This is a genomic window from Streptomyces bugieae, from assembly GCF_036352915.1.
Lineage (GTDB): Bacteria > Actinomycetota > Actinomycetes > Streptomycetales > Streptomycetaceae > Streptomyces > Streptomyces endophytica.
On record NZ_JAZBJP010000012.1, the window covers coordinates 114,175 to 171,451 of the forward strand.

A 57,277-nucleotide genomic window follows, 5' to 3' on the forward strand; every position below is an offset into this window, starting at 1 on the left:
TGGCGTGTCTCGGCGACCTCGTGGACCCGGTAGACCTGGGCGCCCAGCCAGGCCGACACCGCCGTGGTCGCGAGGGTGCCCAGCAGCCGCTCCTTGACCGGCCGGTCGAGCGTCTCGCCGACGAAGTCCTTGTTGGACAGCGAGACCAGCACCGGCCAGCCCGTGGCGGTCATCTCGTCCAGCCGGCGGGTCGCCTCCAGGCTGTGCCGGGTGTTCTTCCCGAAGTCGTGCCCCGGGTCGATCAGGATCGCGTCCCGCCGCACGCCCAACTCCGCGGCCCGCTCCGCCAGTCCGAGCGTGACCTGCAGGATGTCGGCCATCACGTCGTCGTAGGTGACCCGGTGCGGGCGGGTGCGCGGCTCGATCCCGCCGGCGTGGGTGCACACCAGGCCGACGCCGTACCGCGCCGCCACCTCGGCGAGCAGCGGATCGACCCCGCCCCAGGCGTCGTTGAGCAGGTCCGCGCCGGCCTCGCAGACCGCCTCGCCGACCTCGTGCCGCCAGGTGTCGACGCTGATCACCACATCGGGGAACCGCTTGCGCACCTCGGCCACGAAACCGACCGTGCGGCGGGCCTCCTCCTCGGCGTCGACCTCCTCGCCGGGCCCCGCCTTGACGCCGCCGATGTCGATGATCGCGGCGCCCTCGGCCACCGCCTGTTCCACCCGCGCCAGCGCGGGCTCGTCACGGAAAGTGGCGCCCTGGTCGTAGAACGAGTCCGGAGTCCGGTTGACGATCGCCATGATCACCCGCTCGTCCGGTCCGAACTCGCGATTACCCAGCCGCAGCATTCCCTGACTTCCTCTCCATGGTCCGGGAGCGACCCTAACTGTCACACCCGCATGGCACGATCGGAGCAGGCACAAGTCCGGGGAGTTGGTCGTGTTCTGGTTCTTGCTGATCGCGATGGTCGTGGTGGTCGCCGCGGTCACGCTCGTGGTCGTCGGCGGTGACGGCGGCGGCCTGCGGGACGCCGAGCCGGACCGGCTGTCCGACCCGCTGCCCGTCGACCGCCCGCTGGGCCGTGCCGACGTGGACGCCGTCCGGCTGCCGGTGGGCGTGCGCGGCTACCGCATGGACGACGTCGACGGCGTTCTGGACCGGCTGGGTGCCGAGCTGGCCGAGCGGGACTCCCGGATCGCCGAGCTGGAGGCCGCGCTGGCCGGGGCGCACGCCGCGGCGATGGGCGGCCCGGGGCTCATACAGGACGGCCCGGCCGCGCCCGGACCGGTGCCGGAGACGCGGCCGGGGGCCGGCGGCGGCCGTTCCGGGGACGCGGACGGGACCGGGGCGCCCGGCGGCCCGGAAGAGGGGGAGGACCGATGAGCGGTGTGGTGACGGAGCCGGACGGGATCCCGCGCTGTCCGTGGGGCATGGAGTCCGCGCAGATGGCGGACTACCGCGCCTACCACGACACGGAATGGGGCCTGCCGGTCCACGGCGACGACGCGCTCTTCGAGCGGATGAGCCTGGAGGCGTTCCAGTCCGGCCTCTCGTGGATCACGATCCTGCGGCGCCGCCCCGGGTTCCGCGCCGCGTTCGCCGGGTTCGAGATCGCGGCGGTGGCGCGGTTCACCGAGGCGGACGCCGAGCGGCTGCTCGCCGACCCCGGCATCATCCGCAACCGCGCCAAGATCGCCGCGACGATCAACAACGCCAAGGTCGCCGCCGCGCTGGCCCCCGGCGAGCTCGACGAGCTGATCTGGTCCTACGCCCCCGATCGGGCCGGCCGCCCGGTGCCGCGCACGGTGGGCGATGTCCAGCCGGTGACCCCGGAGTCCACGGCGCTCGCCAAGGACCTCAAGAAGCGCGGCTTCCGCTTCGTCGGCCCGACCACGGCCTACGCGATGATGCAGGCCTGCGGGCTGGTCAACGACCATCTGGCGGAGTGCCACGTCCGGGCGGCGGTGGAGGCGGCGGCCGGCTGACGCGGCCCGGCCGGTGGGCGGCCCGTGGGATGGCCCCGTCCGGCCCGGCGGGCCGCGGTCAGCGGCCGAGGAAGACCGGCTTCTCCTTCTTCACGAACGCCTCGACCGCGATGTGGTGGTCCTCCGACGCCCCGGCCCGGCCCTGCAGCTCGTCCTCCTTGCCGAGGGTCTCGGCGAGCGAGTGCCCCGCCCCGTAGGCCAGCGACTCCTTGATCGCGGCGTAGGCGGCGGTCGGCCCCTGGGCCAGCCGGCGGGCGACCGCCGCGGCCTCCTCGGCCAGTTCGGCGGCCGGTACGACCTTGTTGGCGATGCCCAGCTCGTACGCCTCCTGGGCGCTGATCGACCGCGGGAAGAGCAGCAGGTCGGCGGCGCGGCTGTGGCCGATCAGCCGGGGCAGGGTCCAGGACACCCCGGAGTCGGCGGTCAGCGCGACGCCCGCGAAGGAGGTGTTGAAGGAGGCGGTGTCGGCGACGACGCGGTAGTCCGCGGCCAGCGCGAAGCCCGCCCCGGCGCCCGCGGCGACCCCGTTGACCCCGGCGACGACCGGCTTGGCCATCTCGGTCAGCGCGGTCACGATCGGGTTGTAGTGCTCACGCACGGTGTTCATGGTGCCGCCGGAGCCGGTGGCCCGGTCCTCGGCCAGCAGGCCGATGTGCTCCTTGAGGTCCTGCCCGACGCAGAACGCCCGCCCGGTGGCGGTCAGCAGCACCGCCCGGACCGCGGGGTCGGCCGCGGCCTCCTGGAGCGTGTCCCGCAGGAGCACCTTCGCCTCGACGTTCAGCGCGTTCATCGCGTCCGGGCGGTTGAGCGTGATCGTCGCGAGTCCGTCGGTCACGTCGTAGAGCACGGTGTCGGCCATAGTTGGGAATCCCCTCCGTCGCGGCTCGGCACTGCCCGGTGGCGGGCAGTCAGCGCTCAGGATGCCGGAGATCATCGGCGGTGCACATGTGACGTACATCAAAGATCGCGGGCGCGTCGGGAGTCGGCGGGCGGAGAAGTATCGCAGCCCGCTCCCCGAATTGGGTGGGTTTGCGGGTGCGAGTTGCCGAAGGGATGCTGCCCGATGTTGGTCATCGGGTCGTTCGATGCGGGATAATGGCCTGGAAGCAATGTGTTCGATGCCGGTGACACGTGCCTATCCGGGCCGTCGGCTGAGATGAGCTGGTTTCAGGAAGGGGAACGAGCATGGCGGCCATGAAGCCGCGGACGGGTGACGGCCCGCTCGAGGTGACCAAGGAGGGGCGGGGCATCGTCATGCGCGTTCCGCTCGAAGGCGGCGGGCGGCTCGTCGTCGAGCTGACCCCCGACGAAGCCAAGGCCCTCGGAGAGGCCCTGGAGAAGGTCACCGTCTGACAAGGGTGAGACACCGGCGGATGCCCGGGCCCGACTGAGCCCGGTACCCCAGCCGAGACCCCGGCCCCGGCAGGCGGCGCGCAGTGACGGCGCGCCGCGTGCCGGGGCCGTTCGCATGTCCGGGTGCCGGGTGCCGGGTGCCGGGTGCCCGGGTGTCGGGGCGTGCGCGTGCGGCCGGTCAAGGGGCCGGTGGCCCGGGATTCCGTGGGGGCGGGCGCTCAGCCGCGCTTGACCGCGCAGAGCAGGCCGTCGCCGACCGGCAGCAGGGACGGCACCAGCGTGGTGCTCTCCCGCACCGCCCGCAGCAGCTCGCGCAGCCGCAGCACCTCCGCGGGCTGCACCGCCGAGTCCACCGTCCGGCCGTCGGCGAAGACGCCCTCGAAGCACACCAGGCCGCCGGGGCGCAGCAGCCGCAACGATTCAGCGAGGTACTCCAGGCACTCCATCAGGTCGCCGTCGCAGAAGACGAGGTCGTACCCGCCGTCCGCCAGCCGCGGCAGGACGTCCAGGGCGCGGCCCGGGATGAAGCGGGCGCGGTTGCCGGCGAAGCCCGCGGCGCGGAACGCCTGCTTGGCGAAGGTCTGCCGCTCGGGCTCGCAGTCCACGGTGGTCAGCACGCCGTCCGGCCGCATGCCGTGCAGGAGGTAGATGCCCGACACGCCCGTTCCGGTGCCGATCTCGGCGACGGCCTTGGCGTCGACGGTGGCGGCGAGCAGCCGCAGGGCCGCGCCGGTGCCGGTGGTCACCGTGCGGATGCCGGCCTCGCGTGCGCGGTCACGGGACCAGCGCAGGGCGGCCTCGGTGGTGCCGTCGATGGTCCCGGCGCCGTACGCCTCGGCGAATGCCAAGCTCGTCTGCCGGTTGCCGGTAATGGCCCTCTCCTGTCCCCGTAGTTGACGCAACCGTGACTGTATCCGCTGCGTGCGGGAACCCGCAGATGGGACCGGGCGTTAAAGAGGGGGAGGAGGGAGACGGGGGGACGCAGTGGTGAAGACCGCGCGAGACACGAATCAAGGCCAGAAGCAGGACCAAATGCAGGTCAAATCTGCTTATCCGGAGCTAACGGGCGAGGTGGATATGGTAGGGGCCCTACTGGACACCACCAGAGCCACCAGGGGAGGTGCGGCTGCGACGGGTGACCGAGGAGTGCTGAGGCGCTTCAAGAGGTCGTTCGCCGAGCCGAAATCCGTGACAAACACTGCTGACCGTTTCCGCACTGACTCCGCACGCACCGCGACCTTCGCCGCAGACGCGGATGCGGAGGCGTGGACTCCGCCCACCTGGGAGGAGATCGTCAGCACGCACAGCGCCCGGGTCTATCGCCTCGCCTACCGCCTCTCCGGCAATCAGCACGACGCCGAGGACCTCACCCAGGAGGTGTTCGTCCGCGTCTTCCGCTCGCTGTCGACGTACACCCCCGGCACCTTCGAGGGCTGGCTGCACCGCATCACGACCAACCTCTTCCTGGACATGGTCCGCCGTCGGCAGCGTATCCGCTTCGACGCGCTCGGTGACGACGCGGCCGAGAAGCTCCCCAGCAAGGAGCCCGCGCCGCAGGAGCACTTCGACGACACCCACTTCGACGCCGACGTCCAGCAGGCGCTGGACACCCTCGCGCCCGAGTTCCGCGCCGCCGTCGTGCTGTGCGACATCGAGGGGCTGTCCTATGAGGAGATCGCCGCGACCCTCGGGGTCAAGCTCGGCACGGTCCGCAGCCGGATCCACCGCGGCCGCTCGCACCTGCGCAAGGCCCTCAAGCACCGCGCCCCCGCGCTGCGCGCCGAGGAGCGCGAGCAGCGGCGGGCGCTGGCCGTGGTGCCCACGGGGGAGGTCGGGATCGCGTGAGCCTCAGTGGCGGTCCGTCCCCCGCCGAGCAGCATCTCGGCGACCGCCTCGCGGCCCTGGTCGACGGCGAGTTGGGGCATGACGCGCGCGAGCGGGTGCTCGCGCATCTCGCGACATGCGCGAAGTGCAAGGCGGAGGCCGACGCCCAGCGTCGGCTGAAAAGCGTGTTCGCCCAGGCGGCGCCGCCCGGTCCCTCCGAGGGACTGCTGGCCCGGCTCGTGCAGCTGCCCGGCGGTGACCCCGACGGCCCCGGCAGCCGGCTGGGCAACGGCGCTCTCGGACGTACCGAATTCGCCCGCGGCGGCGGCGCGTTCGGCTACGTCCCCACCGACGAGCACTCCCGCCGTGCCATGGCCGCGCTCCCCCCGCAGCCCCGGACGCGCGGCTTCCGTGTCCAGGAGGAGGGGCGGCCCGCGCAGCGCCGCCGGTTCGCCTTCGCGGCGGCCGGTGCGGTCTCGCTCGCGGCGTTCGCGCTCGGCGGTGCCCTGCCGCTGGAGGCCGCCGTCGACGCGACCGGCGGACGGACCGACGGCGGCGGCACGGCCGTCACCCCGCTCACCGGCAGCCCCGCGGCGGACGGTGCCGCCCTGCTGCGCGGCGCGGAGTTCGTCCCCACCGCCCGGTCCCGGCCGGCCACCTGGCCGCCGTCCGGTGCGCCGACCCTGGCCCCGGCGCCCAGCGCGATGAGCCTGGACGGTGCCGGCGCCGCGACCGCCTCCCCGTCGGTGTCGTGGACGCCGGACCAGCCCGCCGGCCACTTCGGCCTGTCGCCGCTGATCGCCGCGACCGGCCCGGCCCCGGCGTACCGCTTCTCGCCGCTGACCGCCGCGGCCGGCAGCGGCCCGGCGCGCAAGAACCCGCCGCCGCTTCCCCCGCTGGAGCCCATGCGTCCGCTGCACGGCTCCGCCGCGAACGGCCCCGCCGCCGACCGCCGCTGACCGCCCGCTGCACGGCCCCGGGCGGAACTGGTTGAATCCCCCTGGGGCGGCGCACCCCTGACCGGGCGCGTGCCGCGAGGTGGTGGTGGCCCGCGGGGTCGCGGGCGAAGTAGGGGAGAGCATGGACGACGGTAAGGCCGCCGGGCCGAAGCTGAAGTGGTGGAGCCGCCCGGGAAATCCCCCGAGCCCGGAGCGATCCGCCGAGTCCGGCCCACCGGCGGCCCCGTCGGGCGCCGGGGAGCCGTCCGGGATGCCCGGAGTGTCCGACAGGTCCGGCGAAACCGCGGCGCGGGAGCCGGAGGACTGGATCGTGCGGCCACCGGAGCGGCCCGCGGCCGCGCAGGCGACGGACGCGGGAGAGACCACCGCGGGCCCGTCGGCCGAACGCCCCGACAGCGCCGCCGAGTTGACCTCGGCTGCGCCGGCGGCGACCGGGCCGGCGGCGACCGGGCCGGCCCAGGCCCGTACCGGCGCCGAGGCCACCGCGCCCACCGGGGCTGCCATGCCTACCGAGCTCACCGCGCCCACCGGGGATGCCGTGCCCGCCGAGGCCACCGAGCTCACCGCGCCCGCCGAGGCCACCGTGCCCGCGCCGCCCGGTGGAGCGCCGTCCGGCGCCGCCACCGTGACGCTCGGTCAGGTCCCCCCGGCCGGGGCGTCCGAGAGCGCCCAGGCGACGGCGGGCGCGGCGCCTCCAGCGTCCGCTCCCGCCCCCGCCATGGCATCCGTCTCCGCCGAGCACCCCAGCGCGCCGCCGCAGCGTCGGCCGCTGCATGCCGAGGACCCGTACGGCACCCCGCCGTACGGCGGGCCGGGGCCCTGGGCGCCCGCGCCGCCCGTGCAGCGACCGGTGACGACCCCCGCGCACGGCACCGTGCTCCCGCCGTCCGCCGGGCCGATGCCCCCGTACGGCGCCCCGGCCGCCCAGCCCGCCCCGGGTGCCGGCTACCCCGGCCCGCGGCAGTCCCCGCCGCCCGTCGCACCGCCGGGAGCCGCACGCGGCGACCAGCCGTACCCCGCCGCACCGGACGGGACCGTGCCCACGCACCCGGGCCCGTCCGCCGGTCCGTCCGCCGGCCCCGCCGCCCGTCCGGCCGCCGATTCCGGCGTGCCGGTGCAGCCGGACGGCGCGCCCGTGCAGCCGGATCCCTCCGCCCTGCCGCCGGGCCCGGCGGCCGCGCACGACCACCCCGGTGCCCCGCAGGGGGCCTGGCAGCAGTACGACCCGTGGCGCGCGCCCCTGCAGGGCGGCCCCCTGCCGCCGCCCGCCGCCCGGCGGACCCCGCGCGGGGTGCTGGTGGCCGGTGCGGTGGCGCTGGCGCTGCTCGCGGGCGGCGTCGGCGGTGGCATCGGCGCGTACGTCGAGCGGTACGGCGGGATCAACGACATCAAGCTGCCGCAGGCCGCCGGGGACTCCGGTGGCCGCAAGCCGGACAGCGTCGCCGGGATCGCCCGGGCCGCGCTGCCCGGCGTCGTCACGATCCACGTCCGCGGCAACGCCGAGCAGGGCACCGGCACCGGCTTCGTCCTCGACCGCGAGGGCCACATCCTCACCAACAACCACGTCGTCGAACCGGCCGGGTCCGGCGGCGAGATATCGGTCACGTTCAGCGGCGGGCAGACCGCCAAGGCCAAGGTCGTCGGCCAGGACGGCGGCTACGACCTCGCGGTGGTGCAGGTCGAGGGCGTCACCGGCCTGCGACCGCTGCCGCTCGGCAACTCGGACTCGGTGCAGGTCGGCGACCCGGTCGTGGCCATCGGCGCACCCTTCGACCTGGCCAACACGGTCACCGCCGGGATCATCAGCGCCAAGCAGCGCCCGATCACCGCGGGCGGCCAGAAGGGCGACGGCAGCGACATCTCGTACGTCGACGCGCTGCAGACCGACGCCCCCATCAACCCCGGCAACTCCGGCGGCCCGCTGGTGGACGCCCGGGCCCGCGTCATCGGCATCAACAGCGCCATCCGCGCGGCCGACAGCAATGGCGGGCCGGACGGCGGCGGCCAGGGCGGCAGCATAGGGCTGGGCTTCGCCATACCGATCAACCAGGCCAAACGGGTGGCCGAGGAGCTGATCAACACCGGCCGGGCGACCCATCCGGTCATCGGAGTCACCCTGGAGATGGAGTACGCCGGCGACGGGGCGCGGGTCAGTGCGCACAGCAAGAACGGCAAGGAGCCGGTCGTCCCGGGCGGGCCCGGGGCCAAGGCGGGCATCCGGCCCGGTGACGTGATCACCCAGGTGGACGGCGCCCCGGTGCACAGCGGTGAGGAGCTGATCGTCAAGATCCGCAGCCACCGGCCTGGCGACACCCTGGCGCTCACCCTCCAAAGGGACGGCAAGGAGCGGTCCGTTCGGCTCAGGCTGGGTTCCTCCACCACGGGCTGATCGTTTGCACGGTGTTGGCACGGTCGACTCCCGTCCGACGTGCGGGGCCAGGTACGGTGAGAGGCGGCCTGGCCCATAGGCCGACGAAGGCCGCGGATGACCCAAGGAGCTGCAAGGTGTTCTTCGACATAGGACCCCTAGAGCTGGTAGCGATCGTGGTCCTGGCGGTGCTCGTCTTCGGTCCGGACAAGCTCCCCAAGGTCATCCAGGACGTGATGGGGGTCATCCGCAAGATCCGGGAGTTCTCCGACAGCGCCAAGCAGGACATCCGCAACGAGCTCGGCCCGGACTTCAAGGACTTCGAGTTCGAGGACCTCAAGCCCAAGAACTTCGTCCGCAAGCACGTCCTGGAGAAGGACGAGTACGGCCTCAAGGACCTCCAGGAGATCCGTAACGGCTTCGATTTCCGCAAGGAGATGGCCGAGGTCACCGACGCCGTGCACAGCCGCGAGAGCGGCGCCGCGGCCGCGCACCCGAACAGCTCAGGGATCTCCCTCTCCAAGGATTCACCGGCCTCCTCCGGCGGTCCGGACCTGCTCAAGAAGCCCGCGAACGCGCAGCCGGACGAGCGTCCGCCGTTCGACGCCGACGCCACCTGACACACTCCGGTATGCCCGGGCTGTATTGACCCCTATGGCTATGCTCCGGGTGTCCGGGGTTTGGTCGCCTGAGGGGGGCGGGCCGCCCACGACGCAGGGCAACAAGGAGGCTCCGCTCAGATGGAGACGACGAGTCGGACAGCGGAACAACAGGCGCCCGCCGCGGTCGGCCGGAAGGTCGACGGCTATCTGCTGGCCGCGTTCCCGTGGTACGGCCTCGACGAGGCGTTCACCGGTCCGCGCTGGCTGATGCAGGTCGGCGCGGCCGCGGACGGCACCGTCGAGCACGGCGCGACCGGGCACGGTGAGGAGCCCACCATCAAGGTGGAGTCCCCGCAGGACGAGCGGTTCGCGGTGGTGGTGACGGTCGCCAGCCGCCCCGTACGACGCAGCGCCGATGGCACCGGCGTCCTGGAGGCCACCTCGGTCTCCACCGCCGCCTGGCTCGCCGGGTCCGGCCTGCTGAACCACACCTGGCCGACCCAGATGGACCGCACGCTGCGCCAGGCCTGGCTGGACCAGCAGACGATGCTGGCGTGGGAACTGGCCGACGACCTCGGGGGCGGGGCCTGGAGCGAGCTGATGCTGCCGGTCGACGGCGTCCCGACATCCTTCGCCTACCGCGAGTCCGAGTACGGCTGGGTCCTGGCCGGCTCGGCGGGCGACGGCCCGGAGCCGGTACACCTGGGCGCCTACGGGCGGGGGATGAGCGCCTATGGCCTGGGATTCTCGGTCGTCGGGGACATCAGCTCGTACGCCGGCTGAGCGGCGCTGACGGCCGGTACGGGCGACGGGGGCGCCGGCCGCACGCCTCGGTCCTCGGCTTTTCGGTCGTCGAGGACATCGGCCCGTACGCCGGCTGAGCGGCGCTGACGGCCGGTACGGGCGACGGGGTCGCCGGCCGCACGCCTCGGGCCTGGGATTCTCGGTCGTCGGGGACATCAGCTCGTACGCCGGCTGAGCGCGCCGCTGTATGCGGAAGGGGGCGGGCCCACCGGGGCCCGCCCCCTTCTTCGCATCAACTGGCGCCAGTGAGCCCCCGGAGCTCCCGTACGAGCCCGGGGGCACCACTCTCAGAACTTGTTGCGCGGGGTGATCCCCAGGGACATGCCGGCCAGGCCGCGCTGGCGGCCGCCGAGCTTGCCGGCGATCGCGCGGATGGCCGCGCCGGCGGGGGAGTCCGGGTCGGTCAGCACGACCGGCTTGCCCTCGTCGCCGCCCTCGCGGAGCCGGACGTCGATCGGGATGGCGCCGAGCACCGGCACCTGCGTACCGGTGGTCTTCGTCAGGCCCTCGGCGACCCGCTCGCCGCCGCCGGTGCCGAAGACGTCGACCATCTCGTCGCAGTGCGGGCAGGGCAGCCCGGACATGTTCTCGACCACGCCGACGATCTTCTGGTGGGTCTGGACGGCGATGGAGCCCGCGCGCTCGGCGACCTCGGCCGCGGCCTGCTGCGGGGTGGTCACGACCAGGATCTCCGCGTTCGGGACGAGCTGCGCCACCGAGATCGCGATGTCACCGGTGCCCGGCGGCAGGTCCAGCAGCAGCACGTCCAGGTCGCCCCAGTACACGTCGGCGAGGAACTGCTGGAGGGCGCGGTGCAGCATCGGGCCGCGCCAGACGACCGGCGCGTTGCCGGGCGTGAACATGCCGATCGAGATGACCTTCACGCCGTTGGCCGACGGGGGCATGATCATGTTCTCGACCTGCGTGGGCCGGCCGTCGGCGCCCAGCATGCGGGGCACGGAGTGGCCGTAGATGTCGGCGTCCACGACGCCGACCTTCAGGCCGTCGGCCGCCATCGCCGCGGCGAGGTTCACCGTCACCGACGACTTGCCGACGCCGCCCTTGCCGGAGGCGACCGCGTAGACCCGGGTCAGCGAGCCGGGCTGGGCGAACGGGACCTCGCGCTCGGCGGTGCCGCCGCGCAGCGACGCCGCCAGCTCCTTGCGCTGCTCGTCGCTCATCACTTCCAGGTCCACCCGGACGCCGGTGACGCCCTCGACCGCGGCGACCGCGTCGCTCACGTTGCGGGTGATCGTCTCGCGCATCGGGCAGCCGGAGACGGTGAGGTAGACCACGACCGCCACCGCGCCGTCCGCCGCGATGTCCACCGATTTGACCATCCCCAGTTCGGTGATGGGGCGGTGGATCTCGGGGTCGTTCACCGTCGCGAGCGCATCGCGGATCGCGTCCTCGCTCGGGGTGCCTGGGGCAGTGTCGTGAGCCATGTCCCGATGGTACGGCGCATGAGGCGGCCTCCGGAAAGGCCGTCGGCGGTCGCGTTCGTCACTCTCCGCGGCGGCCCTCCGGCACCGCCTCCAGATCCCGCAGCAGGTCCTGCAGTTCGGAGCGGATCCAGTCGCGGGTGGCGACCTCGCCCAGCCCCAGCCGCAGCGCCGCGATCTCCCGGGTCAGGTACTCCGTGTCGGCGATCGAGCGCTCGTTGCGCTGGCGGTCCTGCTCGTGGGTGACCCGGTCCCGGTCGGCCTGGCGGTTCTGCGCCAGCAGGATCAGCGGCGCCGCGTACGAGGCCTGCAGCGACAGCGCCAGGGTCAGGAAGATGAACGGGTAGCCGTCGAACCGCAGGTGGTCCGGCGCGGTCACGTTCCAGGTGATCCACAGGATGATGGCGACGGTCATCCAGACGATGAAGCGCCCGGTCCCCAGGAACCGGGCGATCTTCTCCGACAGTCGCCCGAACGCCTCCGGGTCGTACTCCGGCAGGAACGTCCGGCGCGGGGTGCGCGGCACGTCCAGCCGCACCCGGGACCGCTCGGCGGTGCCGCGCCGCACCGCCGAGGCGCCGTTCGCCCGGGCGCGTTCGCGCGCGCTCTCCCGCTCCTCAGCGCCCATCCGGTGCCTCCGCCCGGCTCCCGGCGCCGGTCAGGCCGGCCGGCCCGCCGGCGTGCAGCTCGGACTCCCGCCAGTCGTCCGGCAGCAGGTGGTCCAGTACGTCGTCGACGGTCACCGCGCCGAGCAGGGCGCCGCTCTCGTCCACGACCGGCGCGGCGACCATGTTGTACGCCGCCAGATAGCTGGTCACCTCGGTCAGCGCGGTGTCCGGCGGCAGCGGCGGCAGATCGGTGTCGACGATCGAGCTGACGAGGGTGAACGGCGGGTCGCGCAGCAGCCGTTGGAAGTGCACCAGGCCCAGGTACTTGCCGGTCGGGGTCTCGTCGGGCGGCCGGCACACGTACACCTGGGCGGCGAGCGCGGGGGAGAGGTCCGGGTCGCGGACCCGGGCCAGCGCGTCGGCGACCGTGGCGTCCGGGCGCAGCACGATCGGCTCGGTGGTCATCAGCCCGCCCGCGGTGCGCTCCTCGTAGGACATCAGCCGCCGCACGTCCGCGGCCTCCTCCGGCCGCATCAGGTCCAGCAGCCGCTCCTTGTCCTCGTCCGGCAGCTCGGAGAGCAGGTCGGCGGCGTCGTCCGGGTCCATCGCCTCCAGGACGTCGGCGACCCGTTCGTCCTTGAGCTTGCCGATGATCTCCAGCTGGTCGTCCTCCGGCAGCTCCTCCAACACGTCGGCGAGCCGGGCGTCGTCGAGCGCCGCGGCGACCTCACCGCGCCGTTTGGCGGACAGGTGGTGCAGCACGCCGGCGAGGTCGGCCGGCCGCAGCTGCTCGAAGGTGGCCAGCAGGCTCTCCGCGCCCTGGCCGTGCTCCTCCAGCGAGAAGCCGGTCACCGCCGACCACTCGACGGTCAGCGTCTCGCCCTTGCGGCGCAGCGCCCCGCTCCGGCCCTTGCCCTTGCGGACGAAGACCTTCTCGATCTCCCAGTCGCGGCGGGCCGGCAGCCGGGTGATGCCGATGTCGAGGACGGTGGCCTCCTCGTCGGTCTCCACCAGCCGCACCCGCCGGTCCAGCAGCTCGCCGAGCACCAGTGTCTCCGACGCCCGCTGCTCGAACCGCCGCATGTTGATCACTCCGGTGATCACGATCTGCCCGGACTCGATACCGGTCACCCGGGTCATCGGCACGAAGATCCGGCGCCGGCTGATCACCTCGACGACCAGCCCGAGCAGCCGCGGCGGGCGGGCGCCGACCCGCAGCAGCGCGACGAGGTCCCGCAGCCGGCCGACCGGGTCGCCGTTGGGGTCGAAGACGGCACTGCCGGAGAGGTGGGAGACGAAGACCCGGGGAGTCACCACTGCCATGCAGAGCGCCGCCCTTTCTCTCCCGTTTTCGCCGGAAACAAGGCATCAATTCGGGTTCAGGCTAACGCGCCCCGGCCCGCGCCGCCCCGGTGGAGGACGCCGTAGGGTGACCGCCACGCATCCCCCCGACGCGCCCGTACGTCCCAGGTACGCTGCCGTACTGCTGTCGAGGTCACCCGCATCAGGAGGCAGAGCCGACGTGAGCGCAATCCCCCCGGGGGTCCGTCCCCGACGCCTGCCCGGAGCCCGCCGTACGGGGCGCGCCGCGCTCGCGGGGGCGGTCTGCGCGGTACTGGCCGCGGGGCTGGCCGGCTGCGGCGCGGACGAGGACCCGGACGCCGGCACCAACGGCGTGGGGAAGCTGCCCCCGGCGAAGATCCAGGCCAGGACGCGGGCCGCCGCCGAGCACGCCGACACCGTCCACCTCACCGGCAACGTCGTCAGCAAGGGCCTCACCTACAAGCTCGACATGAGCCTGGCCGAGCACGGCGCCAAGGGCGAACTGACCACCAAGGCGGCCGCCTTCCAGCTGCTGCGGGTCGGCGACGCGCTCTATCTGAAGGCGGACGCGGCCTTCTGGGCGGGCGAGAAGAGCGGCGCCTCCGGTGCGGCGCAGAAACTCGGCGGCAAATACGTCAAGGTGCCGGCCTCCGACCCGGTCTACCGGAAATTCAGCGGTTTCACCGACAAGGACACCCTGCTCGCCAGCCTGCTCGGGCTGCGCGGCAAGCTGACGGCCAAGGACCGCTCCACCGTCGGCGGCGTCCGCACCGTCCGGCTGGCCGCCGGGGCCGGCGCCGGCGGCGTCCTGGACGTCTCCCTGGAGGGCACGCCCTACCCGCTGCGGCTGCAGCGCGCGGGCGGCGCGGGCGTGGTCCGGCTGGGCGACTGGGGCCGGCGGGTGGACCTCAAGGCACCGGCGAAGGACCAGGTCGTCGACTACGGGTCGCAGATCTCCGGCGCGCACTGAGCGGCCGGGCCCGGGGCGCCGCCCGGTGGCGTCCGGTCAGCCCTTGCGGCCGCGGCGCAGCAGCTTCGGCAGCGCCGCCGGGATCGGCCGGCGGGTGATCGCGGGGCTCGCCAGCGGCGGCGCGGCGTGCGAGTCCTCGGGCATCAGGCCCGGCCGCTGCACGGCCGGGGCGCCGGCCGGCTCCAGCCGCAGCACCCGGCACTCGCGCGCCCAGCGCTCGGTGAGGGTGTCCGCGTCCGGCGCGTTGAGCCGCTTGCCCTTCAGCTCCTCGACGGCGGACCGCCAGGCGTCGCCCTCCGGTGCGGCCTCGACGACCGTGGCCTGCCAGACGACCAGCCGGCCGCCCTTGTCCTTGCTGCGTACGGTGACCGTCGCCGGGCCGCCGTCGGTCAGCCCGAGGTCCGCCAGCGGCTGCTCACCGCTGCCGTCGCCCACGAGGCAGGCCGCGCCGTCGTGCCAGACGTGCCACAGCGCCCGGGCCGGGCCCGTCGTCCCCCGCACCCAGATGAGGCCGGACTTCTTCGTGGCCTCCTCGATGAGCGCCCGATCCTGCAGGGCCTGCGACTCGGTCTCCGTCATACCGCTCAGCCTAATGGGCCGGTCCGGACGCCCCTGGGACCGCCCGTCCGCTGAGACGGTCACCCGGGGGCCGGGCCGGATCCGCCGCGCACCCGCCGTCACAACCACCCGTTGCGCTTGAAGCCGCGGTGGATGCCGACGCAGATCGCGACGGTGACGACCAGCACCGCCGGGTAGCCGTACTTCCACTTCAGCTCGGGCATGTAGGTGAAGTTCATGCCGTAGATGCCGGCGATCATCGTGGGCACCGCGAAGATCGCCGCCCAGGCCGTGATCTTGCGCATGTCCTCGTTCTGCGCCACCGCCGCCTGCGCGAGGTTGGCCTGCAGGATCGAGTTGAGCAGGTCGTCGAAGGACAGCACCTGCTCGTTGACCCGCGCGAGGTGGTCGGCGACGTCCCGGAAGTACTTCTGGATGTCGGAGTCGACCAGCCGCATCGGCCGCTCGCTGAGCAGCTGCATCGGCCGCAGCAGCGGCGACACCGCGCGCTTGAACTCCAGTACCTCGCGCTTGAGTTGGTAGATCCGCCCGGCGTCGCCGCCCTTCGCGGAGCTCTTGGAGCCGTTGCCCTTGCCGTTGGTGCCCGAGCTGAAGACGTCGATCTCCACCTCGTCGATGTCGTCCTGGACCGCGCCGGCCACCGCCATGTAGCCGTCGACCACCTGGTCGGCGATGGCGTGCAGGACCGCGGACGGCCCCTTGGCCAGCAGCTCCGGGTCGTCCTGCAGCCGGTGCCGGAGCGCCCGCAGCGAGCCCTGGCCGCCGTGCCGCACGGTCACGATGAAGTCCCGGCCGGTGAAGCACATCACCTCGCCGGTCTCCACGACCTCGCTGGTGGCGGTCAGCTCGGCGTGCTCGACGTAGTGGACGGTCTTGAAGACGGTGAACAGCGTGTCGTCGTAGCGCTCCAGCTTGGGCCGCTGGTGGGCGTGCACGGCGTCCTCGACGGCGAGCGGGTGCAGCCCGAACTCCTTGGCGATACCGGCGAATTCGGCCTCGGTGGGCTCGTGCAGCCCGACCCAGATGAAGCCGCCGTCGGCGCGTACGGAGGCCATCGCCTCGGCCGGGGTGACGTGGTCGCTCACCCGGCGGCCCTCGCGGTACACACCGCAGTCGACGATGGCGCTGTTGGCGCAGGACGGGGCGTTGCTCTCGGAACGGTACGGGGCGTCGTCGCGGCGCCGGGACGGGCGGACGGCGGCGCGCAGGTCACGGATCATCGACATGGCGGGCTCCTTCACGGGCCGGCCGTCAGCGCGGGCGCGGGGCGTAACGCTGCCCGGAACGTGGACGTACCGGGCGTCATCGGCGGTACGTCCGCAAAGCGGGCGGCGCTCCGTGCGGGATGCTGACGGCGATTCGCAGAACACGGAACAAAGAGGCGAAGGCGCTCTTCCGTCATCTACATCCGGCGCAAAGGCGCTTCCATGGTTTCGCCGCTCAGCGGCGGGGTACGGAAGCTCTCGATCAGGAGAGTGGTTGCGCGAGGGGGATGACAGGAGAGCTATCGGTACTGCACGGTCGACTCGGATCCACCGCAGCCCCACCTCCTCCGGCCGGTCCCCGCTGGGGGACGAACGTCATTCCCTGACCAGACGGCAAGGCTATCAGCCGCCTGGAGCTGAACGGCGCCGCTTTGCCTGTTCCATACGAACAACGAAGCTGCCGCACAGCGCAATCAGGGGCGACGGCGGACCGGCCATATGCTCGCGGCATGTCTGATGTTCTTGAGCTGGTCGAAGCCCGGTTGCGGACGAGCCTGGGCGAGCCGGACGCGCGTGCCGCCATCACCTTCCTCGGTACCGACCGTATCGAGGTGCTCCGCTTCGTGGACGACCAGGTGGTGCGCTACGCCACGCTCGGGATGTCCGCCCAGCCGATGGCCGATCCCACCGCGGTGGTCGCGGACCCGTTGAAGGGGCCGCGCGCCGAGCTCGTGCTGTCGGTGAAGGCGGGCCGCGCCGACACCGACAAGGCGCTCCGCCCGCTCGCCGTGCTCGCCGCGTCCCCGCAGGTGGAGGGCGTGGTCGTGGCCCCCGGCGCCTCCCTCGACGTGGGTGAGCCGCTGTGGCCGGGCGCGCCCTTCACCTCGGTCCTGGTGGGCGAGCCGGGCGGGCTCGTCGAGGATCTGGAGCTGGACGCCCCGATGGACCCCGTACGGTTCCTGCCGCTGCTGCCGATGACGCCGAACGAGGCCGCCTGGAAGCGGGTGCACGGCGCCCAGGCCCTCCAGGAGCGCTGGCTGGCGAACGGGACGGACCTGCGGGACCCGGCCCGCAAGTCCGTCCCGCTGGACGTCACACCGGAGTGAGCAAGCTCACCAACCTCCGTGTGGCGGAGGTCAGTTGGCGAAGACCGTGACGCCGTCCTCGGTCGCGTGCTGCGGCTGGTGCTCCGCCGCCTCGTGGGCGAGCGCCTTGCGTCGTACGGCGACCACGACCGCGCCCAGCACCGCGGTGACCGCCGCGACCACGAACGGGATGTGGATGTCGGTCCACTCCTCGATCTTCGGCGCGAGGAAGGGCGCCGCGGCGGCCGCGAACCAGCGGACGAAGTTGTAGCCGGCGCTCGCCACCGGGCGCGGCGCGTCGGACACGCCGAGCGCCAGCTCGGTGTAGACCGTGTTGTTCACGCCGATGAAGGCGCCGGACAGGATCGTGCAGACCACGGCCGCGGTGTGGTTGCCGTAGCCGAGGACGAGCACGTCCACCGCGAGCAGCACCAGCGAGCCGCCGAGCACCCGCAGCGAGCCGAACCGCGCCTGCATGCGCGGGGCCACGATCACCGAGAAGACCGCGAGCAGCACGCCCCAGGCGAAGAACACCGCGCCCGAGCGGTACGGCGTCATGTTCAGCACGAACGGCGTGAAGGCCAGCACCGTGAAGAACGTGTAGTTGTAGAAGAACGCCGAGACCGCCGCCGAGGCCAGTCCGCCGTGGCCGAGTGCCCTGACCGGGTCGAGGAGCGAGGTCCTGCGGGCCGGCTTCGGCTGCTCCTTGAGGAACGCCGTGATGCACAGGAAGCCGATCGCCATCAGGGTGGCCGTGCCGAAGAAGGGGTAGCGCCAGCTGGCGTTGCCGAGGGCCGCGCCGAGCAGCGGGCCGCAGGCCATGCCGAGGCCGAGCGCGGACTCGTACAGCAGGATCGCCGCCGCGCTCCCTCCCGCCGCCGCTCCGACGATGACCGCGAGGGCGGTGGAGACGAAGAGCGCGTTGCCCAGGCCCCAGCCCGCCCGGAAGCCGACCAGTTCGCCGACCGAGCCGGACGTACCGGACAGGCCCGCGAAGACGACCACGAAGGCGAGGCCGAGCAGTAGCGTCCTGCGGCCGCCGATCCGGCTGGAGACGAAGCCGGTCAGCAGCATCGCGACGGCGGTGATCAGGAAGTACGAGGTGAACAGCAGGGAGACCTGGCTGTTGGAGGCGTGCAGGCCGCGGGCGATCGAGGGGAGGATCGGGTCGACCAGGCCGATGCCCATGAAGGCCACGACCGAGGCGCCGGCCGTGGCCCAGACGGCCTTCGGCTGGCGCAGCAGGGAGGTGCCGCCCTCGTCGAACGGATCGGCCGTCGTGCCGCCGCCGTGGCCGCTGCTCGTGGTGCCGCTCATGCCGCGGTTCCCCTTCCCGTTGCCGGAGATCGTTGCCATTTACATATATTAAGTTAGGTGCGCTAAAGAATGCAAGGGGCAACTATTTCTTGGGATGGGTGGCCGCGGGGCGCCGGAGCGGTCAAGTGCGGGGCGTGGCAAGTGATTCCGCGCACACCGGTCGGGTGATCGTCCTTGACGCGGCGGCGGGCCTGGAGGACCGTGGGTCCTTATGAGGGGCGAACCCAGTTGCCCGAAGTGCGGAGGCCGGGTACGGGCGCCCGGTCTCTTCTCCGACACCTGGCAGTGTGCCGTGCACGGCACCGTGCATCCGCTCCAGCCGGTCGTCCCGCCGAGCGTCGAGGCGCTCGGCGTCGTCGTGCACCGTGCGCAGGTCCCCGTCTGGATGCCCTGGCCGCTGCCGGTCGGCTGGCTGTTCACCGGCGTGGCCTGCGCGGGCGACGACCGCAGCGGCGGCCGGGCGACCGCGGTGGCCTGCTCGGGCCCCGGACCGCTCGGCGGCCCCGGTGAACTCCTCCTGGTCGCCGAGGAACTGGGCGTCGGACTCGGCGCGCGCTACGCCGGCATCGACGGCCCCGACCCCGGCCCCCACATGTCCGACGGCAAACCCGCGCACGGCAAGGTGCTGGCCGCCGGCCGCCCCACCCCGCTCTGGCATGTCGACGGTGCGCCGCCGGACCGCGCGGTCTTCGCCGGCGAGGCGCGCGGGCTGTGGCTGTGGGCGATCGCCTGGCCCGAGCAGTCCGGGCTGCTGATGTACGACGAACTGGTGCTGACGGACCTGCGCGAGGCGGGCGCCGAGGTGGACCTGCTGCCGTGCGGGGCGCTCTCCCCGCGCATCCTGAGCTGACCGGGCGGGCCGTCCGGCGAGGGGCGCCGCCTGGCGGCGCGGGCCGGGCCGTTCGGCGGCCCGGTTATCCTTCTGGGGTCCCCCGTCCGTCCCGCAGCAGTCTGGAGTCCGCGTCGTGCGCATCGATCTGCACACCCACTCCACGGCTTCCGACGGTACGGACACCCCGGCCGAGCTGGTGCGCGGCGCCGCGGCCGCCGGGCTGGACGTCGTCGCGCTGACCGACCACGACACCGTCGCCGGGCACGCCGAGGCGCGGGCCGCGCTGCCCGAGGGGCTGACGCTGGTCACCGGCGCCGAACTCTCCTGCCGGCTCGACGGGGTGAGCCTCCACATGCTCGCCTACCTCTTCGACCCCGAGGAGCCCGAACTCGCCCGCGAGCGGGAGCTGGTCCGCGACGACCGCGTGCCGAGGGCCCGGGCCATGATCGGCAAGCTGCGTGAGCACGGCATCCCGGTCACCTGGGAGCAGGTCGCCCGGATCGCCGGCGACGGCGCCGTGGGCCGCCCGCACATCGCCACCGCCCTCATGGAGCTGGGCGTCGTCGACTCGGTGAACGACGCCTTCGCGTCCTGGCTCGCCAGCGACGGCCCGGCGTACGTGGAGAAGCACGAGCTCGACCCGTTCGACGCGATCCGGCTGGTCAAGGCCGCGGGCGGGGTCACCGTCTTCGCGCACCCGCTGGCCGTCAAGCGCGGCGCCTGCGTACCGGAGAGCGCGGTGGCCGAACTCGCCGCGGCCGGCCTGGACGGCATCGAGGTCGACCACATGGACCACGACGCGCCGACCCGCGCCCGGCTGCGCGGGATGGCCGCCGACCTCGGCCTGCTGGCCACCGGCTCCAGCGACTACCACGGCAGCCGCAAGACCTGCCGCCTCGGTGAGTACACCACCGACCCCGAGATCTACGGGGAGATCGTGCGCCGCGCCACCGGCGCCTTCCCCGTCCCCGGCGCGGGCGGCTGAGCCCGCCGCGGGCCGCCGGCCGCCGGGTCGTACCGACCGCGCGCGCCGTTCCGCCCGCCGGTCCGCGCCGCACCCGCCGCGCGCCCCACCGGCTCCGCCCTTCCTCCCTTCCCTTCCGTCCTCACTCCCGGGCCCGCGCGCGTCCCGCGCCGGCCCGTGACCGTCCCGATCCGCTCGTCCGTACCACCTCTCGCAAGGCCAGCACCATGTTCGACGTCGCCGTCTTCAGCACCCTTTTCGTCACGCTTTTCGTGATCATGGACCCTCCGGGGATCACCCCGATCTTCCTCGCCCTCACCTCCGGCCGGCCGGCCAAGGTCCAGCGCCGGATGGCCTGGCAGGCCGCCGCCGTCGCCTTCTGCGTGATCGCCGTCTTCGGGCTCTTCGGCCGGCAGATCCTGGGCCGGCTGCACATCTCGACGCCCGCGCTGATGATCGCGGGCGGGCTGCTGCTCCTGCTGGTCGCGCTGGACCTGCTGACCGGGAAGTCGGAGGAGCCGACCCAGACCAAGGACGTCAATGTGGCGCTGGTGCCGCTGGGCATGCCGCTGCTGGCCGGGCCCGGCGCGATCGTGTCGGTGATCCTCGCGGTGCAGCACGCCCACGGGTTCGCGGCCCAGCTCTCCGTGTGGGCGGCGATCGCGGCGATCCATGTGGTGCTGTATCTGGTGATGCGCTTCTCGCTGGTGATCATCCGTGTGATCAAGGACGGCGGGGTGGTCCTGGTGACCCGGCTGGCGGGCATGATGCTCTCCGCGCTGGCCGTGCAGCAGATCATCAACGGCGTGCTGCAGGTCATCCAGGCGGCCTGAGCCCCAGGGCCGGCCGGGAGGGGCGCCGCCTGTGTACGGCGGTCCTGTCTACGGCGGTCCCTGCCTACGGCAGCGCCCCCGTACGGTGTGTTCCGTACGGGGGCGCTGCGGCATCGGTGGCCTGTCGGCGGCCAGGGATTAACGGGCGACGGTGTCGGCCGGGCGGATGTAGATGCGCTGGCCGGTTGCGGCGGCCTGCTGCACGATCCGGTTGACGGAGGCGGCGTCCACGACGGTGCTGTCCACGGCCGTGCCGTCGACGTCGTCCAGGCGCATGATCTCGAAGCGCATCAGGCTTCTCCCTTCGTCGGAATCCTCCTGCGGAGAACGTGAGTGGTGCGGATCACCGGGCCTCGTCGCCCGCCGTTCCGTACAGGTACAACGGACCGCACCCTGCAATCATTCCCTACGCTAAGGAAATTTTTCGACGGTCTAAATACTCGCAGGTAGAGAGGTTGTGCCCGCCGAGCCGACGCCCGGACAATGGGTCCGGTATGAACGACCTCCAGCCCCCGGGCCCCACCGACCTCGCCGCGCTCGCCACCGGGATGGCGCGCACCAACGAGCTGCTCGCCCGGGTCCTCAGCAAGGTCGGCACGACCCCCTCGGTGCACGCCGCCTTCGTCGACGCCGGCTACGTCTACGCCGCCGCCGGGAAGCTCGTCGCCGGCACCGAGGACCGCAAGGGCTTCGAGCTGGACGCCGAGGGGATCATCGAGGCCTTCATCGACCGGGCCCGGACGATCTTCCCGGACAGCCGGCTGCTGCGGGTGTACTGGTACGACGGTGCCCGCCGCCGGCTCCACACCCCCGAGCAGCAGGGGATCGCCGAGCTGCCCGACGTGAAGGTCAGGCTCGGCAACCTCAACGCCAACAACCAGCAGAAGGGTGTCGATTCCCTGATCCGCTCGGACCTGGAGTCGCTGGCCCGGCACCGTGCGATCACCGACGCGGTGCTCATCGGCGGCGACGAGGACCTGGTCTCCGCGGTCGAGGCGGCCCAGGGCTACGGCGCCCGGGTCCACCTGTGGGGCATCGAGGCGCCGGTCGGCCGCAACCAGGCCGAACCCCTGCTGTGGGAGGCCGACAGCACCCGCGTCTTCGACCTGGACTTCTGCAAGCCCTACGTCACCCGGCGGACCGGCGTCGAAGGCCCCGAGCAGGCCGGCGGCGAGAGCCCGGCGCCCGGCCGGGAGGAGGTCCGCTTCGTCGGGGCCCGGGTCGCCGCCCAGTGGCTCTCGGAGCGCGGCCGGGAATGGGCGGCCGGCCTGCTGCCCGGACACCCGAACATCCCCGCCCCCGTCGACCAGGAGCTGCTGACCGCCGCCGAGGCCCTGCTGCACCACTCCCTGCGCGGCCACGCCGACCTGCGCCGGGTGCTGCGGGACGGCTTCTGGGAGCACGTACAGGGTCAGCTCTAGAGGGCCCCGGGGCGGCCGAGGGCGGGTTCAGGCCTGGGCGAGGAGCCCCTCCAGCCGGTCGAAGAAGCTGCTCCAGCCCGCCTCCGCCTGCTGGTACTGCTCCGGCGTGAGGTTGCCGCCGAGCTGCCGGAAGGCCATCTCCGTCCGGTCCCCGAGATCGCTCAGGGTCACCCTGATCAGCTCGCCCTCCGAACTGCTCGGCGCATAGGCGTCGTTGAGCGTGAACTCCAGCGCCTCCGGCGGCACGACCTCCCGGTACACCCCGGAGAACGGCAGCTCGCTGCCGTCCGGGGAGTGCATGACCAAGGACCACGACCCGCCCGGCCGGACGTCCATCGTCATCCGCTCGACCGGCACCGTCAGCTCCCCGCCGAACCAGTACGCGAAGTGCGCGGGCGTGGTCCAGGCCTCGAAGACCAGGTCGCGGCGCGCGTCGAAGGTGCGGGTGAGCGCGATGCCGTGCGGGTCGTCCTGGGGGTTCTCGGTCATGTCGGGCCCTTCGTCGGCAGCCGGTGCCGGACGGGCCGCACGGGCCCGACCGCTTCCTTTCGATGCTCGCCGAACCGCCCGGCGCTGTCCCGGCGACACCCCGGGGGCGCTACCCCACCCCGCTCCAGAACCCGGTCAGCGCCTCGGCGGTCTTCTCCGGGCGTTCGACGTTGGGGGAGTGCTCGGCGCCCTCGATGACGGTGCGCCGGGCGGACAGCCGGCGCGCCATGTCGTCCATCGACGGCACCGGCCAGGCGTAGTCCAGCGCCCCGGAGACGACGTGCACGGGGAGCCCGGTACGGGCCAGCCGCGCCACCCGGTCGGGCTCCGCCAGCATCTGCCGGCCGGTCGCGATCAGCTGCTCGGGGACGGTGTTCAGCCAACGGCGGTGCAGGAACGCGCCGATCTCCGGCGGGGTCTCCGCGTCCGCCGCCTCCGGCGGGTCCAGCTCGCGCATCGCCCGCCAGACGTCCTCCATGCCGAGCGAGCCGAGCGCGTCGATCAGCATCCGCACCCGGGCCTGCTGGGACGTCTCGATGGCCGCCGGACCGGAGCTGAGCGCGGTGAGCGAACGGAACGGGGCGGCGTCGAGCAGCACCGCGGCCCGGGTGATCAGCCCGCCCAGCGAATGCCCGAGCAGATGCAGCGGACCGTTCCCGGCCTGCTGCACGGCCCGCGCCTGGGCCAGTACGTCGAGCGCCAACTCCCGCTGCGCGTAAGCCCGTTCGTCGCGCGGGCCGGGGGACTCGTGCTGACCGCGACCGTCCACGGCGACCGCCCGGAACCCGGCCGCGGCGAGCGGCGCCAGCAAGGCGATGAAGTCCTCCTTGCTGCCGGTGAAGCCGGGCACCAGCAGCGCGGTCCCGATCGGCGCACCGTCGGGCCGGGCGTCGTGCACGGCGAACTCGCCGCGGTCGGTGTCGAGTCGGTACGCGCGGGCGCACGGGGGCAGCGTGAGGGTGGGCGGCCTGCTCATGGGGTGAGGTTAACCGGGCCGGGTGGGAAAACCGGGCCGGGACGCCGAACGACCCGGCACCCGCGGGGAGCGGGGCCGGGTCGTCCGGTCCATCGGGCCGTCGGGCGTCAGTCGGCCGGCTGCGCGGCCGCGGCCTTACGGGTCCGGGTGCGCTTCGGCTTGGCCGGAGCCTCCTCGCCGTCCGCGGCGGCGGGGGCCGCGGTCTTCTTGGCGGCAGCGGTCTTCGCCGCCGTCTTGCGCGTCCGCTTCGGCTTGGCCGGCGCCTCCTCCGCGGCCTCGACGGTCACCGTCGCGGCCGCGGGGGCCTCGGCGGCGGCCGGCTCGGCGGCGGCGGTCTTGCGGGTGCGGGTGCGCTTCGGCTTGGCGGGGGCCTCGTCGGTGCCCTCGGCGGTGGCCACCGCGGCCTCGGCGGCCTCGGTGGTGGTGGCCTTGGCGGCGGTCTTCCGGGTCCGGGTGCGCTTCGGCTTGGCCGGAGCCTCCTCGGCGCCCTCGGCGGTGTCCAGCACCGCCTCAGCGGCCGGGGCGGCTTCCTGCGCGGCCGGTTCGGCGGCGGCCTTGCGGGTCCGGGTGCGGGTCCGCTTCGGCTTGGCCGGGGCCTCGGTCACCTCGGCGGCCGGGGCGGCCTCGGCCACCACGTCGGCGGCCTCCGTGGCCTGCGCCGGGGCGGCGCCCGCCACCGGGATCGTCGCCGCGGCCTGCCCGCTGCGGGTCCGCCGGCGCCGGCGCGGCTGCCGCGGTCCCGCGGCCTCCTCGGCGGCCTCCGCGCCATCGGCGGCGTCGAGCGACCCGGTCGCCTTCGCCTCGGAAGCGGCCGGGCCGTCCAGCGGCGCGCCGCCGCGGGTGCGGCGGCGCTGCCGCGGTGCACGGGTGCGCTTGGGACGCTCCTCCTCGACGGCCGCGCCCCGGCGGGGACCGCGGCCGCGGCCGCCGGTCTCGCCCAGGTCCTCGACCTCTTCCGCGGCGAGCCCGGCCCGGGTGCGCTCGGCGCGCGGCAGCACGCCCTTGGTGCCCTCGGGGATGTTGAGCTGCTCGTAGAGGTGCGGCGAGGTGGAGTAGGTCTCCTCCGGCTCGTCGAACGGCAGGTCCAGCGCCTTGTTGATCAGCTTCCAGCGCGGGATGTCGTCCCAGTCGACGAGGGTGATCGCGGTGCCCTTGGCGCCCGCCCGGCCGGTGCGGCCGATGCGGTGCAGGTAGGTCTTCTCGTCCTCGGGCGACTGGTAGTTGATGACGTGGGTCACACCCTCGACGTCGATGCCGCGGGCGGCGACGTCGGTGCAGACCAGCACGTCGACCTTGCCGTTGCGGAAGGCGCGCAGCGCCTGCTCGCGGGCGCCCTGGCCGAGGTCGCCGTGGACCGCGCCGGACGCGAAGCCGCGCCGGGAGAGCTGGTCGGCGATGTCGGCGGCGGTCCGCTTCGTCCGGCAGAACACCATCGCCAGACCGCGGCCCTCGGCCTGCAGGATCCGCGCGACCATCTCCGGCTTGTCCATGGAGTGCGCGCGGTAGATGTGCTGGGTGATGTTGGCGACCGTCGCACCCTCGTCGTCCGGCGCGGTGGCGCGGATGTGGGTCGGCTGCGACATGTAGCGGCGGGCCAGCGAGATGACCTGGCCGGGCATGGTCGCGGAGAACAGCATGGTCTGCCGCTTGGCCGGCAGCAGCTGGATGATCTTCTCGACGTCCGGCAGGAAGCCCAGGTCGAGCATCTCGTCGGCCTCGTCCAGGACGAGGGTGCGCACCTGCGAGAGGTTCAGCTTCTTCTGGCCCGCGAGGTCGAGCAGCCGGCCGGGCGTGCCGACGACCACGTCGACGCCCTTCTTCAGCGCCTCGACCTGGGGCTCGTAGGCCCGGCCGCCGTAGATCGCCAGCACCCGCACGTTACGGACCTTGCCGGCGGTGAGCAGGTCGTTGGTGACCTGCTGGCACAGCTCACGGGTGGGGACGACGACGAGGGCCTGCGGCGCCTCGGTCAGCTGCTCGGGCTGCGCCCGGCCCGCCTCGACGTCCGCCGGGACGGTGACCCGCTCGATGAGCGGAAGTCCGAAGCCCAGGGTCTTGCCGGTGCCGGTCTTGGCCTGGCCGATGACGTCGTTGCCGGAGAGGGCGACGGGGAGCGTCAGCTCCTGGATGGGAAAGGGGGAAACGATGCCGACGGCTTCCAGGGCCTCAGCGGTCTCGGGGAAAATCCCGAGGTCTCGGAACGTAGACAGAATCTTGCCTCTTCTGTGAGACGCGGCGTGAGGCGGCGAAGGGGGTCGTACCGCACCGTCGCACGGTTTCGTACGGGGCCGGCCAGATGGGGCCGGTGGCGCGGGACCACTGCCAACGCTCAGGCGCTCCTGCCGCGAGCGGTGTGCCTCCTGCTGTGCGTACGTCTCGTACGCGCCGCGGGGGAGGGCGGTCGGTTTGGAGCCGATCGGGCCACCGACCGGGCATCCGCTTCGTGGAACGACCCACCGATACTCGGCAGGTCCAATACCACTGTACCCCGGATACGGCGCCCCCATCCGAAGGCTTGTATGAGTGAGGAATACGTCACGTCCCCGCGCACCGCTCGGAGGCCGGTCCGGCGGACTGATCGAACGGGTGAACGGAACTGGCTGACCAGGGCCTTCCCCGGACCGCCGAGCGGGCTATTGTGCCGCCATGGGAACGCCTGACAACGCCGCGGCTGACGCGCAAGAACACACCGGGATCGCCGCCCAGGACTGGGCGCAGGCATCCGCCGACCCGCACTACAGGGCCGCCGTGATCGATCTGCTCGGCGCGCTCGCGTACGGCGAGCTGTCCGCCTTCGAGCGCCTGGCGGAGGACGCCAAGCTCGCGCCGACGATGGACGACAAGGCCGAGCTGGCCAAGATGGCCTCGGCCGAGTTCCACCACTTCGAGCGGCTGCGGGAGCGGCTTTCGCAGATCGAGGCCGAGCCGAACGAGGCGATGGAGCCGTTCGCCGCCGCGCTGGACGAGTTCCACCGCCAGACCGCGCCGTCGGACTGGCTGGAGGGCCTGGTCAAGGCGTACGTGGGTGACTCGATCGCCAGTGACTTCTACCGCGAGGTCGCGGCGCGGCTGGACGCCGACACCCGCGATCTGGTGCTGGCCGTGCTGGACGACACCGGGCACGCGTCCTTCGCCGTGGAGAAGGTGCGGGCGGCCATCGAGGCCGAGCCGCGGGTCGGCGGGCGGCTCGCGCTGTGGGCCCGCCGCCTGATGGGCGAGGCGCTCTCGCAGGCCCAGCGGGTCGTCGCGGACCGCGACGCGCTCTCCACGATGCTGGTCGGCGGGGTCGCCGACGGCTTCGACCTGGCCGAGGTGGGCCGGATGTTCTCCCGGATCACCGAGGCGCACACCAAGCGGATGGCGGCGCTGGGCCTGGCGGCCTGACAGCCGGCGTACGAAGGAGGGGCGGCGCACGTAGGAGGGGCCGCCGGGCGCTCAGGCCGTCCGGTGCCCCTTCAGCGTCGCGGCCGGCCGCCGAAGACGGCTGCGCGGCGGGCGCACCAGGACCGACAGCAGCGCCGCGCTCACGGCGACCGCGGCGAGCATCACCTGGACGGGATGGCCGGGGCCGAGGATCGAGCGGGTCAGCAGCGCGCCGAGCAGGGCCGCGACCGGGCCGGTCGCCAGGGTGAGACCGCGCGCGGGGAAGTGGTCGGGCAGCCGGCGCATGGCGAAGACCGCGATGGCGAGGCCGATGGCCACGGCTCCGAGCGCTTCGAAAATCATGCTCTTCCCTCCCACGTTCCGTGCGGACTCGGGGCAGCACGCCGGTGGCGCGGTGCGCCGATCCGTCGGGCGAACAAATCGGTCGTAGGCGGTCGTACCCAGGGGGCGGCGGCAGCAACCCTCGACGCGCCACCCCGCTGCCCGATCAGCTCAGCGGTCCGGGCACCCGGCGCGACCAGGACGAACGGAAAAGGCGGCGGCCCGGGGGAACGCGTCCCCCGGGCCGCCGCCCTCGTGCTCCGCGGGCGCCGCGCGCGGCGCCCGTCGATCAGAGCGCGCCGAACCCGACCTTGCGGCCGGCCGGCTCGCCGATCTCCACATAGGCCACCCGGTCCGCCGGGACCAGGATCTTGCGGCCGTGTTCGTCCGCCAGCTTCAGCAGCTCCGACTTGCCGGCCAGCGCCTCGGCAACCGCCCGCTCGACCTCTTCGGCAGACTGCCCGCTCTCCAGAACGATCTCGCGGGGCGCGTGCTGCACGCCGATCTTGACCTCCACGGCTTTTGTCCCTCCGACGATCTGGGGGTCCCCCAGCACCGCTGGGGGGAGGATGCACGGTCATCCACGCCGTACGCAGCACACATTAGCCCGGTACGGGGACGCACAGGACGCCGTGGACCACGCCCGCAGCGAACAGGGTCAGTGCGTGTCGCTGCCGTGCAGCGGGAAGCCGGCGATGCCCTTCCAGGCGAGCGAGGTCAGCAGGGCCACCGCGGTGTCCCGCGGGACCGTGCTCCCGGAGGAGAGCCAGTACCGCGCCACCACCTGGGAGACCCCGCCCAGGCCCACCGCCAGCAGCATCGACTCGTCCTGCGACAGGCCGGTGTCCTCGGCGATCACCGCGCTTATGGCCTCGGCGCACTCCAGCGACACCTTGTCCACCCGCTCGCGGACCGCCGGCTCGTTGGTCAGGTCCGACTCGAAGACCAGCCGGAAGGCGCCGCCCGGGTCCTCGACGTACGCGAAGTAGGCGTCCATCGTCGCCGCGACCCGCTGCTTGTTGTCGGTGGTCGACTCCAGCGCCGAACGCACCGAGTGCAGCAGCGCCTCGCAGTGCTGGTCCAGCAGCGCGAGGTAGAGCTCCAGCTTCCCCGGGAAGTGCTGGTAGAGCACCGGCTTGCTGACGCCGGCCCGCTCGGCGATGTCGTCCATGGCCGCGGCGTGGTAGCCCTGTGCGACGAAAACCTCCTGGGCCGCGCCCAGAAGCTGGTTCCGCCGGGCGCGGCGTGGCAGGCGTGTGCCCCGCGGGCGCGCCGCCTCGGTCTGCTCGATGGCGCTCACGCTGCCTCCCAGAAATCGTTCCCTACGCGGCCAGTACAAGGTGGTGCACCGCGCCCGCCATCGTACTTTTGGGTAACCCGGCTGTGCGCGGTCCGGGCCGAGAATCTTTCTCCGGCCCCGCCGCGCCAATGCGACATAACGCCCCAGGTCATCGGTATTCGTCTTCGTTGAGCTCGACGACCCGGGCCTGCTCGGCGACGTCCGCCTCGTTCGCGGCGTCCGGGTCGATGCCGTTCAGTGCCTCGTCGCGCTCCTGTGCGAGATCGGCGTACTGCTCCTGGGCGTCCGCCTCCGGCGCCTCCACGTCGAATTCGGCGGTGTCGCTGTCGTCCACGAAAGTGTCCGGGTCGGTCGGGTCGACACGCATGATCGCTGCCTTTCTCGGTGCTGCCTCGCGTGCTCGCTGGGTCGGCTGGTGCCTGGCAGGAAAGCAGCCGGGGCGGCCGCCCCCCTGCCTACGAGCGTAGGAGAGCGGCCGCGACGGCGCGATGCGGTGTGTGACCGCGAACACACGATCGGGGGTGTGATCGTCTCGTAACATCGACCCCATGTCTTCGACCGAGTCGCCGGACACCGCGACCACCGCCCTCCCGGTGCCCCCCGCCGGCCCCGGTCGGCCCGGCGCGGCGGAGGCGGTGCGCACCGTGAACCTCCCGGGCCTGACGCTCACCGTACGGGCGCCGGAGGGGCGGCCCGAAGGACGCGTCGACGGCACGGCGGGGGCGCCCCGGGACCGCGAGCCCGCGCTCTACGTCCACGGCCTCGGCGGCTCCTCGCGGAACTGGTCGGAGCTGATGCCGCTGCTCGCCGACCGGCTGGACGGCGAGGCGCTGGACCTGCCCGGCTTCGGGCACTCCCCGCCGCCGGGCGACGGCAACTACTCCGTCTCCGCGCAGGCCCGCGCGGTGATCCGGCACCTCGACGCGGCCGGCCGCGGCCCGGTCCACCTCATCGGCAACTCCATGGGCGGCACGACGGCCACCCGCGTGGCGGCCGCCCGGCCGGACCTGGTCCGCACCCTGACGCTGATCTCGCCGGCCCTGCCCGAGCTGCGGCCGCAGCGCACGGCCGTGCCCACCGCACTGCTCGCCGTCCCCGGCGTCGCCACCCTCTTCGCCCGGCTCACCCAGGACTGGACCGCCGAGCGCCGCACCCGCGAGGTGCTGTCGCTGTGTTACGGCGATCCCGCAAGGGTGACTCCGGAAGGGTTCGACACCGCGGCCGCGGAGTACGCCCGGCGGCTCGAACTCCCTTATTTCTGGGAGGTGATGGAGCGTTCGGCGCGGGCGCTGGTGAACGCGTACACGCTCGGCGGGCAGCACAATTTGTGGCGTCAGGCCGAACGCGTGCTCGCCCCCACCCTTCTCGTCTACGGTGGACGCGACCGCCTGGTCTCCCTCCGGATGGCCCGGCGGGCGGCCGCGGCGTTCCGCGGTTCGCGGCTGCTGACACTGCCGGAGGCGGGGCACGTGGCGATGATGGAGTACCCGGAGGCGGTGGCGCGCGCCGTCCGCGAGCTGCTCGATTCCGAGATGACCGAAGTGACCGCTGATCCGGGCAGGAGCTGACACGCCCCGTGGGACGTCATAGCCGCCGAGACCGGCCGGAGGCCGAAGACCCCTCGCAGTCCGCGGTGCCGCCCGGCCACGTTCCGCCGGCCGGCCGGGCACCGGCCCCGGGTCCCGGTCCGGGGCGCCGCCGGCGCGAGCCGGCCGGGGGCGACACGGTCCGTGGCGGCCACCCCGAACAGCGCGAACCGGGCGGTGCCTGGGGCGCGTTCCCGGGTGTGCCGACGTCCCCGATGACGCCCGGGGCGCCCGGTCGGACCGCGCCCGGGATGCCCGGGCAGGCCGCGCCGCGGATTCCCCGGCCGCGCGCGGAGATGGCCGGCGCACCGCCGATGGCCGTACCGGGCACCGGGTCCGGCCCGCGGCGGGACTACGTGGACGCCTTCGACGCGCGGCCGTTCCCCCGGCGGCCGGACGGTCCCGGTGACGCTCTCGACGCGGACGGCGCCGACGACGATGTGTTCCGGGCCGGTGCGCCCGGCGCCGTCCGTACGCCCGCCGGATCCGTGGCGTACGGACGGGCGGAGGCGGTCGGCGCACGGGTGCCGGAGCCCGCCGGGCCGGCGGACCGCGGCCCCGACGAGGACTTCCGGGACGACGACTTCCCGGCGGGCGCGGACGCTGCCTTCGACGAGGCGCGGCACGGCGCCCGGAAGGGCGGCAAGGGCCGGACGTTCACCGGCGCGGCGGCCGCCGCGGTCACCACCGTGCTCGCCGTCGTCATCGCCGGCCAGGTCGCCGAGCAGCACAAGGACGGCGGCGACCCGCAGCCGCGCAGCGGCAACGACCGTACCGACGCGGCCGGTGACGAGGCCTCGCGGTCGCACTCCCGGCCCACCCAGGACGCCAAGCCCGCCGGCTACGACGAGCAGATGGCGCAGGCCTTCCCGCTGGACGCGCACCTCACCGCGAGCGGACGCTTCAAGCCGGTCGGCGGGGCCGCCGAGGCGCCCGGCCGCGGCAAGGTGATGCGCTACCGCGTCGACATCGAGGAGGGACTGCCGCTGGACGGCGCGCTCTTCGCCGAGGCGGTGCACAAGACCCTGAACGACGACCGGAGTTGGGCGCACGGCGGACAGCGGACGTTCCAGCGCGTGGCCTCCGGCCCGGCCGACTTCGTGATCACCCTCGCCAGCCCGGGGACCACCGCGAAGTGGTGCGCCAAGTCCGGTCTCGACACGTACGAGGAGAACGTCTCCTGCGACTCGGCGGCCACCGACCGGGTCATGATCAATGCCTACCGGTGGGCGCAGGGCGCCAAGACCTACGGGCCCGACAAGATGCACGCCTACCGCCAGATGCTGATCAACCACGAGGTCGGCCACCGGCTCGGGCACAACCACGAGGCCTGCACCCGGCAGGGCGCGCTCGCCCCGGTGATGATGCAGCAGACGAAGTTCCTGACCACGGACGGCGTGACCTGCCGGCCCAACTCCTGGCCGTATCCCACCGCGCGCTGAGCGGGTGCGCGGGACGGCCGGGCGTGGTGCGCCGGCCGCGCGGCTGAGACGAGGTGTCTCTCATCGTGAGACGCCTTGCCAGGATGCGAACTTCCGTTCCATCATCTGCGCATGCCGCACCGCCACACCACCGACCACGCCGCCATCGAGCTGGCGCTGATCGGCGTGTCCGTGCAGTCCGTGGCCGACATCGACTGTCGCTGAGGCCCACCCGGTTCCGTAGAGGCGCCGCCTCCGGACCGGGGCACTTCCCCGCGTGAACGCGTCCTTCACGGCATGCCCTCATGCCCGCATGCCGTGAGCACCTCCCGTAACGCATCCGCAGGGGCGGCCTCGTGCGCCCACGTACCCCGGCCGCCGCCCCTGCGGGTGCCCCGCTGCGAAAGGCACCCCCGTCATGGCCGAGCCGGCCCGTTCCCGTCATCTTCCCGTCCCCGCCCGCAGAGTGGCCGCGGCCGCGGCCGTCGTCCTCCTCGCCGGCGGCGTGACCGCCTGCGGGCCCAAGGACAGCAGCGCCGACGGCGGAGCCGGAGCCACCCCGCACAAGGGCGGCACCCTCACCGTCCTCAACTCCGAACCGCAGACCGACTTCGACCCGGCGCGGCTCTACACCTCCGGCGGCGGCAAGGTCCCCAGCCTGGTCTTCCGCACGCTGACCACCCGCAACCGCGAGAACGGCGCGGCCGGCGCCAAGGCCGTACCGGACCTCGCCACCGACACCGGCCGCCCCAGCAAGAACGCCACGGTGTGGACCTACACCCTCAAGGACGGCCTGAAGTTCGAGGACGGCTCCCCGATCACCAGCGCCGACATCAAATACGGCATCGAGCGGTCCTTCGCCCCAGAACTCTCCGGCGGCGCGCCCTATTTGCGGGACTGGCTGGTCGGCGGCGAGAAATACCAGGGCCCGTACAAGGACAAGTCCCCGGACGGCCTGAAGTCCATCGAGACGCCCGACGCGAAAACCCTCGTCTTCCACCTCCGCAAGCCCGAGGGCGAATTCCCGCTGCTGGCCACGCAGACCCAGTTCGCCCCCGTACCGCGCAAGAAGGACACCGGCACGAAATACGAGGAGCACCCCGTCTCCTCCGGCCCGTACAAGGTCGTCAAGAACACCGGGGACGGCGAACACGTCGTCCTTGAGCGCAACGAGAACTGGTCGCAGAAGACCGACGAGGAACGCCACGCCTACCCCGACACCGTCGACGTGCGCTCCGGACTCGACTCCTCGGTCATCAACCAGCGACTGTCCACCGGCTCGGGCGCGGACGCCGCCGCGGTCACCACCGACACCAATCTCGGACCGGCCGAACTCGCCCAGATCGGCAACGACAAGGAACTCCGGAAGCGGGTCGGCACCGGCCACTTCGGCTACACCACTTACCTCGCCTTCAACCCGAAGGTGAAGCCCTTCGGCAACCCCAAGGTGCGCCAGGCGATTTCCTACGCCATCAACCGGCAGAGCGTCATCAACGCGGCCGGCGGCTCCTCCCTCGCCGAATCCGCCACCACTTTCCTGCCGCCCCAGAAATCCTTCGGCTACACGCCCTACGACCCGTTCCCGGCCGGAAGGACCGGAAATCCGGCAAAGGCCAAGGAACTGCTGAAGGAAGCGGGTTACAAGAACGGGCTCACGCTCACCCTGACCCACTCCACCGCCAAGAACTTCGAGACCAGCCCCGAGGTCGCCACCGCCGTCCAGGAAGCGCTTGCGAAGGCCGGCATCACCGTCAAGCTGGCCGGCCTGGAGGACAACGACTACAAGGACAAGACCCACAGCATCAAGGACGAGCCCGGCCTGTTCATCGGCCACTGGGGCGCCGACTGGCCCTCCGGCGGCCCGTTCCTCGCGCCGATCTTCGACGGCCGGCAGATCGTCAAGGACGCCTACAACTTCAACCACGCCCAGCTCGACGACCCCGCCGTCAACCACGAGATCGACGAGATCAACAAGCTCACCGACCTGGACGCGGCGGCCCGGCGCTGGGGCGCCCTGGACAAGAAGATCGGCGAGAAGGCGCTGTCCGTCCCGCTGTTCCACCCCGTCTACAAGCGGCTCTACGGCAAGGACGTCAAGAACATCGTGATCAGCGACTGGGACGGTGTGCTCGACATCTCGCAGGTCGCGGTCAAGTGACACAGCGACGAACCACCCGGGAAACCGGTGTGTGGCGGCGGCTGCGCGCCCGCCCGTCGGCCGTCGCGGCCGCCGCCGTCCTCACCGTCCTCGTCCTGCTCGCCCTCGGCGCGCCGCTGCTCGCGGCGCTCGAAGGCCAGGACGCCACCACGTACCACGACGCACTGATCGACTCGGCCCGCGGCGGCATGCCCACCGGCGCGTACGGCGGGATCAGCGCCGACCACTGGCTCGGCGTCGAACCGGGCACCGGCCGCGACCTGTTCGTCCGGCTCCTGCACGGCGCGCAGATCTCCCTGCTCGTCGCCCTCGGCGCCACCGCCGTCCAGGTCCTGACCGGCGTCACGATCGGGCTGGCCGCCGGCTTCGGCAGCCGGCTCCTCGACACCGTGCTGTCCCGCCTCACCGACGTCATGGTCGCGCTGCCGATGCTCGTCCTCGGCGTCGCGCTGACCGCCGTCGTCCCGGCCGGCTTCCCCCGCCCGCTGCTGCTGATCATCGTCATCGGCCTGCTCAACTGGGGCGGCACCGCACGGGTCGTGCGCGCCCAGACGCTGTCGCTGAAGAAGCTCGACCACGTCGCCGCCGCCCGGCTGGCCGGCTGGCGGCCCGCCCGGGTCGCCCGCCGGGAACTCCTGCCCGCGCTCGCCGCACCCGTGATCACCTACGCCGCGATCCTCGTCCCCACCAACATCGTCGCCGAGGCCTCCCTGTCCTTCCTGGGCATCGGCGTCAAACCACCCACCGCCTCCTGGGGACAGATGCTCTCCACCGCCACCACCTGGTTCCGCGCCGACCCGCTGTACGTCCTGCTCCCCGCGGCCTGCCTGTTCGTGACCGTCCTCGCCTTCACCGTGCTCGGCGACGCGGTCCGCGCCGCGCTCGACCCCCGCGAACGCTCCCGGCTGCGGGTCGGCACCCGCGACGGCTCCCGCGGCACACCGGCGGCCCCCGCCGGGCGGACCCCGAAGGGAGCCGCCGCATGACCGGCACCACCGGCTACCTGCTGCGCAAACTCGGCGGCGCGCTGATCGTCCTGTTCCTGCTGTCCGTCCTGGTCTACCTGCTCTTCTACGTCGCGCCCGGCGACCCCGCGAAACTCGCCTGCGGACCGCGCTGCAACGCCGAACAGCTCCACCAGGTACGCGGCCAACTCGGCCTGGACGAACCCCTTCTGACCCGGTACCTGCACTTCCTCGCGGGCCTGGTCACCGGCCGCGACTACTCCACCGGCACCGGCGTGCTGCACTGCCCCGCCCCCTGCTTCGGCCTCTCCTACCAGAACGACCAGCCGGTCACCGCACTGCTCGCGGCCCGGCTCCCGGTCACCGCCTCCCTCGCCCTCGGCTCGATGGTGCTGTGGCTGCTGCTCGGCGTCGGCACCGGACTGCTGTCCGCGCTGCGCCGCGGCGGCACCACCGAACGCGTGCTGACCGTGCTCACCCTCACCGGCACCGCCACCCCGGTCTTCATCACCGGCCTGTTGCTGCTGATGCTCTTCTGCGCGACCCTGCAGTGGCTGCCGTTCCCGTCCTACGTCCCGCTGACCGAGGACCCCGAGCAGTGGGCCTGGAACCTGGTGCTGCCCTGGACCACGCTGGCCCTGCTGGAGTCCGCCAAATACGCCCGGCTGACCCGCTCCTCGACCCTGGAGACCCTGGCCGAGGACCACATCCGCACCTTCCGCGCCTACGGCCTGCCCGAACGGAAGGTCATCGGCCGGCACGCGCTGCGCGGCGCACTCCCACCGGTCATCGCGCTCAACGCCATCGACCTCGGCACGATGTTCGGCGGCGCGATGCTCACCGAGACGCTGTTCGGCCTGCCCGGCATCGGCCAGCTGCTGGTCCACTCCGTCCGCACCGTGGACCTGCCCGTGGTCGTCGGCGCCGTCCTCGGCATCGGCACCGCCGTGGTCCTCGCCAACGCCCTCGCCGACGTCCTCTACGCACTCGCCGACCGAAGGGTCACCCTGACATGACCGGCACCCTGGTCGAGGTCACCGACCTCGCCGTCACCTTCCCGGCCGGCGACGACCCGGCCGGCCGGGCCGGCGTCCGTGCCGTCGACGGGATCTCCTTCTCCCTCGCGCCCGGCCGCGCCCTCGGCATCGTCGGCGAGTCCGGCTCCGGCAAGTCCACCGTCGCCGCCGCCCTGCTCGACCTGCACCGGGGCACCGGCGCCCGGGTCGAGGGCACCGTACGGGTCGACGGGCACGACGTCCTGGCCGCCCCCGAGGCGGAGTTGCGGCGGCTGCGCGGCGGCACCGCCGCCATGATCTTCCAGGACCCGCTGTCCGCCCTCGACCCGTACCACGCCATCGGCGACCAGATCGCCGAGGTCCACCGGGTGCACCGGCCGGACGCCTCCCGCCGCACCGCCCGGGCCCGTGCCGTCGCCGCGCTGGACCGGGTCGGCATCGCGGACGCCGCCCGCCGCGCCCGCTCCCGGCCGCACGAATTCAGCGGCGGGATGCGGCAGCGGGCGCTGCTCGCGATGGCCCTGGCCTGCGAACCCCGGCTGCTGATCGCCGACGAGCCGACCACCGCACTGGACGTCACCGTCCAGGCCCAGATCCTCGACCTGCTGCACGAACTGCGCACCGAGACCGGCACCGGACTGATCCTGGTCACCCACGACCTCGGGGTGGTCGCCGGCGGTGTGGACGAGGTGCTGGTCATGCGCGCCGGCCGGGCCGTCGAACACGGCCCCGTCGGCGAGGTCCTCGGCTCGCCCGCCGCGCCGTACACCAGGGAACTGCTCGCCGCAGTGCCCCGGGTGGACGCCGTACGGCCCCGGCCCGCCGTCCCGGCACCCCGCACGCCCGGCCCGCCCGCGGGCGAACCGCCGCTGCTCGAAGCGGTCGGGCTGCGCCGGGAGTTCGGCCCGCGCCGGGCCCGCACCACCGCCGTCGACGACGTCTCGCTGACCGTACGGGCCGGCGAAACCCTCGGCCTGGTCGGCGAGTCCGGCAGCGGCAAGACCACGCTCGGCCGGATGCTGGTCCGCCTCCTGGACCCCACCGCCGGAACGCTGCGCTACCGGGGACGCGAGATCGGCTCCCTCGGTGAACGCGCACTGCGCCCGATCCGGCGGGAGGTGCAGATGGTCTTCCAGGACCCGGCCTCCTCGCTCAACCCCCGCCGCACGATCGGCGAATCGGTGGCCGACCCGCTCCGCGCCGCCGGCGGGCAGGACGGCCCGGCGATCGTCCGGCGCGCCCGCGAACTGCTGGAACGGGTCGGGCTCGACCCCGACTGGTACCACCGCCATCCGCACGAGCTGAGCGGCGGCCAGCGCCAGCGCGTCGGCATCGCCCGCGCACTGGCCCCCGGCCCGCGGCTGCTGGTCTGCGACGAACCGGTCTCCGCCCTGGACGTCACCACGCAGGCACAGGTGATGGAGCTGCTCGGCGAACTCCGCCGGGAACTGGGCCTGTCGCTGGTCTTCATCGCCCACGACCTGGCGGTCGTCCGGGCGGTCAGCGACCGGGTCGCGGTGATGCGGTCCGGGCGGATCGTCGAGGAGGGGCCGGTCGACTCCGTGTACGAGGACCCCCAACACCCCTACACCCAGGGGCTGCTGGCGGCCGTTCCGGTGCTCGATCCGCAGGCCGCGGCGGACCGGAGGGTGTTGCGCGCCGCGGCGTAGCGATCACATAGCGCGTCGAAACGCCCCAAGAGGCGGAAAGTTACGTGCTTTCACCCCTTCCGGTGGCGCGACGGACAACCGTCCATCGCGCCACCGGGCCTTTTGCATAGCGTCATCCTGCAGGTCGACGGCCGTACGGCCGTCGCGTCAGGGAAGCCGACATGGGAGGACGGGGGTGCCGCCGTGCGCATTGGGCTCCTCACCGAGGGTGGCTATCCGTACGCGCCGGGTGAGTCGCACGCGTGGTGCGACCGGCTCGTACGCGGGCTCACCGGCCACGACTTCGAGATCTACGCCCTGCGCGCCGACCCCCGTAGGGAACGCGGCCGGCCCGTCCTGCCCGGGCACGCCCGGGTGCGCCACGCCCCCCTCTGGGGCGACTTCCCCGCCGGGCACCACCGGGCCGCGGACGAGCGCCGCGGCCGCCTACCCGGACGGCGGGCCCGCCGCCGCTTCGCCGAGCACTTCGGCGACCTGGTGACCGCGTTCGCCTCGACACCCCCCGAAAACGCCCTGACCAGGAAGGCGGACCGTTTCGCCAGCGGTCTCTACGGACTCGCCGAACAGGCCCGCGACGGCGGCGGACTGCCCGCCCTGCTGCGCTCCGAGGACGCCGTGCGCCGACTGGAATCGGTCTGCCACGGCCCCCGGGCCCTGCCCGCCGCGCACGGCGCCCAGGTGGGCGACCTGCTGACGGTCGCCGACCGGCTCGAACGCACCCTGCGCCCGCTGTCGCTGGACTGGTACGGCGACGGGGACACCCCCGGCCTCGACGGCGCCGACCTCTGCCACGCCACCTCCGGCGGAGCGGCCGCTCTCCCCGGTCTCCTGGTCAAACGCTTCTTCGGTACCCCTCTCCTGGTCACCGAGTGCGGCGTACGGCTGCGCGAGCACTACCTCGCGCGCGCCGCGGCGCCCTTGAGCGCCCCGGTGCGCGCTCTGCTCGCCGCCTTCCAGGGCGCACTGACCGCCGAGACCTACGCCCAGGCCGCCCTGATCACCCCCGGCAACACCCACGCCCGCCGCTGGCAGGAGCGCTGCGGCGCGGACCGGGAGCGGCTGCGCACGGTCTACCCGGGCATGGACGCCGCGCCGTTCGCCGCCGTCGCGGACGCCGCGGCCGACGACTCCAAGACCCTGGTGTGGGTCGGCGCGGTCGAGCCCGCCAAGGACCTCATCGCGCTGCTGCACGCCTTCGCCGAGGTCCGCCGGGCCGAACCCGAGGCCACCTTGCGGATCATCGGCGGCCTCGGCCGGGACCCCCGGGCAGCCGGCTACCTCGCCCACTGCCGGGCGCTGGCCGCCCAGCTCTTCCCGGACGAGGCGGCCGACGCGGTCACCGTCGGCGAGAACCCGGTCAGCTTCGAGGAGATCGGCAGCCCCGACGCGCCCACCCCGGCGGACGCCTACGCCTCCGCCTCCGTAGTGGTGCTCTCCAGCGTCGTCGAGGGCTTCCCGCGCTCCCTGGTGGAGGCGATGTTCTGCGGCCGCGCCACGGTGTCGACCGACGCCGGTGCGGTCTGCGAAGTCATCGGCGGCACCGGGCTGGTGGTCCCGCCGCGCAACCCCCGCGCGCTCGCCGAGGCCTGCGGCGCGCTGCTCCGCGACCCGGAACGCAGGGCGCGGCTGGGTGCGGCCGCCCGGTCCCGGGCGCTCGAATTGTTCACCGTCGAGCAGAACACCGCGGCATTTCGTGGCATCTACCTGGAGCTGATCTCGCACGCCCCGGCCCGCCCGGACGGCGCCCGGGACCGGGACGCGCACGGCGTACCGCAGCCGTTCGCCCGGCCCGCCGAATCGCACGTCCCCGGCCGCTGGGCCGGCACCGGCGCGGCCGCCCGGACCGGCCCCGCACCGGCCGGCCGGACGCCGAGCTGGGCGGTGCCATGAGCGGCGAGGGACGGGGCGGAGCGGCCCACGGACCAAGAGGGCGAGAGGCGGCCGCGGTGGGCGTGACGGAGAGGAAGGGGTGTCGGCAGTGGTGACAGGTGTGCTGGACGTGATGTGCGCGATGGGGGTGGTGGGTGTGGCCCTGGTGACGGGCATGGCCGATGTGGCCCACGCCGGCAACCGGGACGGCCTCCGCCGCCGCCCGCCCCGGGAGCACGCCGCGGGCATCCGTTCCGCAGGCGGTTCCGTAGGCGGTTCCGCAGGCCGTTCCGTAGGCGCCACCCACGCGTCGGCGGTCCCGGTGAGGGGGGACGAACGATGACCGCACCGGACAGCGGCACCCCCGGCGCCCTCCGGAACAGCGCGGCCGACGGCCCCGCGGAGCCCGCCCCCGAGCCCCGCAAGGCCGCCACCGCCCGCGCCGCCCGCCGCGGCCCCGCCGACCCCGTGCGCGCCCTGATGCACCGTCACCAGGCGCTCTGCGCCCACGCCGTCGACCCGCTGGAGATCGCCGCCGGCCTGGAGGCCCACGGCGTCACCGACCGCACCGCCGCCCGCTTCCGGCACCGGGACGTCTTCTCCCTCGCCGAGGAGCTCTACGCCCGCGTACCGCGCGCGGAACCCGGCACGGTGGGAACGGCGGCCCGCCCGGGCGCGAGCGCGGCAGAGCGAGCCCTGGACGGCACGGCGGGGGAGTGGGGGGCGGACGGTGGGGCGGACCGCGGGACGGGGGGCCATCCCCTGGACGACGCGGACGGAACGCCGTACGTCGGCGCGGAAGGAACGCCGTACGTCGGCGGCCTGACCCTGACGGGGCGGCCCTACGGCGGTGGAGCGGCGGGCCCGCCGTACGCCGGCGGGGGGGCGGGGAGGAGGTGCTCCGAGGGTGCCGGCAGGCCGCGGATCTTCTCCCCCGCCCCCTCCCCCCTCTCCCCCTTCGGGGGAGGGGGCGGGGGGTGGGTTCGGGGGTGGGGGGGACGCTGCGCCGCGACGCTGCACCTCCTCCCCGGCGCCCTCTGCGCCGCCACCCTCGCCGCCCTCGCCTCCCTCGGTAGCGCGGCAACACCCCAGGCCCGTACGGCTGTTGGCGTCACCGGGCTGGTGCTGACCGCCCTCGCCGTCCGGCTGGCCGTACGCTCCGGACCGCTCCGCCCCCGCCACCCCGGCACCGGCCCCCGCGCCACCACCCTGTGGACCTGCTGGACCGTCGGCTACACGCTCGCCGGTGACCGGCTGCTCGCCCGACTGCTGCCCGGCGGCCCCGACCTGCCGGCCGCCCACCCCCGCCCCGCCCTCGCCGCCGCCGTCGCACTCGCCCTCGCCGTGCTCCCCGCGGCCGGCTGCGCCCGCTGGTTCGCCGTACGCGGCCGCCGGGCCCTGGCCGCCAGCCGCGGCCTGGGCGAGTTCGCGAGCCGCATCCGGCCGCTGCTGCTCGGCACCACCCTGCTCTTCCTGGCCGCGCTGACCGCGCTGCTCCTCGGCGCCCGGGCGGCCCTCGACGGGAGCGACGGCGGTGCCCTCCCGGTGGTGGCCATCCTCGCCCTCGGGCTGCTGCTCTTCCTCGCCCGGCTGCTCACCGTCCACGGCTTCCCCGAGGCCGCCGCCCTCGGCCTGGCCGCGGCCGCCGCCCTGGAGGCGCTCGCACCCGCCCTCGCCCTGCTCGCCCGGCTCCCCGGCGCGCCCCCGCTCGACGCCCCGGTCCGGGCGCTCGCCGCCGCCGTCGGACCGGCCGCGGTCCCCGCCCTGGCCTGCACCGCCGCCGCCCTCGGCCTCCTCGCGTACGGCCTGCGGGCGCTCACCGGCGCCTGCGCGCACTCACCCGCCCCCGCGCGCCCCGCGAAGGCGCCCCGGCCGTGACCCTCCCGACGGCCACCGGCCCGTACCCCCAGCCCGCCCCACCCGGGCGCCCGCACCACGCACCACCGCCGCGGAGGCACCCGGCAACGGCCTCCCCGGCACCTCCGGCCGCGGCGGCCCGCCCGCCGCGGACCGCGCCCCCCACCCGGCCCCCGTCACCACGGCGGACGCCGACCCCCCGGCCGGAGCGCACGCACTTCCCACCATCCTCCTTAGGAGCACGCCACATGAACGTCCACCCGACCGAAGCCCGACGGCACCGGGGGGTCGCACGATGAGGGTGCTGCTCATCGGCGCCAACGGCTACCTCGGCCGCTATGTCGCCGACCGCCTGCTCGCCGACCCCGCCGTCCAGCTCACCGCCCTCGGCCGGGGCGACGACGCCGACGTCCGCTTCGACCTGGCCACCGGCAGCCCCGGGGCGCTCACCCGTTTCCTCGACGCGGTCCACCCCGGCGTCGTCATCAACTGCGCCGGCGCCACCCGCGGCGGCGCCCGCGAGCTGACCCGGCACAACACCGTCGCGGTCGCCACCATCTGCGAATCGCTGCGCCGCAGCGGCTGCGGCGCCCGCCTGGTCCACCTCGGCTGCGCCTCCGAGTACGGTCCCTCGCAGCCCGGTTCGTCGACCGCCGAGGACGCCGTGCCGCGCCCCGGCGGCCCGTACGGCGTCAGCAAACTGGCCGCCACCGAACTCGTCCTGGGCTCCGGCCTCGACGCGGTCGTGCTCCGGGTCTTCTCACCGGTCGGCCCCGGTACCCCGGCCGGCTCCCCGCTCGGCCGGCTCGCCGAGGCCATGCGCCGCGCCATGCAGTCCGGCGACAACGAACTCAAGCTCGGCGGGCTCGGCGTGCAGCGGGACTTCGTCGACGTCCGCGACGTCGCCCGCGCGGTGCACGCCGCCTCGCTGTCCGCCGCGCAGGGCGTCGTCAACATCGGGACCGGCCGCGCGGTACGGCTGCGCGAGGCCGCCTCGGTGCTCGCCCGGGTCGCCGGCTTCGGCGGCGCGCTGCACGAACTCGACTCCCCGCCGGCCCGCCTCGTCATCCCCGGCCCGGCCGGCGACCACCCGGTCGGTTCGCCGCCCGCCACCTACCCGTACCCGGACGGCTGCGGCACCTGGCAGCAGGCCGACGTCCGCACCGCCCGCGACCGGCTCGGCTGGCGCCCCCGGATCGTCCTGGAGGAGTCCCTCGCCGACATCTGGATGGAGGCCGCGTGTCGCATCTGACCACCCCCGCCGGCCCCACCCGCGCCCCGACCGGCGCCGCCCCGCTCGGCCTGGGCGTGCCCGGCTTCGCCCATCCGCTGCTCGCGCCCACCGAATGGGCCGGACTGCTCCACTGCGGGCCGGGCCTGGTGCACTGGGCGGTGCTCGACGTGTCCAACGGGCCCGGCGCCCGCCCCGACCCGCACTGCGCCCCGGCCGCCGCCCGCCTGCGTGAGACGGGTGTCCGGGTACTGGGACGCCTGGACCTCGGCCGGGGCACCCGCCCCTTCGGCGAGCTGCTCTCCGACGCCCACCGCTACCTGGAGTGGTACCGCGTCGACGGCTTCTGGCTGGACCGCACCCCCACGGACCGGGCCCTGCTGCCCGCCACCCGGCGGATCACCGCCGCCCTGCGCGTCCTGTGCCCGGACGGCCACCTCGTCCTCGGGCACGGCAGCCACCCGCACCCCGGCTACGCCGAATCCGCCGACCAACTCGTCACCTTCGCCGGCCGATGGGCGGACTACCGCTGGTCACAGGTGGCGGAGTGGACCGCCGACCACCCTCCGGAGCGGTTCTGCCACCTCGTGCACAGCGTGCCGCGGACACACCTGGACGAAGCGCTGCGGATCGCCCGCTGGCAAGGTGCGGGCACCGTGTACCTCACCGACCGCCGGGGCGGGGCCGCCGACGCCGTCGGAACCGCCTGGGAATCACTGCCCGGCTACTGGGACGAATTCGTCTCGCGCATCGGAACGGGTGTCTCGGAATGAAGAAGGGCGTGGCAGTGTTACGGGAAGACAACCAGTCCTCAGATACCGACCAACCCCCTTGATGAGGTCATCCGTGTCGCTGCCACCCCTGGTCGAGCCCGCTTCGGAGCTCACCGTCGACGAGGTCCGCAGGTACTCCCGCCACCTGATCATTCCCGATGTCGGAATGGACGGGCAGAAGCGGCTGAAGAACGCCAAGGTGCTCTGTGTCGGCGCCGGCGGCCTGGGCTCGCCCGCGCTGATGTACCTGGCCGCGGCCGGCGTCGGCACCCTCGGCATCGTGGAGTTCGACGAGGTCGACGAGTCGAACCTGCAGCGCCAGATTATCCACAGCCAGGCGGACATCGGCCGCTCCAAGGCCGCGTCCGCCAAGGACACGGTGCTGGGCATCAACCCGTACGTCACGGTCAACCTCCACGAAGAGCGCCTCGACTCCACGAACGTCATGGAGCTCTTCGCCCAGTACGACCTGATCGTGGACGGCACCGACAACTTCGCCACCCGCTATCTCGTCAACGACGCCTGCGTGCTGCTGAACAAGCCGTACGTCTGGGGCTCGATCTACCGCTTCGACGGTCAGGCGTCGGTCTTCTGGTCCGAGCACGGTCCCTGCTACCGCTGCCTGTACCCGGAGCCCCCGCCGCCGGGCATGGTGCCCTCCTGCGCCGAGGGCGGCGTCCTCGGTGTGCTGTGCGCCTCCATCGGCTCCATCCAGGTCAACGAGGCCATCAAGCTGCTCGCCGGCATCGGTGACCCGCTCGTCGGCCGCCTGATGATCTACGACGCGCTGGAGATGACGTACCGTCAGGTCAAGGTCCGCAAGGACCCCGACTGCGCGGTCTGCGGCGAGAACCCGACCGTCACCGAGCTCATCGACTACGAGGCCTTCTGCGGCGTCGTGTCCGAGGAGGCCCAGGAGGCGGCGGCCGGCTCGACGATCACTCCGCTGCAGCTCAAGGAGTGGATCGACGCCGACGAGAAGATCGACATCATCGACGTCCGCGAGCCCAACGAGTTCGAGATCGTCTCCATCCCCGGCGCCCGGCTGATCCCCAAGAACGAGTTCCTGATGGGCACCGCCCTCCAGGACCTCCCCCAGGACCGCAAGATCGTCCTGCACTGCAAGACGGGCGTCCGCTCCGCCGAGGTGCTCGCCGTCCTGAAGTCCGCGGGCTTCGCCGACGCGGTCCACGTGGGCGGCGGCGTCATCGGCTGGGTCAACACGGTCGAGCCGGAGAAGCCGGTCTACTGATCAATCCGGTCCACTGATCGAGTCGCTGGGCTGATCACCGCGCCCTGACGGCGCCGAAGGCGCCGGTCCGTACGTCACGGACCGGCGCCTTCGCGTTACCCGGCTGTGCCCGGCCGCCCCAGGGGCCCGGGGCGGCCGGGCGGGTCAGATCTCGCCCTTGCGCGTCAGATACGTGAAGGCCAGCCAGCCCGGCAGGACCGGCAGCCAGAAGACCATCAGCCGGAACAGCAGCACCGCCGGGAACGCGGTGTCGCCGGGCAGGCCCGCGATGGTCAGCGCGGTGATCAGCGCACCTTCGACGGCGCCCACACCGCCCGGTGTCGGGGCGGCCGACCCCAGCGCGTTGCCGGCGAGGAAGGCGACCGCGATGCTCGCGTAACTGATCTTGTCGCCGCCGCCGAACGCCCGGATCGACGCGTCCAGGCACATCACGTTCGCCGCCGTCAGCAGCAGCATCCCGCCGATGCCGGTGACCAGCTTCCGCGGCCGCTGCAGGATGTCCAGCATCCGCGGCACCACACCGGCGAACAGCGACCGCACCCGCGTCGAGACGAACTTCCGCAGCACCGGCACGGCCGTGACGACCAGCACCAGCACGGCCACGGTCAGCAGCCCGGCGATGACCGTACGGGACGGCGAGATGTCCTGGGTCTGCTCGGTGCCGGTCAGATAGCCGAAGGCCAGCAGCAGCAGGATGTGGCTGCCCAGCCCGAACAGCTGCGAGGCGCCGACGCTCGCCACCGCCAGCCCGGGCCGGACCCCGGCACGCTGCAGGAAGCGGGTGTTGAGCGCCACCCCGCCGATCGCGGCGGGCGCCACCAGCTTCACGAAGTTGCCGGCGATCTGCGCGATCATGGTCCGGACGAACGACACCTTCTCCGTGACGAACCCCAACAGGCTCATCGCCGCCGCGATGTACGTCGTCGCCGAGAAGAACATCGCCACCAGCACCCACACCCACTGGGCCTCGCTGACGACGTCGCCGAGGTTGAAGTTGGTGAGCTGGGACAGCAGCAGGTACACCGCGAAGGCACCGGCGATCCAGCTGATGAGGATCCGCGGGCTGAGCCGCTCCAGCTTCGCCGGCTCGATCACCGCGGTGGGCCGGATCAGCAGCACCTGCCGGCGGATCTGGGCCAGCAGGTCCTCCTCGCGGGCCTCCTCGCTCGCCTCGTCCAGGGCCCGCTTCTCGGCGTTCTTCTCCGCGTGCCGCTCGGCCCGCAGCGTCCTGCGGTCCTTCGGGGCCGCCTCCCGGGCCTCCCGCGCCTCCTTGGCGGCCTGCGACGCCGCCAGCACCGCCTCCCGCTCCCGCTTGGCACGCTCGCGGGCCAGCTGGCGCAGCGTGGCCCGGGTGGTGCGGCTCAGCGCGATCGGCTGGAGCAGCGGCAGACTGTCCGCGACCGCGTCCGGGCCGAGCACCTCGACGGCCGCCGCCACCGCCCGTTCCGCGCCGACCCGCAGGCCCAGAGTGACCAGCAGCTGGGCGATGTCCATCCGCAGCACGAGGTCACCGGCCGCGATCTCCCCGCCGCGCAGCTCGGTCAGCACGATGTTGCCGGAACGATCCACCAGCAGCGCGTCGCCGACCAGCCGCCGGTGCGCGATCCGCCGCGACTGCAGCGCCTCGACCTGCCGCCAGGCGCTGTGCATCAGCGCGTCGGTGATCTCCTCGTCGGCCAGCGAGTCGAAGGTGCGGCCCCCGATGTGCTCGTAGACCAGCATCACCGCGTCCGGGCCGAGCTCGGAGGTGGCGATCAGCTTGGGGGCGTGGGCGCCGGCCGCGATGGCCGCGTACGCCAGCAGTGCCTCCTGCTCCAGGGCCTGGCGGAGCGACTGCAGGCTGCGGCGCTGGTTGATGCCGCGCAGCGACAGCCGGCGCCAGACCCGGTAGAAGAAGCCCTGGGCCTGCTGCTCGCGGTCGACCACGGTGACGTCGATCGGCGGGCCGTCCTCCAGGGTGACGAGGTAGCGGCGGCCGCGGTCGGCGTGCTCGTTGTTCTCGGGGTTGGCGGTGTCCTCCGCGCGCAGCGCGCTGACCGGGCGGAAGCCGACCCGGCGCAGCCCGGCGAGGAGGTTCTGCCCGGTGGGGCGGACGTTGGGGGAGCCGACGGCGTAGAGGGTGCCGAACGCCACGGTCCAGCCGATCAGCACCGTCGTGATGATCGCGAACGGGGTGGTGTAGCGGCCGACCAGCACCGCGAACGCGTCGAGCAGCAGCACGCCCCACATCGCGACCCGCCAGCGCGGCCGCCGGGACATGCCCACCGCCGTCATGTAGGCGATCACCGGCGCCAGATAGCTGTGCACCGGCGCGGAGAGCGAGCCGTTCGCCAGCGGCTGGGTCAGCGCCACCCTGATGGAGGCCGGGGCGGACTCGGCCACCCACAGGTCGGTGGCGAGCGACACCCCGTGCGCCAGGACGGCGGCGAGCACACCGTCCGCGATCCGCAGCCCGTCCCGCTTGACCAGCCGCTCGACGGCGAACGCCACCGGCACGATCAGCACCGCGACGCTGGCGGTCAGCCCGGCCAGATTGATCAGCAGCGGGGGAGTGGCGCGCGCGCCGGTGCCGATGTCCCGGGCCAGGCCCGCGGTGGTGCCGTGCGCGAACGTGGCCAGACCGAGGACCAGGGCGATGCCGGCCATGCCGAGCAGCAGCCGCAGCAGGTCGGAGGGCCGGTGCACCCGGGCGGGCAGCAGCGGCTCGTCGCCGGAGACCCGGTCGACGTGGAACTCGCCGTGCTCGTCGGCGGCCGCCCCGTCGCGGTGCGAACCCGCCCGGGACGTCCCACGGGCCGCGACCGGGCCCGGCTCGGCGCCCTTGCCGTGCTCCACGTGCGCGTCGTCCTTGGCCTGCTGCTGTTGCCGGTCGCTCCTCGGCTCCTCCTCGTGTCCCTTGGGTGGTGCGGGCTCCTTGGGCCCTTCCGGCCTCTGGGACGCCCCCGGTCGTTCGGCCTTCTTGATCGTGCTCGCCTTTTCGGTAGCGGAAGCCGTGGCCGGCCTCCGTTGGTGCTTCCCCTCGACGGGCAGCGCTTCAGGGGCGCCCGCCTCCCGTGGAGGCGCCGCGCCCTGCTGCTCGGCCGTCTCTTCTTGATCTCGTATCACCAGTCACCGTCCGGAAGATGGTGGCACGGCCGACCGGTGGAGGGGGGCATCAGGGTGCATTTCGGGGTGACGGGAAGCGGAACCTCTGCCACCGCGCCGGGTCCGGTGGCGGCCGCCGCCGGCGTTTCCGAAGGGTGGTGGACCATGCGTCCGCTCCCATTGTCGGTGCCGTGCGGCAGGATGGACCGAATGAGTGGTACCGGAGACACGGCGCCCGGCGCCGACGCCGGGGAGCTGCCCGCCTATGCCGAGCGGGTGCTCTCCGTCGCCGAGCTGATCCCGGCCGGCCGGGTCATGACGTACGGCGATGTCGCGGAATATCTCGCAGAAGAGGGGCAGCCCGAAGGGCTTCCAGCGGAGGGCGGTGGTGGGCGACGGGTGGGCGGCCCCCGACAGGTCGGCAGGGTGATGGCGCTCTACGGCGGAGCGGTCCCCTGGTGGCGGGTGGTGCGCGCCGACGGGCGGCTGCTGCCCGGCAGCGAACTGCGCGCCCTGGCCCACTACCGCGACGAGGGCACCCCGCTGCGGGCCGCGTCGCAGGGGAGCGACGACCACATACCCAAGATCGATATGCGGCGCGCCCGTTGGGACGGCCGGCAGGACGAGCGGGACGCCCCGTGGGACGACTGAGCCGCCCGGCGCCCGCACCGGCCGCCTCCCGGCCCGGCGGCCCGCGGACCGGTCCGCGGGCCGGGCGCCGACTGGCGTAGCGTCGGGCACCGCCCTCCCGGCGCCGGACGCCACCACGGCCCCGCCGCCCGGCCCCCGGCCATCCCGGCACCCCGCACGGCGGCGCGCCCCGCACCGCATCCGCACCACGACCAGCACCCTCCTCAGGACCGGCGATCCACGTGAGCTCCTCCTTCTCGGCCGTCCCGCCGACGCAGCCCCGCCGGGCGGCGCGGCAGGACGCCTCCGGCGCGTACCGACTGGTCCGCACGCCGCCGGAACGGGTGGACCCTCCCACCTTGGACGCAGCCCAGCGCGCCGTGGTTGACCACCGCGACGGCCCGCTGCTGGTCCTCGCCGGGCCCGGCACCGGCAAGACCACGACCCTCGTCGAAGCCGTCGCCCGCCGGGTCCGGGACGGCGCCGACCCCGAGCGGATCCTCGTCCTCACCTTCAGCCGCAAGGCCGCCGTCGACCTCCGCGACCGCCTCGCACTCCGCCTGCGCACCCTGGAGAAGCCGCGCCGCCGCCCCGGGAAACACGGCGACGGGCCGGGGACACCGCCCGCACCGGCCGGCATCCCGCAGGCCACCACCTTCCACTCCTTCTGCTACGCCCTGGTCCGCGCCCACCAGGACGCCGACCTCTTCGCCGACCCGCTGCGGCTGCTCTCCGGCCCCGAACAGGACCTCGTCGTCCGCGAACTCCTCCAGGGCCAGGCCGACCTCGCCGGCGAGGGCCGGGCCGCGATCAGCTGGCCCGACGACCTCCGCGCCTGCCTGACCACCCGCGGCTTCGCCGACGAGGTCCGCGCCGTGCTCGCCCGCAGCCGCGAACTGGGCCTCGGCCCGGACGCCCTCGGCGCCTTCGCCCGCCGCACCGGCCGCCCCGACTGGCACGCCGCCGCCGGCTTCCTCGCCGAATACCTCGACGTCCTCGACGGCCAGGGCATCCTCGACTACGCCGAACTCGTCCACCGCGCCGTGCTCCTGGCCGAACGCCCCGACGTCGCCGCCGAACTGGCCACCGCCTACGACGCCGTCTACGTCGACGAATACCAGGACACCGACGCCGCCCAGGTACGACTGCTGCGCGCGCTCGCCGGCAACCACACGGCGGCCGCCGCCCCCGGTACCCCCGGCCGCACCCTCGTCGCCCTCGGAGACCCCGACCAGTCGATCTACGCCTTCCGCGGCTCGGACGTCAACGGCATCCTCGACTTCCCCGAAACCTTCCGCCGCGGCGACGGCACCCCCGCCCCCGTCGCCGTCCTCGGCACCTCCCGCCGCTCCGGCGCCGCCCTGCTCACCGCCACCCGGCAGCTCACCCACCGGATGCCGCTCACCCGCCTCCCGGCCGCCAAGGTCCGCGCCCACCGCGAACCCACGCCCGTACGGGACGGCGGCCGCGTCGAGGCGTACACCTACCCCACACCCGGCGCCGAACTGGACAACGTCGCCGACATCCTGCGCCGCGCCCACCTGGAGGACGGCGTGCCCTGGCGCGACATGGCCGTCCTCGTCCGCGCCGGCGGCCGCTCCATCCCCGCCGTCCGCCGCGCCCTCACCTCCGCCGGCGTCCCCCTCGACATCGACGGCGACGAACTCCCGCTGCGCCACGAACCCGCCGTCGCCCCCCTGCTCACCGCCCTGCGCGCCGCGGCCCACGCCGCCCTCGGCCAGGACCCGGACGCCCCCGACGCCACCACACCGGGCTGGCTCGACGCCGACACCGCCCTCGACCTGCTCGCCTCCCCCCTCGGCGGCATGGACGCCGCCGACCTGCGCCGCCTCGGCCGCGCCCTGCGCGAGGAGGAACGCGCCGCCGGCGCAGCCCTGCCGCCCCCCTCCGACGCACTGATCGCCCGGGCCCTCGCCCACCCCCAGCGCCTGGTCGCCCACGACCCCGGCTACGCCCGCGGCGCCCAGCGGCTCGGCCTGCTGCTGCGCAAGGCCCGCGAACTCCTCGCCGGCGGCGGCACCGCCGAACAGGCCCTGTGGGAACTGTGGGACGGCACCCCCTGGCCGCAGCGCCTGGAACGCGCCGCCCGCCGCGGCGGCGCCGCCGGCCGCAACGCCGACCGCGACCTCGACGCCGTCGTCGCCCTCTTCGAGACCGCCGCCCGCGCCGAGGAACGCACCGGCGGCCGCGGCGCCCTCAACTTCCTGGAGGAACTCGACGCCCAGGACATCGCCGCCGACACCCTCGCCCGCCGCACCGTCCGCCCCGACGCCGTCCGGCTGATGACCGCCCACCGCGCCAAGGGCCTGGAATGGCGGCTGGTCGTCGTCGCCGGCGTCCAGGAAGGACTCTGGCCCGACCTGCGCCGCCGCGGCTCCCTCCTCGAAGCCGACCGGATCGGCCGCGACGGCCTCGCCGAACCCCTCACCCCCGGAGCCCTGCTCGCCGAGGAACGCCGGCTGTTCTACGTGGCCGCGACCCGCGCCCGCGACCGCCTCGTCGTCACCGCCGTCAAGGCCGCCGCCGACGACGGCGACCAGCCCTCCCGGTTCCTCACCGAACTCGGCGTCACCCCCCAGGACGTCACCGGCCGCCCCCGCCGCCCCCTCTCCGTCGCCGCACTGGTCGCCGAACTCCGCGCCACCACCGTCGACCCCGCGGCCAGCCCCGCCCTGCGCGACGCCGCCGCCCAGCGGCTCGCCCGGCTCGCCGCGCTGCACGACGACGACCACCGCCCCCTGGTGCCCGCCGCCCACCCCGACACCTGGTGGGGCATGAACGACCCCACCCACAGCCGGGTCCCGCTGCGCGACCGCGACCTGCCCGTCGTCCTCTCCGGCAGCGCCCTCGACCAGCTCGCCAACACCTGCGCCCTCCAGTGGTTCCTCGGCCGCGAGGTCAAGGCGGACAGCCCCGCCACCGCCGCCCAGGGCTTCGGCAACGTCGTCCACGTCCTCGCCGACGAGGTCGCCTCCGGACGCACCCCCGCCGACCTCACCGTCCTCATGGAACGCCTGGACTCCGTATGGGACGGGCTCGCCTTCGACGCCCCCTGGAAGTCCCGCCAGGAGAAGGACCACGCCCGCGCCGCCCTCGAACGCTTCCTGCGGTGGCACGTCATGGAGCGCGACGCCCTCGGCCGCGACCCCGTCGCCACCGAGCACCCCTTCGACGTCACCCTCCGGGCCGGCACCTACGAGGTCCGCATCCGCGGCAGCATGGACCACGTCGCCTCGGACGAACAGGGCAGGGCCTACGTCGTCGACTTCAAGACCGGCAAGCAGAAACCGACCGGCCCCGAGGTCGCCCGCCACCCCCAGCTCGCCGTCTACCAGCTCGCGGTCCGCGAAGGCGCGGTCGACGACGTCTTCGACGGCCGCACCCCCGAACCCGGCGGCGCCGAACTGGTCCACCTGCGCATCGGCGCCCCCCAGAAGGAGGGCGGCGACGCGCTCCCCGCCGTACAGGCCCAGCCGCCGCCGGACGGCGACTGGGTTGGCGACCTCCTCGCCACCGCCGCCGGCCGCGTCCTGGAGGAACGCTTCACACCGGCCACGGGCACGCACTGCACGCACTGCGCGTTCCGCGCGTCTTGCAGCGCGCAGCCGGAGGGGCGCCACGTTGTGGAATGACCCGTACGTACTTGGCTGTCCCGCCGCGGTGGTTTCTCGCCGTGGCGCCTGCGGCGGGCTGGGTGGGTTGTTGGGTGCGGTGACGGGCCGGAGGGGGTGCACGTAGTGCCGACGTGCGTGCAGGCAACGGATAAGGCCCGCCCCCAACCAGCTGAGAAACTCCCACTCACGGGAGGGGCTGGACCGGAGGACGGAGTCTGGAGGGCCGGCACCGCACCCGACAACACCACGCCCGCCGCCAGGCGCAACGGCGAACAAGCCCCGCGGCGGGAAAGCCGGGTACGTGCGGGGCGCCGCAAAGCGCGCAACGGCGACCAAGACCCGCGGCGAGAAAGCCAGGTACGTGGGAGGCGCCGCAAAGCGCAGCGCCCCGCGGCGGGAAAGCCAGGTACGTGGGGGAGCAGCCAAGCGCAGCGGATTGTCAGTGGGGGCCGTTACCGTTTTTTACGTGGCATCGCGTATTTCCGATCCCGAGCAGCTCAAGGAGCTCCTCGGGATCCCGTTCACCCCGGAGCAGACGGCGTGCATCATCGCGCCGCCCGCGCCGCAGGTCATCGTGGCCGGGGCCGGGTCCGGTAAGACCACGGTGATGGCCGCGCGGGTGGTGTGGCTGGTCGGCACGGGGCAGGTCGCCCCCGAGCAGGTGCTCGGGCTGACCTTCACCAACAAGGCCGCCGGCGAGCTCGCCGAGCGGGTCCGCACCGCCCTCGTCAGGGCCGGGGTGACCGACCCGGAGCCCGTGCCCGGGAGCGCCGAGGCCGATCCCGGCGAACCGCGCATCTCGACGTACCACGCCTTCGCGGGCCAGCTCCTCAAGGACCACGGCCTGCGCATCGGCCTGGAACCCAGCGCCCGGCTGCTCGCCGACGCCACCCGCTTCCAGCTCGCCGCCCGCACCCTGCGCACCGCCCCCGGCCCCTACCCGGCGCTCACCACCTCCCTGCCCTCCCTCGTGGAGGACCTCCTCGCCCTGGACGCCGAGCTCGCCGAGCACCTCGTCGACCCGGCCGAGCTCCGCGCGTACGACACCGGCCTGCTCGCCGCCCTCGACGGGGTCAAGCTCACCAACGCCGACCTGCGCAAGGTCCCCGACACCGCCCGCGCCCGGCTGGAGCTCCTCGACCTCGTCGCCGCCTACCGCGGCGAGAAGCGCCGCCGCGATCTGCTCGACTTCGGTGATCAGATCGCCCAGTCGGCGACCCTCGCCACCACCCGACCCGAGGTCGGCCGGATCCTGCGCGACGAATTCCGGGTCGTCCTGCTCGACGAGTACCAGGACACCTCCGTCGCCCAGCGACTCCTGCTCTCCGGACTCTTCGGCGCCGCGAACGGCACCCCCACCGGGCACGCCGTCACCGCCGTCGGCGACCCCTGCCAGGCCATCTACGGCTGGCGCGGCGCCTCCGTCGCCAACCTCGACGACTTCCCCGCCCACTTCCCCTTCGCGGACGGCACCCCCGCCCACCGCTACGCCCTCAGCGAGAACCGCCGCAGCGGCGGCCGCCTCCTCGACCTCGCCAACGGCCTCGCCGCCCCGCTCCGCCGCATGCACGAAGGCGTCGAAGCGCTCCGCCCCGCCCCCGGCGCCGAACGCGACGGCACGGTCCGCTGCGCCCTGCTGCCCACCCACGCCGAAGAACTCCGCTGGCTCGCCGACTCCCTCGCCCACCTCGTCCGCACCGGCACCCCACCCGGCGAGATCGCCGTCCTGTGCCGCACCGCCGGCGACTTCGCCCACATCCAGGGCGAACTCGTCGCCCGCGACATCCCCGTCGAGGTCGTCGGCCTCTCGGGACTGCTGCACCTCCCCGAGATCGCCGACCTCGTCGCCGTCTGCGACGTGCTCCAGGACCCGACCGCCAACGCCTCCCTCGTCCGCCTCCTGACCGGCCCCCGCTGGCGGATCGGCCCCCGCGACCTCGCCCTCCTCGGGCGGCGCGCCCGCACCCTCGTCCACCACGGCGGCCCGTCCGACGACCCCGCACAACGCCTCGCCGCGGCCGTCGAAGGCACCGACCCCGCCGAGACCCTCTCCCTCGCCGACGCCCTCGACACCTTCCTGGAGGCCGACGGCACCGACGACGGCCTGCCGTTCTCCTCCGAAGCACGGGTGCGCTTCGCCCACCTCGCCGCCGAGCTCCGCGACCTCCGGCGCTCCCTGGGTGACCCGCTCATGGACGTCCTCCACCGGGTGCTCGCCACCACCGGCCTCGAGGTCGAACTCTCCGCGTCCCCGCACGCCCTCGCCGCCCGCCGCCGCGAAACCCTCGGCACCTTCCTCGACATCGCCGCCGGATTCGCCGCCAAACAGGGCGGCGAATCCCTCGACGGCGACGCCACCCTCCTCGCCTTCCTCGGCTTCCTGCGCACCGCCGTCCAGTACGAGAAGGGCCTCGACAGCTCCCTCCCCGGCGGCGACAACACCGTCAAGGTGCTCACCGCCCACAAGTCCAAGGGCCTCGAATGGGACGTCGTCGCCGTCCCCGGCCTCGTCGCCAAGCAGTTCCCCAGCGAACAGTCCCGCGAGTCCTGGACCAGCCGCGCCAAGGTCCTGCCGCACGCCCTCCGCGGCGACGCCGCCACCCTCCCCGACGTCGAGGAGTGGGCCGCCCGCGGCCTCAAGGACTTCAAGGAGGCGATGAAGCGCCACCAGCAGACCGAGGAACTCCGCCTCGGCTACGTCACCTTCACCCGCCCCCGTTCCCTGCTGCTCGGCTCCGGCCACTGGTGGGGCCCCCACCAGAAGCGGCCGCGCGGCCCGTCCGCCTTCCTGGAGGCGCTGCGCGAACACTGCGAGGCCGGCCACGGCGAGATCGAGCACTGGGCCGACCCGCCCGAGGAGGACGCCGAGAACCCCACCCTCGCCGAGGCCGCCGCCGAACAGGCCTGGCCGCTGCCGCTCGACCCCGCCGCCCTGACCCGCCGCCGCACCGCGGCGGCCGCGGTCCGCACCCACCTCGCCCGCCATCAGGCCGCCCAGCCGCCCGCCGCCCCCTCCCTCCGCGCACCGTCCCCCGCGTACGACCCGGAGTGGCCGCCGGCCCCGCCGGAGGAGGAGTGGCAGGACGACCCGTACGGCATGCCGGAGGACGACCCGTACGGGTTGCCGGAGGACGACGAGGCGTACGGCGTGCCCGAGGCCGACCCATTCGAGGAACCGGACCCGTTCACGATCCCCGAGGCGGACCCGTTCGACGACGTTACGGGCATGCAGGACGTTCCGGGCGTCGAGGGCGATCCCGGTGCGGCCGCCGCGCCCCCGCGGCCCCGCATCGGCGCCCAGCGCACCGCCGAACCGGACCTCACCACCCCGGCCCCCGCCCACCAGGACGAGGGCGAGGACGAAGGGGACAACGAGGCCACCGGCCCGCACGCGCTGCTCCCCGAGGAGCGCCGCATCCTCGGCTCCTGGGACCGCGACCTGGAGGCGCTCGCCGACGAGCTGCGCCGCTCCCGCGCCACCGTCCGCGAGGTCCCGCTGCCCGCCGCACTCAGCGCCACCCAGCTGCTCCGCCTCGCCGCCGACCCGGACGGCTTCGCCCGCGAGCTGGCCCGCCCCATGCCGCGCCCGCCCCAGCCCGGCGCCCGCCGCGGCACCCGCTTCCACGCCTGGGTCGAGTCCCGCTTCGAAGAGCTCGCCCTGCCACTGCTCGGCCCCGACGAGCTGCCGGGCGCCGACGAGCCCGGTGCCGACGTGCCCGACGCCGACCGGATCACCGACGAACACGACCTGGAAACCCTCAAGGAGGCGTTCGCCCGCACCCCGTACGCCCACCGCACCCCCCACCGCGTCGAGGCGCCCTTCCAGCTGATCCTCGCCGGACGGGTGATCCGCGGCCGGATCGACGCCGTCTACAAGGAGCGCGGCCCCGACGGCGACCGCTACGAGATCATCGACTGGAAGACCGGCCGCACCCAGACCGCCGACCCCCTCCAGCTCGCCATCTACCGCCTCGCCTGGGCCGAACGGCACGGCCTGCCCCCCTCCGCCGTCGGCGCCGCCTTCCTCTACGTCCGCACCGGCGAGATCGTCCGGCCCGCCCGCCTCCCCGGCCGCGCCGGACTCGAACGCATCCTGCGGGGCGAGACCGACGACCGGCGTCCCCCGGAAGGCCGATAGGCTCGGTCGTATGAGCACAACCCCGGACAGCGCCGTCCGCGCGTACCTCGACAGCCACCGCGACGCCTTCCTCGACGACCTCGCCGAGTGGCTGCGCATCCCCTCCGTGTCCGCCGACCCGGACCGCGCCCCCGACGTACGCCGCAGCGCCGAATGGCTCGCCGCCAAGCTCACCGGCACCGGCTTCCCCACCGCCGAGATCTGGGAGACCGAGGGCGACGGCCTGCCCGCCGTCTTCGCCGAATGGCCCTCCGGCGACCCGTCCGCACCCACCGTGCTCGTCTACGGCCACCACGACGTGCAGCCCGCCGCCCGCGAGGACGGCTGGCACACCGACCCCTTCGCGCCGCAGATCCTCGACGGCAAGCTCTACGCCCGCGGCGCCGCCGACGACAAGGGCCAGGTGTTCTTCCACACCCTCGGCGTCCGCGCCCACCTCGCCGCCACCGGCCGCACCGCGCCCGCCGTCAACCTCAAGCTGCTCATCGAGGGCGAGGAGGAGTCCGGCTCCCCGAACTTCCCCGCCCTGATCGAGAAGCACGCCGACCGCCTCGCCTGCGACGCCGTGATCGTCTCCGACACCGGCATGTGGTCCAGGGACACCCCCACCGTCTGCACCGGCATGCGCGGGCTGACGGACTGTCAGATCGATCTGTACGGCCCCGACCAGGACATCCACTCCGGCTCCTTCGGCGGGGCGGTACCCAACCCCGCCACCGAGGCCGCCCGGCTGGCCGCCGCCCTCCACGACGCCGACCGCCGGGTCGCCGTCCCCGGCTTCTACGACGGCGTGATCGAACTCACCGGCCGCGAACGGGAACTCTTCGCCGAGCTGCCCTTCGACGAGGAGGAGTGGCTGCGCACCGCGCACTCCCACGCCACCCTCGGCGAGGCCGGCACCACCACCCTGGAACGCCTCTGGGCCCGCCCCACCGCCGAGGTCAACGGCATCGGCGGCGGCTACCAGGGCCCCGGCGGCAAGACCATCGTGCCGTCCACCGCCCAGCTGAAGCTCTCGTTCCGGCTGGTCGCCGGCCAGGACCCGGCCGCCGTCCAGCAGGCCGTACGCGACTGGGTCGCAGCCCAGCTCCCGCCCGGCATCCGG

Annotated in this window: 49 protein-coding genes (2 of these 49 running past the window's edge); 31 read left to right on the top strand and 18 right to left on the bottom strand. The window is 73.9% G+C overall.

Annotation, left to right across the window (positions count from 1 at the left end; all coding sequences use genetic code 11):
• Positions 1–791 carry the 5' portion of a dihydropteroate synthase gene (gene folP, locus V2J85_RS20660; protein ID WP_261955850.1) on the bottom strand. Its footprint begins 70 nt before the window's first position, so 791 of the gene's 861 nt are visible here — the first part of the coding sequence; it begins with the start codon at positions 789–791; the stop codon falls past the left edge of the window.
• 91 nt (positions 792–882) lie between these two features.
• On the opposite strand from folP, the gene V2J85_RS20665 reads away from it, so the two are divergent.
• Positions 883–1,326: a DivIVA domain-containing protein gene (locus tag V2J85_RS20665; protein ID WP_261955849.1), complete on the top strand. Its 444-nt coding sequence runs from the start codon at positions 883–885 to the stop codon at positions 1,324–1,326.
• Positions 1,323–1,928 carry a DNA-3-methyladenine glycosylase I gene (locus V2J85_RS20670; protein WP_315975454.1) on the top strand — a complete coding sequence of 202 codons (606 nt, stop codon included), beginning with the start codon at positions 1,323–1,325 and terminating at the stop codon, positions 1,926–1,928. Before V2J85_RS20665 ends, V2J85_RS20670 begins: the two co-directional genes overlap by 4 nt.
• Before the next feature lie 58 nt (positions 1,929–1,986).
• On the opposite strand, the gene chcB is transcribed toward V2J85_RS20670, so the two are convergent.
• The gene (chcB, locus tag V2J85_RS20675; protein ID WP_261955848.1) at positions 1,987–2,787 is read right to left on the bottom strand and encodes a 2-cyclohexenylcarbonyl CoA isomerase; all 801 of its coding nucleotides are present in this window, start codon (positions 2,785–2,787) and stop codon (positions 1,987–1,989) included.
• A gap of 326 nt (positions 2,788–3,113) precedes the next feature.
• Between chcB and V2J85_RS20680 the strand changes: the two genes are divergently transcribed.
• Positions 3,114–3,281 (top strand): DUF3117 domain-containing protein, encoded by a 168-nt coding sequence (locus V2J85_RS20680; RefSeq protein WP_003985072.1) that lies wholly within the window; start codon positions 3,114–3,116, stop codon positions 3,279–3,281.
• 218 nt (positions 3,282–3,499) lie between these two features.
• Here the strand turns inward: V2J85_RS20680 and V2J85_RS20685 are convergent, their stop codons facing one another.
• The gene (locus V2J85_RS20685; protein ID WP_261955847.1) at positions 3,500–4,183 is read right to left on the bottom strand and encodes an O-methyltransferase; all 684 of its coding nucleotides are present in this window, start codon (positions 4,181–4,183) and stop codon (positions 3,500–3,502) included.
• Positions 4,184–4,358: 175 nt separating this feature from the next.
• Here V2J85_RS20685 and sigE point away from each other — a divergent pair, with 175 nt between their 5' ends.
• The 5 genes from sigE to V2J85_RS20710 all read left to right on the top strand — a co-directional run bounded on the left by sigE (position 4,359) and on the right by V2J85_RS20710 (position 9,817).
• On the top strand, positions 4,359–5,126 hold the full coding sequence (gene sigE, locus V2J85_RS20690) for an RNA polymerase sigma factor SigE (RefSeq protein ID WP_261955846.1): 768 nt from the start codon (positions 4,359–4,361) through the stop codon (positions 5,124–5,126).
• Positions 5,123–6,064, top strand: coding sequence for a zf-HC2 domain-containing protein (locus V2J85_RS20695; RefSeq protein ID WP_330822410.1), 942 nt, complete (start codon positions 5,123–5,125; stop codon positions 6,062–6,064). Before sigE ends, V2J85_RS20695 begins: the two co-directional genes overlap by 4 nt.
• 250 nt (positions 6,065–6,314) lie before the next feature.
• Positions 6,315–8,453 carry a S1C family serine protease gene (locus V2J85_RS20700; protein WP_330822411.1) on the top strand — a complete coding sequence of 713 codons (2,139 nt, stop codon included), beginning with the start codon at positions 6,315–6,317 and terminating at the stop codon, positions 8,451–8,453.
• A 116-nt stretch (positions 8,454–8,569) separates the two neighbouring features.
• Positions 8,570–9,052 carry a sec-independent translocase gene (locus V2J85_RS20705; protein ID WP_330822412.1) on the top strand — a complete coding sequence of 161 codons (483 nt, stop codon included), beginning with the start codon at positions 8,570–8,572 and terminating at the stop codon, positions 9,050–9,052.
• 120 nt (positions 9,053–9,172) lie between these two features.
• Positions 9,173–9,817: a hypothetical protein gene (locus V2J85_RS20710; RefSeq protein WP_261955842.1), complete on the top strand. Its 645-nt coding sequence runs from the start codon at positions 9,173–9,175 to the stop codon at positions 9,815–9,817.
• 308 nt (positions 9,818–10,125) lie between these two features.
• On the opposite strand, the gene V2J85_RS20715 is transcribed toward V2J85_RS20710, so the two are convergent.
• The 3 genes from V2J85_RS20715 to V2J85_RS20725 are packed head-to-tail and all read right to left on the bottom strand — an operon-like array spanning position 10,126 to position 13,211.
• Complete coding sequence (locus V2J85_RS20715) at positions 10,126–11,283, bottom strand: Mrp/NBP35 family ATP-binding protein (protein WP_330822413.1); 1,158 nt, start codon at positions 11,281–11,283, stop codon at positions 10,126–10,128.
• 58 nt (positions 11,284–11,341) lie between these two features.
• Positions 11,342–11,908, bottom strand: coding sequence for a DUF1003 domain-containing protein (locus V2J85_RS20720; RefSeq protein ID WP_261955840.1), 567 nt, complete (start codon positions 11,906–11,908; stop codon positions 11,342–11,344).
• Complete coding sequence (locus V2J85_RS20725) at positions 11,898–13,211, bottom strand: magnesium transporter MgtE N-terminal domain-containing protein (protein WP_261955839.1); 1,314 nt, start codon at positions 13,209–13,211, stop codon at positions 11,898–11,900. The genes V2J85_RS20720 and V2J85_RS20725 overlap by 11 nt, the downstream gene beginning before the upstream one ends.
• A 199-nt stretch (positions 13,212–13,410) precedes the next feature.
• Between V2J85_RS20725 and V2J85_RS20730 the strand changes: the two genes are divergently transcribed.
• A complete protein-coding gene (locus tag V2J85_RS20730; protein ID WP_419836811.1) occupies positions 13,411–14,181 on the top strand; it encodes a hypothetical protein in 771 nt (256 codons plus the stop codon).
• A gap of 36 nt (positions 14,182–14,217) precedes the next feature.
• Here V2J85_RS20730 and V2J85_RS20735 read toward each other — a convergent pair whose 3' ends face one another.
• On the bottom strand, positions 14,218–14,760 hold the full coding sequence (locus tag V2J85_RS20735) for a hypothetical protein (protein ID WP_330822414.1): 543 nt from the start codon (positions 14,758–14,760) through the stop codon (positions 14,218–14,220).
• A 98-nt stretch (positions 14,761–14,858) separates the two neighbouring features.
• A complete protein-coding gene (locus tag V2J85_RS20740; protein WP_261955837.1) occupies positions 14,859–15,986 on the bottom strand; it encodes a magnesium and cobalt transport protein CorA in 1,128 nt (375 codons plus the stop codon).
• A gap of 488 nt (positions 15,987–16,474) precedes the next feature.
• Here V2J85_RS20740 and V2J85_RS20745 point away from each other — a divergent pair, with 488 nt between their 5' ends.
• Positions 16,475–17,071, top strand: coding sequence for a suppressor of fused domain protein (locus V2J85_RS20745; RefSeq protein WP_330822415.1), 597 nt, complete (start codon positions 16,475–16,477; stop codon positions 17,069–17,071).
• A gap of 30 nt (positions 17,072–17,101) precedes the next feature.
• On the opposite strand, the gene V2J85_RS20750 is transcribed toward V2J85_RS20745, so the two are convergent.
• The gene (locus tag V2J85_RS20750) at positions 17,102–18,367 is read right to left on the bottom strand and encodes an MFS transporter (RefSeq protein WP_261957446.1); all 1,266 of its coding nucleotides are present in this window, start codon (positions 18,365–18,367) and stop codon (positions 17,102–17,104) included.
• 211 nt (positions 18,368–18,578) lie between these two features.
• Here V2J85_RS20750 and V2J85_RS20755 point away from each other — a divergent pair, with 211 nt between their 5' ends.
• The 3 genes from V2J85_RS20755 to V2J85_RS20765 all read left to right on the top strand — a co-directional run bounded on the left by V2J85_RS20755 (position 18,579) and on the right by V2J85_RS20765 (position 20,996).
• A complete protein-coding gene (locus V2J85_RS20755; protein WP_330822416.1) occupies positions 18,579–19,217 on the top strand; it encodes a DUF6758 family protein in 639 nt (212 codons plus the stop codon).
• Between the two features lie 115 nt (positions 19,218–19,332).
• A complete protein-coding gene (locus V2J85_RS20760) occupies positions 19,333–20,184 on the top strand; it encodes a PHP domain-containing protein (protein ID WP_330822417.1) in 852 nt (283 codons plus the stop codon).
• 206 nt (positions 20,185–20,390) lie between these two features.
• Positions 20,391–20,996: a MarC family protein gene (locus tag V2J85_RS20765; RefSeq protein WP_030413917.1), complete on the top strand. Its 606-nt coding sequence runs from the start codon at positions 20,391–20,393 to the stop codon at positions 20,994–20,996.
• 138 nt (positions 20,997–21,134) lie between these two features.
• Here the strand turns inward: V2J85_RS20765 and V2J85_RS20770 are convergent, their stop codons facing one another.
• Complete coding sequence (locus V2J85_RS20770; protein WP_199816409.1) at positions 21,135–21,287, bottom strand: hypothetical protein; 153 nt, start codon at positions 21,285–21,287, stop codon at positions 21,135–21,137.
• 203 nt (positions 21,288–21,490) lie between these two features.
• Between V2J85_RS20770 and V2J85_RS20775 the strand changes: the two genes are divergently transcribed.
• Complete coding sequence (locus V2J85_RS20775; RefSeq protein ID WP_261955833.1) at positions 21,491–22,417, top strand: NYN domain-containing protein; 927 nt, start codon at positions 21,491–21,493, stop codon at positions 22,415–22,417.
• A gap of 27 nt (positions 22,418–22,444) precedes the next feature.
• Here the strand turns inward: V2J85_RS20775 and V2J85_RS20780 are convergent, their stop codons facing one another.
• The 3 genes from V2J85_RS20780 to V2J85_RS20790 form a co-directional block, all read right to left on the bottom strand.
• On the bottom strand, positions 22,445–22,906 hold the full coding sequence (locus V2J85_RS20780; RefSeq protein ID WP_261955832.1) for an SRPBCC family protein: 462 nt from the start codon (positions 22,904–22,906) through the stop codon (positions 22,445–22,447).
• Positions 22,907–23,015: 109 nt separating this feature from the next.
• Positions 23,016–23,882, bottom strand: coding sequence for an alpha/beta fold hydrolase (locus V2J85_RS20785; RefSeq protein WP_330822418.1), 867 nt, complete (start codon positions 23,880–23,882; stop codon positions 23,016–23,018).
• A gap of 107 nt (positions 23,883–23,989) precedes the next feature.
• Positions 23,990–26,389, bottom strand: a complete 2,400-nt coding sequence (locus tag V2J85_RS20790; protein ID WP_330822419.1) for a DEAD/DEAH box helicase — start codon at positions 26,387–26,389, stop codon at positions 23,990–23,992.
• A 139-nt stretch (positions 26,390–26,528) separates the two neighbouring features.
• Here V2J85_RS20790 and V2J85_RS20795 point away from each other — a divergent pair, with 139 nt between their 5' ends.
• Positions 26,529–27,266 carry a ferritin-like fold-containing protein gene (locus V2J85_RS20795; protein WP_261955829.1) on the top strand — a complete coding sequence of 246 codons (738 nt, stop codon included), beginning with the start codon at positions 26,529–26,531 and terminating at the stop codon, positions 27,264–27,266.
• 51 nt (positions 27,267–27,317) lie between these two features.
• On the opposite strand, the gene V2J85_RS20800 is transcribed toward V2J85_RS20795, so the two are convergent.
• From V2J85_RS20800 to V2J85_RS20815, 4 genes are all read right to left on the bottom strand, one after another.
• On the bottom strand, positions 27,318–27,608 hold the full coding sequence (locus tag V2J85_RS20800; RefSeq protein WP_330822420.1) for a hypothetical protein: 291 nt from the start codon (positions 27,606–27,608) through the stop codon (positions 27,318–27,320).
• A 268-nt stretch (positions 27,609–27,876) separates the two neighbouring features.
• Complete coding sequence (locus V2J85_RS20805; RefSeq protein ID WP_261955827.1) at positions 27,877–28,104, bottom strand: DUF3107 domain-containing protein; 228 nt, start codon at positions 28,102–28,104, stop codon at positions 27,877–27,879.
• A gap of 141 nt (positions 28,105–28,245) precedes the next feature.
• Complete coding sequence (locus tag V2J85_RS20810) at positions 28,246–28,887, bottom strand: TetR/AcrR family transcriptional regulator (RefSeq protein WP_261955826.1); 642 nt, start codon at positions 28,885–28,887, stop codon at positions 28,246–28,248.
• 148 nt (positions 28,888–29,035) lie between these two features.
• Complete coding sequence (locus V2J85_RS20815; RefSeq protein ID WP_261955825.1) at positions 29,036–29,254, bottom strand: hypothetical protein; 219 nt, start codon at positions 29,252–29,254, stop codon at positions 29,036–29,038.
• Positions 29,255–29,435: 181 nt separating this feature from the next.
• On the opposite strand from V2J85_RS20815, the gene V2J85_RS20820 reads away from it, so the two are divergent.
• The 12 genes from V2J85_RS20820 (at position 29,436) to moeZ (ending at position 44,685) form a co-directional block, all read left to right on the top strand.
• Positions 29,436–30,455 carry an alpha/beta fold hydrolase gene (locus tag V2J85_RS20820; RefSeq protein ID WP_261955824.1) on the top strand — a complete coding sequence of 340 codons (1,020 nt, stop codon included), beginning with the start codon at positions 29,436–29,438 and terminating at the stop codon, positions 30,453–30,455.
• A gap of 218 nt (positions 30,456–30,673) precedes the next feature.
• Complete coding sequence (locus V2J85_RS20825; protein ID WP_419836813.1) at positions 30,674–31,915, top strand: DUF3152 domain-containing protein; 1,242 nt, start codon at positions 30,674–30,676, stop codon at positions 31,913–31,915.
• A gap of 111 nt (positions 31,916–32,026) precedes the next feature.
• Positions 32,027–32,119: an Ms4533A family Cys-rich leader peptide gene (locus V2J85_RS20830; RefSeq protein WP_315975453.1), complete on the top strand. Its 93-nt coding sequence runs from the start codon at positions 32,027–32,029 to the stop codon at positions 32,117–32,119.
• A gap of 193 nt (positions 32,120–32,312) precedes the next feature.
• Positions 32,313–34,052 carry an ABC transporter substrate-binding protein gene (locus V2J85_RS20835; protein ID WP_330822422.1) on the top strand — a complete coding sequence of 580 codons (1,740 nt, stop codon included), beginning with the start codon at positions 32,313–32,315 and terminating at the stop codon, positions 34,050–34,052.
• A complete protein-coding gene (locus V2J85_RS20840; protein WP_330822423.1) occupies positions 34,049–35,038 on the top strand; it encodes an ABC transporter permease in 990 nt (329 codons plus the stop codon). The genes V2J85_RS20835 and V2J85_RS20840 overlap by 4 nt, the downstream gene beginning before the upstream one ends.
• Entirely contained in the window at positions 35,035–36,033 is a 999-nt protein-coding gene (locus V2J85_RS20845; RefSeq protein WP_330822424.1) for an ABC transporter permease, read from the top strand. The genes V2J85_RS20840 and V2J85_RS20845 overlap by 4 nt, the downstream gene beginning before the upstream one ends.
• The gene (locus V2J85_RS20850) at positions 36,030–37,703 is read left to right on the top strand and encodes a dipeptide ABC transporter ATP-binding protein (protein ID WP_315975452.1); all 1,674 of its coding nucleotides are present in this window, start codon (positions 36,030–36,032) and stop codon (positions 37,701–37,703) included. Before V2J85_RS20845 ends, V2J85_RS20850 begins: the two co-directional genes overlap by 4 nt.
• Positions 37,704–37,886: 183 nt before the next feature.
• Positions 37,887–39,593: a DUF3492 domain-containing protein gene (locus V2J85_RS20855; RefSeq protein ID WP_261955820.1), complete on the top strand. Its 1,707-nt coding sequence runs from the start codon at positions 37,887–37,889 to the stop codon at positions 39,591–39,593.
• 318 nt (positions 39,594–39,911) lie between these two features.
• A complete protein-coding gene (locus tag V2J85_RS20860) occupies positions 39,912–41,450 on the top strand; it encodes a hypothetical protein (RefSeq protein ID WP_330822425.1) in 1,539 nt (512 codons plus the stop codon).
• Positions 41,451–41,724: 274 nt separating this feature from the next.
• On the top strand, positions 41,725–42,681 hold the full coding sequence (locus V2J85_RS20865) for an NAD-dependent epimerase/dehydratase family protein (RefSeq protein WP_261955818.1): 957 nt from the start codon (positions 41,725–41,727) through the stop codon (positions 42,679–42,681).
• Positions 42,669–43,433: a spherulation-specific family 4 protein gene (locus V2J85_RS20870; RefSeq protein ID WP_261955817.1), complete on the top strand. Its 765-nt coding sequence runs from the start codon at positions 42,669–42,671 to the stop codon at positions 43,431–43,433. Before V2J85_RS20865 ends, V2J85_RS20870 begins: the two co-directional genes overlap by 13 nt.
• A gap of 73 nt (positions 43,434–43,506) precedes the next feature.
• A complete protein-coding gene (gene moeZ, locus V2J85_RS20875) occupies positions 43,507–44,685 on the top strand; it encodes an adenylyltransferase/sulfurtransferase MoeZ (protein WP_261955816.1) in 1,179 nt (392 codons plus the stop codon).
• A 144-nt stretch (positions 44,686–44,829) separates the two neighbouring features.
• Here moeZ and V2J85_RS20880 read toward each other — a convergent pair whose 3' ends face one another.
• The gene (locus V2J85_RS20880) at positions 44,830–47,790 is read right to left on the bottom strand and encodes a flippase-like domain-containing protein (protein WP_330822426.1); all 2,961 of its coding nucleotides are present in this window, start codon (positions 47,788–47,790) and stop codon (positions 44,830–44,832) included.
• Between the two features lie 189 nt (positions 47,791–47,979).
• On the opposite strand from V2J85_RS20880, the gene V2J85_RS20885 reads away from it, so the two are divergent.
• The 4 genes from V2J85_RS20885 to V2J85_RS20900 all read left to right on the top strand — a co-directional run.
• On the top strand, positions 47,980–48,420 hold the full coding sequence (locus V2J85_RS20885; RefSeq protein WP_315975451.1) for an MGMT family protein: 441 nt from the start codon (positions 47,980–47,982) through the stop codon (positions 48,418–48,420).
• Between the two features lie 221 nt (positions 48,421–48,641).
• Positions 48,642–52,052 carry an ATP-dependent helicase gene (locus tag V2J85_RS20890; RefSeq protein WP_419836812.1) on the top strand — a complete coding sequence of 1,137 codons (3,411 nt, stop codon included), beginning with the start codon at positions 48,642–48,644 and terminating at the stop codon, positions 52,050–52,052.
• Positions 52,053–52,500: 448 nt separating this feature from the next.
• Positions 52,501–56,172: an ATP-dependent helicase gene (locus V2J85_RS20895; protein WP_330822427.1), complete on the top strand. Its 3,672-nt coding sequence runs from the start codon at positions 52,501–52,503 to the stop codon at positions 56,170–56,172.
• Positions 56,173–56,182: 10 nt separating this feature from the next.
• Positions 56,183–57,277: the 5' portion of a dipeptidase gene (locus tag V2J85_RS20900; protein WP_330822428.1), read on the top strand. Its footprint extends 312 nt past the window's final position; the window shows 1,095 of its 1,407 coding nt (coding positions 1–1,095); it begins with the start codon at positions 56,183–56,185; its stop codon lies off the right edge, out of view.

What these genes read in the sequence shown, in the direction of transcription:
- V2J85_RS20755 (WP_330822416.1), top strand. Translation starts at nt 18,579, where the DNA reads ATGAGGGGCGAACCCAGTTGCCCGAAGTGCGGAGGCCGGGTACGGGCG.
- V2J85_RS20795 (WP_261955829.1), top strand. Translation starts at nt 26,529, where the DNA reads ATGGGAACGCCTGACAACGCCGCGGCTGACGCGCAAGAACACACCGGG.
- V2J85_RS20740 (WP_261955837.1), bottom strand. Translation starts at nt 15,986, where the DNA reads ATGTCGATGATCCGTGACCTGCGCGCCGCCGTCCGCCCGTCCCGGCGC.
- V2J85_RS20765 (WP_030413917.1), top strand. Translation starts at nt 20,391, where the DNA reads ATGTTCGACGTCGCCGTCTTCAGCACCCTTTTCGTCACGCTTTTCGTG.
- V2J85_RS20745 (WP_330822415.1), top strand. Translation starts at nt 16,475, where the DNA reads ATGTCTGATGTTCTTGAGCTGGTCGAAGCCCGGTTGCGGACGAGCCTG.
- V2J85_RS20850 (WP_315975452.1), top strand. Translation starts at nt 36,030, where the DNA reads ATGACCGGCACCCTGGTCGAGGTCACCGACCTCGCCGTCACCTTCCCG.
- sigE (WP_261955846.1), top strand. Translation starts at nt 4,359, where the DNA reads ATGGTAGGGGCCCTACTGGACACCACCAGAGCCACCAGGGGAGGTGCG.
- V2J85_RS20820 (WP_261955824.1), top strand. Translation starts at nt 29,436, where the DNA reads ATGTCTTCGACCGAGTCGCCGGACACCGCGACCACCGCCCTCCCGGTG.
- V2J85_RS20750 (WP_261957446.1), bottom strand. Translation starts at nt 18,367, where the DNA reads ATGAGCGGCACCACGAGCAGCGGCCACGGCGGCGGCACGACGGCCGAT.
- V2J85_RS20780 (WP_261955832.1), bottom strand. Translation starts at nt 22,906, where the DNA reads ATGACCGAGAACCCCCAGGACGACCCGCACGGCATCGCGCTCACCCGC.
- V2J85_RS20725 (WP_261955839.1), bottom strand. Translation starts at nt 13,211, where the DNA reads ATGGCAGTGGTGACTCCCCGGGTCTTCGTCTCCCACCTCTCCGGCAGT.
- V2J85_RS20735 (WP_330822414.1), bottom strand. Translation starts at nt 14,760, where the DNA reads ATGACGGAGACCGAGTCGCAGGCCCTGCAGGATCGGGCGCTCATCGAG.
- V2J85_RS20835 (WP_330822422.1), top strand. Translation starts at nt 32,313, where the DNA reads ATGGCCGAGCCGGCCCGTTCCCGTCATCTTCCCGTCCCCGCCCGCAGA.
- V2J85_RS20885 (WP_315975451.1), top strand. Translation starts at nt 47,980, where the DNA reads ATGAGTGGTACCGGAGACACGGCGCCCGGCGCCGACGCCGGGGAGCTG.
- V2J85_RS20720 (WP_261955840.1), bottom strand. Translation starts at nt 11,908, where the DNA reads ATGGGCGCTGAGGAGCGGGAGAGCGCGCGCGAACGCGCCCGGGCGAAC.
- V2J85_RS20680 (WP_003985072.1), top strand. Translation starts at nt 3,114, where the DNA reads ATGGCGGCCATGAAGCCGCGGACGGGTGACGGCCCGCTCGAGGTGACC.
- chcB (WP_261955848.1), bottom strand. Translation starts at nt 2,787, where the DNA reads ATGGCCGACACCGTGCTCTACGACGTGACCGACGGACTCGCGACGATC.
- V2J85_RS20815 (WP_261955825.1), bottom strand. Translation starts at nt 29,254, where the DNA reads ATGCGTGTCGACCCGACCGACCCGGACACTTTCGTGGACGACAGCGAC.
- V2J85_RS20710 (WP_261955842.1), top strand. Translation starts at nt 9,173, where the DNA reads ATGGAGACGACGAGTCGGACAGCGGAACAACAGGCGCCCGCCGCGGTC.
- V2J85_RS20715 (WP_330822413.1), bottom strand. Translation starts at nt 11,283, where the DNA reads ATGGCTCACGACACTGCCCCAGGCACCCCGAGCGAGGACGCGATCCGC.
- V2J85_RS20670 (WP_315975454.1), top strand. Translation starts at nt 1,323, where the DNA reads ATGAGCGGTGTGGTGACGGAGCCGGACGGGATCCCGCGCTGTCCGTGG.
- V2J85_RS20830 (WP_315975453.1), top strand. Translation starts at nt 32,027, where the DNA reads ATGCCGCACCGCCACACCACCGACCACGCCGCCATCGAGCTGGCGCTG.
- V2J85_RS20860 (WP_330822425.1), top strand. Translation starts at nt 39,912, where the DNA reads ATGACCGCACCGGACAGCGGCACCCCCGGCGCCCTCCGGAACAGCGCG.
- V2J85_RS20775 (WP_261955833.1), top strand. Translation starts at nt 21,491, where the DNA reads ATGAACGACCTCCAGCCCCCGGGCCCCACCGACCTCGCCGCGCTCGCC.
- V2J85_RS20790 (WP_330822419.1), bottom strand. Translation starts at nt 26,389, where the DNA reads ATGGGGGCGCCGTATCCGGGGTACAGTGGTATTGGACCTGCCGAGTAT.
- V2J85_RS20700 (WP_330822411.1), top strand. Translation starts at nt 6,315, where the DNA reads ATGCCCGGAGTGTCCGACAGGTCCGGCGAAACCGCGGCGCGGGAGCCG.
- V2J85_RS20785 (WP_330822418.1), bottom strand. Translation starts at nt 23,882, where the DNA reads ATGAGCAGGCCGCCCACCCTCACGCTGCCCCCGTGCGCCCGCGCGTAC.
- V2J85_RS20865 (WP_261955818.1), top strand. Translation starts at nt 41,725, where the DNA reads ATGAGGGTGCTGCTCATCGGCGCCAACGGCTACCTCGGCCGCTATGTC.
- V2J85_RS20800 (WP_330822420.1), bottom strand. Translation starts at nt 27,608, where the DNA reads ATGATTTTCGAAGCGCTCGGAGCCGTGGCCATCGGCCTCGCCATCGCG.
- V2J85_RS20770 (WP_199816409.1), bottom strand. Translation starts at nt 21,287, where the DNA reads ATGCGCTTCGAGATCATGCGCCTGGACGACGTCGACGGCACGGCCGTG.
- V2J85_RS20845 (WP_330822424.1), top strand. Translation starts at nt 35,035, where the DNA reads ATGACCGGCACCACCGGCTACCTGCTGCGCAAACTCGGCGGCGCGCTG.